55 protein-coding genes and 2 riboswitches (1 of these 57 cut by a window edge) are annotated in these 56,291 nt (G+C 73.3%); of the genes, 15 read left to right on the forward strand and 40 right to left on the reverse strand.

Annotation, left to right across the window (positions count from 1 at the left end; translation table 11 throughout):
• Positions 1-14: 14 nt before the first annotated feature.
• The 27 genes from ribH to pyrR form a co-directional block, all read right to left on the reverse strand.
• A complete protein-coding gene (gene ribH, locus BMW85_RS02160; RefSeq protein ID WP_091076123.1) occupies positions 15-482 on the reverse strand; it encodes a 6,7-dimethyl-8-ribityllumazine synthase in 468 nt (155 codons plus the stop codon).
• Positions 479-1,705, reverse strand: a complete 1,227-nt coding sequence (locus tag BMW85_RS02165) for a bifunctional 3,4-dihydroxy-2-butanone-4-phosphate synthase/GTP cyclohydrolase II (protein ID WP_091076125.1) — start codon at positions 1,703-1,705, stop codon at positions 479-481. Before BMW85_RS02165 ends, ribH begins: the two co-directional genes overlap by 4 nt.
• Positions 1,702-2,370, reverse strand: a complete 669-nt coding sequence (locus BMW85_RS02170; protein WP_091076128.1) for a nicotinamide mononucleotide transporter family protein — start codon at positions 2,368-2,370, stop codon at positions 1,702-1,704. Before BMW85_RS02170 ends, BMW85_RS02165 begins: the two co-directional genes overlap by 4 nt.
• Positions 2,367-2,957, reverse strand: a complete 591-nt coding sequence (locus BMW85_RS02175; protein WP_091076130.1) for a riboflavin synthase — start codon at positions 2,955-2,957, stop codon at positions 2,367-2,369. Before BMW85_RS02175 ends, BMW85_RS02170 begins: the two co-directional genes overlap by 4 nt.
• A 3-nt stretch (positions 2,958-2,960) precedes the next feature.
• Positions 2,961-4,064 carry a bifunctional diaminohydroxyphosphoribosylaminopyrimidine deaminase/5-amino-6-(5-phosphoribosylamino)uracil reductase RibD gene (gene ribD / locus BMW85_RS02180; protein ID WP_091076132.1) on the reverse strand — a complete coding sequence of 368 codons (1,104 nt, stop codon included), beginning with the start codon at positions 4,062-4,064 and terminating at the stop codon, positions 2,961-2,963.
• A 105-nt stretch (positions 4,065-4,169) separates the two neighbouring features.
• Positions 4,170-4,300, reverse strand: a riboswitch (FMN riboswitch).
• A gap of 65 nt (positions 4,301-4,365) precedes the next feature.
• Positions 4,366-5,175, reverse strand: coding sequence for an oxygenase MpaB family protein (locus BMW85_RS02185; RefSeq protein WP_091076136.1), 810 nt, complete (start codon positions 5,173-5,175; stop codon positions 4,366-4,368).
• Between the two features lie 191 nt (positions 5,176-5,366).
• Positions 5,367-6,029, reverse strand: coding sequence for a ribulose-phosphate 3-epimerase (gene rpe, locus BMW85_RS02190; protein WP_091076138.1), 663 nt, complete (start codon positions 6,027-6,029; stop codon positions 5,367-5,369).
• Positions 6,030-6,075: 46 nt separating this feature from the next.
• A complete protein-coding gene (locus tag BMW85_RS02195) occupies positions 6,076-7,458 on the reverse strand; it encodes an RsmB/NOP family class I SAM-dependent RNA methyltransferase (RefSeq protein WP_091076141.1) in 1,383 nt (460 codons plus the stop codon).
• Positions 7,459-7,706: 248 nt separating this feature from the next.
• Entirely contained in the window at positions 7,707-8,633 is a 927-nt protein-coding gene (gene fmt, locus BMW85_RS02205; protein WP_091076145.1) for a methionyl-tRNA formyltransferase, read from the reverse strand.
• 5 nt (positions 8,634-8,638) lie between these two features.
• Positions 8,639-9,187 carry a peptide deformylase gene (gene def, locus BMW85_RS02210; protein ID WP_091076147.1) on the reverse strand — a complete coding sequence of 183 codons (549 nt, stop codon included), beginning with the start codon at positions 9,185-9,187 and terminating at the stop codon, positions 8,639-8,641.
• A gap of 27 nt (positions 9,188-9,214) precedes the next feature.
• Entirely contained in the window at positions 9,215-10,543 is a 1,329-nt protein-coding gene (locus BMW85_RS02215; protein WP_091076149.1) for a hypothetical protein, read from the reverse strand.
• Positions 10,544-10,580: 37 nt separating this feature from the next.
• Complete coding sequence (locus BMW85_RS02220) at positions 10,581-12,050, reverse strand: hypothetical protein (RefSeq protein WP_091076151.1); 1,470 nt, start codon at positions 12,048-12,050, stop codon at positions 10,581-10,583.
• Positions 12,051-12,099: 49 nt separating this feature from the next.
• Entirely contained in the window at positions 12,100-14,853 is a 2,754-nt protein-coding gene (locus BMW85_RS50730; protein WP_425434307.1) for a primosomal protein N' family DNA-binding protein, read from the reverse strand.
• A gap of 183 nt (positions 14,854-15,036) precedes the next feature.
• Positions 15,037-16,224, reverse strand: coding sequence for a methionine adenosyltransferase (metK, locus tag BMW85_RS02235; protein WP_091076153.1), 1,188 nt, complete (start codon positions 16,222-16,224; stop codon positions 15,037-15,039).
• 145 nt (positions 16,225-16,369) lie between these two features.
• The gene (locus BMW85_RS02240) at positions 16,370-16,663 is read right to left on the reverse strand and encodes a hypothetical protein (protein WP_245774561.1); all 294 of its coding nucleotides are present in this window, start codon (positions 16,661-16,663) and stop codon (positions 16,370-16,372) included.
• A 179-nt stretch (positions 16,664-16,842) separates the two neighbouring features.
• A complete protein-coding gene (gene coaBC / locus BMW85_RS02245; protein ID WP_091076156.1) occupies positions 16,843-18,075 on the reverse strand; it encodes a bifunctional phosphopantothenoylcysteine decarboxylase/phosphopantothenate--cysteine ligase CoaBC in 1,233 nt (410 codons plus the stop codon).
• 7 nt (positions 18,076-18,082) lie between these two features.
• The gene (rpoZ, locus tag BMW85_RS02250) at positions 18,083-18,352 is read right to left on the reverse strand and encodes a DNA-directed RNA polymerase subunit omega (RefSeq protein WP_091076157.1); all 270 of its coding nucleotides are present in this window, start codon (positions 18,350-18,352) and stop codon (positions 18,083-18,085) included.
• 4 nt (positions 18,353-18,356) lie between these two features.
• Positions 18,357-18,944 carry a guanylate kinase gene (gene gmk / locus BMW85_RS02255; protein WP_091076160.1) on the reverse strand — a complete coding sequence of 196 codons (588 nt, stop codon included), beginning with the start codon at positions 18,942-18,944 and terminating at the stop codon, positions 18,357-18,359.
• A gap of 122 nt (positions 18,945-19,066) precedes the next feature.
• The gene (mihF, locus tag BMW85_RS02260) at positions 19,067-19,390 is read right to left on the reverse strand and encodes an integration host factor, actinobacterial type (protein ID WP_020541698.1); all 324 of its coding nucleotides are present in this window, start codon (positions 19,388-19,390) and stop codon (positions 19,067-19,069) included.
• Between the two features lie 353 nt (positions 19,391-19,743).
• Positions 19,744-20,436 carry an orotidine-5'-phosphate decarboxylase gene (gene pyrF / locus BMW85_RS02265; protein ID WP_091076162.1) on the reverse strand — a complete coding sequence of 231 codons (693 nt, stop codon included), beginning with the start codon at positions 20,434-20,436 and terminating at the stop codon, positions 19,744-19,746.
• Between the two features lie 65 nt (positions 20,437-20,501).
• Entirely contained in the window at positions 20,502-21,479 is a 978-nt protein-coding gene (locus BMW85_RS02270) for a dihydroorotate dehydrogenase (protein WP_091077142.1), read from the reverse strand.
• Positions 21,469-22,335, reverse strand: coding sequence for a dihydroorotate dehydrogenase electron transfer subunit (locus BMW85_RS02275; protein ID WP_091076165.1), 867 nt, complete (start codon positions 22,333-22,335; stop codon positions 21,469-21,471). Before BMW85_RS02275 ends, BMW85_RS02270 begins: the two co-directional genes overlap by 11 nt.
• A gap of 27 nt (positions 22,336-22,362) precedes the next feature.
• The gene (gene carB, locus BMW85_RS02280; protein WP_091076168.1) at positions 22,363-25,650 is read right to left on the reverse strand and encodes a carbamoyl-phosphate synthase large subunit; all 3,288 of its coding nucleotides are present in this window, start codon (positions 25,648-25,650) and stop codon (positions 22,363-22,365) included.
• Positions 25,637-26,746, reverse strand: a complete 1,110-nt coding sequence (gene carA / locus BMW85_RS02285) for a glutamine-hydrolyzing carbamoyl-phosphate synthase small subunit (RefSeq protein WP_091076170.1) — start codon at positions 26,744-26,746, stop codon at positions 25,637-25,639. Before carA ends, carB begins: the two co-directional genes overlap by 14 nt.
• The gene (locus tag BMW85_RS02290; protein WP_091076172.1) at positions 26,743-28,032 is read right to left on the reverse strand and encodes a dihydroorotase; all 1,290 of its coding nucleotides are present in this window, start codon (positions 28,030-28,032) and stop codon (positions 26,743-26,745) included. The genes carA and BMW85_RS02290 overlap by 4 nt, the downstream gene beginning before the upstream one ends.
• Positions 28,029-28,946 (reverse strand): aspartate carbamoyltransferase catalytic subunit, encoded by a 918-nt coding sequence (locus BMW85_RS02295; protein ID WP_091076175.1) that lies wholly within the window; start codon positions 28,944-28,946, stop codon positions 28,029-28,031. Before BMW85_RS02295 ends, BMW85_RS02290 begins: the two co-directional genes overlap by 4 nt.
• Positions 28,943-29,527: a bifunctional pyr operon transcriptional regulator/uracil phosphoribosyltransferase PyrR gene (gene pyrR / locus BMW85_RS02300; protein WP_091077144.1), complete on the reverse strand. Its 585-nt coding sequence runs from the start codon at positions 29,525-29,527 to the stop codon at positions 28,943-28,945. The genes BMW85_RS02295 and pyrR overlap by 4 nt, the downstream gene beginning before the upstream one ends.
• 159 nt (positions 29,528-29,686) lie before the next feature.
• Here pyrR and BMW85_RS02305 point away from each other — a divergent pair, with 159 nt between their 5' ends.
• The 5 genes from BMW85_RS02305 (at position 29,687) to BMW85_RS02325 (ending at position 34,805) form a co-directional block, all read left to right on the forward strand.
• Positions 29,687-30,931, forward strand: coding sequence for an arginine deiminase (locus tag BMW85_RS02305; RefSeq protein WP_091076177.1), 1,245 nt, complete (start codon positions 29,687-29,689; stop codon positions 30,929-30,931).
• Positions 30,932-31,056: 125 nt separating this feature from the next.
• Entirely contained in the window at positions 31,057-32,481 is a 1,425-nt protein-coding gene (locus BMW85_RS02310; protein ID WP_091076179.1) for an amino acid permease, read from the forward strand.
• Positions 32,478-33,344 carry a universal stress protein gene (locus BMW85_RS02315; RefSeq protein WP_091076182.1) on the forward strand — a complete coding sequence of 289 codons (867 nt, stop codon included), beginning with the start codon at positions 32,478-32,480 and terminating at the stop codon, positions 33,342-33,344. The genes BMW85_RS02310 and BMW85_RS02315 overlap by 4 nt, the downstream gene beginning before the upstream one ends.
• A 301-nt stretch (positions 33,345-33,645) precedes the next feature.
• Positions 33,646-34,140: a transcriptional regulator BldD gene (gene bldD / locus BMW85_RS02320; RefSeq protein WP_026214021.1), complete on the forward strand. Its 495-nt coding sequence runs from the start codon at positions 33,646-33,648 to the stop codon at positions 34,138-34,140.
• A gap of 302 nt (positions 34,141-34,442) precedes the next feature.
• Positions 34,443-34,805, forward strand: coding sequence for a hypothetical protein (locus BMW85_RS02325; protein ID WP_091076184.1), 363 nt, complete (start codon positions 34,443-34,445; stop codon positions 34,803-34,805).
• Positions 34,806-35,283: 478 nt separating this feature from the next.
• On the opposite strand, the gene BMW85_RS02330 is transcribed toward BMW85_RS02325, so the two are convergent.
• From BMW85_RS02330 to BMW85_RS02340, 3 genes are all read right to left on the reverse strand, one after another.
• Positions 35,284-35,730 (reverse strand): SAV_6107 family HEPN domain-containing protein, encoded by a 447-nt coding sequence (locus BMW85_RS02330; RefSeq protein WP_091077147.1) that lies wholly within the window; start codon positions 35,728-35,730, stop codon positions 35,284-35,286.
• 441 nt (positions 35,731-36,171) lie between these two features.
• Positions 36,172-36,363 (reverse strand): ferredoxin, encoded by a 192-nt coding sequence (locus tag BMW85_RS02335; protein WP_091076186.1) that lies wholly within the window; start codon positions 36,361-36,363, stop codon positions 36,172-36,174.
• A gap of 11 nt (positions 36,364-36,374) precedes the next feature.
• A complete protein-coding gene (locus tag BMW85_RS02340) occupies positions 36,375-37,565 on the reverse strand; it encodes a cytochrome P450 (RefSeq protein WP_091076189.1) in 1,191 nt (396 codons plus the stop codon).
• Between the two features lie 96 nt (positions 37,566-37,661).
• Here BMW85_RS02340 and BMW85_RS51785 point away from each other — a divergent pair, with 96 nt between their 5' ends.
• The gene (locus BMW85_RS51785) at positions 37,662-38,345 is read left to right on the forward strand and encodes a TetR/AcrR family transcriptional regulator (protein WP_091077150.1); all 684 of its coding nucleotides are present in this window, start codon (positions 37,662-37,664) and stop codon (positions 38,343-38,345) included.
• 25 nt (positions 38,346-38,370) lie between these two features.
• Positions 38,371-38,922: a hypothetical protein gene (locus BMW85_RS02350; protein WP_091076192.1), complete on the forward strand. Its 552-nt coding sequence runs from the start codon at positions 38,371-38,373 to the stop codon at positions 38,920-38,922.
• Between the two features lie 7 nt (positions 38,923-38,929).
• Here the strand turns inward: BMW85_RS02350 and BMW85_RS02355 are convergent, their stop codons facing one another.
• The gene (locus BMW85_RS02355; RefSeq protein WP_245774562.1) at positions 38,930-39,748 is read right to left on the reverse strand and encodes a L,D-transpeptidase family protein; all 819 of its coding nucleotides are present in this window, start codon (positions 39,746-39,748) and stop codon (positions 38,930-38,932) included.
• Between the two features lie 97 nt (positions 39,749-39,845).
• Between BMW85_RS02355 and BMW85_RS02360 the strand changes: the two genes are divergently transcribed.
• Complete coding sequence (locus BMW85_RS02360) at positions 39,846-40,322, forward strand: YbaK/EbsC family protein (protein ID WP_091076197.1); 477 nt, start codon at positions 39,846-39,848, stop codon at positions 40,320-40,322.
• Positions 40,323-40,331: 9 nt separating this feature from the next.
• A complete protein-coding gene (locus BMW85_RS02365) occupies positions 40,332-40,907 on the forward strand; it encodes a GNAT family N-acetyltransferase (RefSeq protein ID WP_091076199.1) in 576 nt (191 codons plus the stop codon).
• Between the two features lie 125 nt (positions 40,908-41,032).
• Here BMW85_RS02365 and metF read toward each other — a convergent pair whose 3' ends face one another.
• Positions 41,033-41,953, reverse strand: a complete 921-nt coding sequence (metF, locus tag BMW85_RS02370; RefSeq protein WP_091076201.1) for a methylenetetrahydrofolate reductase [NAD(P)H] — start codon at positions 41,951-41,953, stop codon at positions 41,033-41,035.
• 105 nt (positions 41,954-42,058) lie between these two features.
• On the opposite strand from metF, the gene BMW85_RS02375 reads away from it, so the two are divergent.
• Positions 42,059-43,126: a polyprenyl synthetase family protein gene (locus tag BMW85_RS02375; RefSeq protein ID WP_177240455.1), complete on the forward strand. Its 1,068-nt coding sequence runs from the start codon at positions 42,059-42,061 to the stop codon at positions 43,124-43,126.
• 79 nt (positions 43,127-43,205) lie between these two features.
• Here the strand turns inward: BMW85_RS02375 and thiE are convergent, their stop codons facing one another.
• From thiE to BMW85_RS02390, 3 genes are read right to left on the reverse strand one after another with little or no spacing between them, the layout of a single operon-like run.
• A complete protein-coding gene (thiE, locus tag BMW85_RS02380; protein WP_091076203.1) occupies positions 43,206-43,847 on the reverse strand; it encodes a thiamine phosphate synthase in 642 nt (213 codons plus the stop codon).
• Positions 43,825-44,202 (reverse strand): Rv2175c family DNA-binding protein, encoded by a 378-nt coding sequence (locus BMW85_RS02385; RefSeq protein WP_091076205.1) that lies wholly within the window; start codon positions 44,200-44,202, stop codon positions 43,825-43,827. Before BMW85_RS02385 ends, thiE begins: the two co-directional genes overlap by 23 nt.
• A 30-nt stretch (positions 44,203-44,232) precedes the next feature.
• On the reverse strand, positions 44,233-45,396 hold the full coding sequence (locus tag BMW85_RS02390; RefSeq protein ID WP_245774563.1) for an NAD(P)/FAD-dependent oxidoreductase: 1,164 nt from the start codon (positions 45,394-45,396) through the stop codon (positions 44,233-44,235).
• Positions 45,397-45,477: 81 nt separating this feature from the next.
• Positions 45,478-45,594, forward strand: a riboswitch (TPP riboswitch).
• On the opposite strand from BMW85_RS02390, the gene BMW85_RS02395 reads away from it, so the two are divergent.
• The 4 genes from BMW85_RS02395 to BMW85_RS02410 all read left to right on the forward strand — a co-directional run bounded on the left by BMW85_RS02395 (position 45,582) and on the right by BMW85_RS02410 (position 49,921).
• Entirely contained in the window at positions 45,582-46,742 is a 1,161-nt protein-coding gene (locus BMW85_RS02395; protein WP_091076210.1) for an FAD-dependent oxidoreductase, read from the forward strand. (Overlaps the previous riboswitch by 13 nt.)
• The gene (thiS, locus tag BMW85_RS02400; RefSeq protein WP_091076213.1) at positions 46,739-46,939 is read left to right on the forward strand and encodes a sulfur carrier protein ThiS; all 201 of its coding nucleotides are present in this window, start codon (positions 46,739-46,741) and stop codon (positions 46,937-46,939) included. Before BMW85_RS02395 ends, thiS begins: the two co-directional genes overlap by 4 nt.
• A complete protein-coding gene (locus BMW85_RS02405; RefSeq protein WP_091076215.1) occupies positions 46,932-47,687 on the forward strand; it encodes a thiazole synthase in 756 nt (251 codons plus the stop codon). The genes thiS and BMW85_RS02405 overlap by 8 nt, the downstream gene beginning before the upstream one ends.
• 158 nt (positions 47,688-47,845) lie before the next feature.
• Positions 47,846-49,921 (forward strand): Stk1 family PASTA domain-containing Ser/Thr kinase, encoded by a 2,076-nt coding sequence (locus tag BMW85_RS02410; RefSeq protein ID WP_091076217.1) that lies wholly within the window; start codon positions 47,846-47,848, stop codon positions 49,919-49,921.
• A gap of 55 nt (positions 49,922-49,976) precedes the next feature.
• Here BMW85_RS02410 and alc read toward each other — a convergent pair whose 3' ends face one another.
• Genes alc through BMW85_RS02425 form a run of 3 tightly spaced genes read right to left on the reverse strand, consistent with a single transcriptional unit; the run spans position 49,977 to position 53,394 of the window.
• Positions 49,977-50,936 carry an allantoicase gene (alc, locus tag BMW85_RS02415; protein WP_091076220.1) on the reverse strand — a complete coding sequence of 320 codons (960 nt, stop codon included), beginning with the start codon at positions 50,934-50,936 and terminating at the stop codon, positions 49,977-49,979.
• Positions 50,933-52,252, reverse strand: a complete 1,320-nt coding sequence (allB, locus tag BMW85_RS02420) for an allantoinase AllB (protein ID WP_091076223.1) — start codon at positions 52,250-52,252, stop codon at positions 50,933-50,935. The genes alc and allB overlap by 4 nt, the downstream gene beginning before the upstream one ends.
• On the reverse strand, positions 52,249-53,394 hold the full coding sequence (locus BMW85_RS02425; protein ID WP_245774564.1) for a glycerate kinase: 1,146 nt from the start codon (positions 53,392-53,394) through the stop codon (positions 52,249-52,251). The genes allB and BMW85_RS02425 overlap by 4 nt, the downstream gene beginning before the upstream one ends.
• Positions 53,395-53,564: 170 nt before the next feature.
• Between BMW85_RS02425 and BMW85_RS02430 the strand changes: the two genes are divergently transcribed.
• A complete protein-coding gene (locus BMW85_RS02430; RefSeq protein ID WP_245774565.1) occupies positions 53,565-54,716 on the forward strand; it encodes a winged helix DNA-binding domain-containing protein in 1,152 nt (383 codons plus the stop codon).
• A gap of 14 nt (positions 54,717-54,730) precedes the next feature.
• Here the strand turns inward: BMW85_RS02430 and BMW85_RS02435 are convergent, their stop codons facing one another.
• Positions 54,731-54,943: an EF-hand domain-containing protein gene (locus BMW85_RS02435; protein WP_091076228.1), complete on the reverse strand. Its 213-nt coding sequence runs from the start codon at positions 54,941-54,943 to the stop codon at positions 54,731-54,733.
• A gap of 27 nt (positions 54,944-54,970) precedes the next feature.
• A protein-coding gene (locus BMW85_RS02440) for an 8-oxoguanine deaminase (protein ID WP_177240456.1) crosses the window boundary here: on the reverse strand, positions 54,971-56,291 show its 3' portion. Its footprint extends 59 nt past the window's final position; the window shows 1,321 of its 1,380 coding nt (coding positions 60-1,380); its start codon lies beyond the right edge, outside the window; it ends in the stop codon at positions 54,971-54,973.

Here is a 56,291-nt window from a genome sequence, read left to right on the forward strand (position 1 = left end):
TCAGGCGAGCACGCTCAGGCGAGCTCGCGCAGGAGGAGCGCGGTCTCCAGGGCGGCGACGGCGGACTCGTACCCCTTGTCCTCCTTGCTGCCCGGCAGCCCCGACCGGTCGAGCGCCTGGTCCAGGCTCTCGCAGGTGAGCACGCCGTTGCCGACCGGGGTGCGCTCGTCCAGCGAGACCCGGGTCAGACCGGCGGTCACCGAGTCGCAGACGTAGTCGAAGTGGGCGGTCTCGCCGCGGATGACCGCGCCCAGCGCCACCACGGCGTCGCAGCGGCGGGCCAGCGCCTGGGCGACCACCGGGATCTCCAGGGATCCCGGCACCCGCACCACGGTGGCCCGCGCGCCGCTGTCGTCGCACGCCCGCACGGCCCGCGCCACGAGCTGGTCGGTGATCTGGGCGTGCCAGGTGGCGGCCACCACCCCCACCGTCAGCCCCGCCGCGTCCGGCACCGCGACCTGGGGGCGTCCTTCCCCGCTCATGAAGCCTCCGAGATGTCGTGGCCGAGGCGGTCGCGCTTGGCCTTCAGGTAACGCTCGTTGTAGGGGTTCACGGCCACCGGCATGGGCTCGCGGCCGAGGACCTTGATGCCGTAGCCGTCCATGCCCTTGAGCTTGGACGGGTTGTTGGTGAGCAGCCGCACCGACTTCACGCCGAGGTCGGCGAGGATCTGCCCGGCGTTGGAGAACTCCCGCGCGTCCACCGGCAGCCCGAGCTCCAGGTTGGCGTCCACGGTGTCGGAGCCGTTGTCCTGCAGGCTGTACGCCTTGAGCTTGGCCAGCAGCCCGATCCCCCTGCCCTCGTGCCCGCGCAGGTAGACGACCACGCCGCGGCCCTCCTGCGCGATGGCCGACATCGCGTTGTCGAGCTGCACGCCGCAGTCGCAGCGCAGCGAGCCGAACACGTCGCCGGTCAGGCACTCGGAGTGGGCGCGGACCAGGACGTTCTCGCCGTCGCCCAGCTCGCCGTAGACCAGCGCCATGTGCTCGCCGCCGTCGAGGGCGCTGGCGTAGCCGTAGCCGCGCCACATGCCGTAGACGTTCGGCAGGCGGGTCTCGGCGACCCGGGTGACCATGCTCTCGACCCGCCGCCGGTGGTCCACGAGCTGTTCGATGGAGACCAGCGCGAGGCCGTGCTGGTCGGCGAAGCGCCGCAGCTCGGGCAGGCGGGCCATGCTGCCGTCGTCGTTGACGATCTCGGCCAGCGCCCCGGCCCCGGACAGGCCGGCCAGCCTGGCCAGGTCCACGGCGGCCTCGGTGTGGCCGCGCCGGGCCAGCACGCCGCCCTCGTGGTAGCGCAGCGGGAAGACGTGCCCGGGGCGGACCAGCTCGTTGGGCTCGGTCGCGGAGTCGGCGAGCGTGCGGATGGTCCGCGCCCGGTCGGCCGCGGAGATGCCGGTGGTGACGCCGTCGCGGGCGTCCACGGTGATCGTGTACGCCGTGCGCATGCGCTCCTTGTTGTGGAACACCATGAGCGGCAGCCCGAGCCGGTCGAGCTCCCTGCCCTCCATGGCCACGCAGATCATGCCGCTGGTGTGCCGGATCATGAACGTGCACAGCTCGGGCGTCGCCTTGACCGCGGCGAAGATGAGGTCGCCCTCGTTCTCCCGGTTCTCGTCGTCCACGACCACGACCGGCCTGCCGTTGCGGATGTCCTCGATGGCGCGTTCGATCGGGTCGAGCTCGATCTTCTTCTCCTCGCTCACTGGGCCACCGCCACCTGCGGCGCGGCCGCCGTCCCCGCGCGGTACTCGCGCAGCCACTTGACGAACCCGACGACGACCAGCACGAAGAACACCCCGTACACCCATCCGGAGACGACCAGCCCGGAGCTGAAGGCCAGCGGCACCCCGACGAGGTCCACGGCCACCCACACCATCCAGAAGTCGACCAGCGCCCGCCCCTGCGCCCAGGTGGCGATCGCGCTGCCGACGAAGATGTAGGCGTCGGCGGCCACCAGGAACGCGCCCTTCGGCAGCGGCACCTGCGCGCCCCACGACAGCTTCGTCACCCAGAACAGCAGCCCGACCAGCAGGGTCCCCGCCACCAGCGCGGCGATCAGCAGCAGCCGCTCCCACCAGTCGGCCGGCCGGATCGCGAGCTGCTTGCCGCCCTGGGTGCCGCGCCGCCACGCCCACCAGCCGTACAGCGCCAGGATCCCGAACATGGCCTGCTTCAGCGCGTTGCCGGTGATGTGCGCGTTGATCGAGGCGATGAACAGCAGCACCGAGCCGGCGAACTGCACCGGCCACGTCCACATCGACTTGCGCATGGCCAGCAGCACCGTGGACAGCGCGGCGATGTTGCCGATCAGGTCCGTCCAGAGCACGTGTGTGCCGAATACCGTGAATCCGGCGTCCGCCCAGTTCACTGCCTGACCACCAGCCTTTCCACATACTTCGCGATCACGTCGACCTCGATGTTCACCAGGTCGCCCACCTGGCGTTCGCCCATGGTGGTGAGCCGCAGCGTGGTCGGGATGAGGCTCACGCCGAAGCCTTCGTCGTCAACCGTGGTGACCGTCAGGCTGATTCCGTCGATCGCGATGGAGCCCTTCTCGGCGACGTACCGGCTCAGGGACTCCGGGAGGGAGAAGCGCAGGTCGTCCCAGCTCTCGCCGGGGGCGCGGGAGAGCAGCACGGCGGTGCCGTCCACGTGGCCCTGCACGATGTGGCCGCCGAGGCGCTGGTCGGCGCGTACGGCCCGCTCCAGGTTGACCGCGGACCCCGGGGACAGCGCGCCGAGCGAGGTGCGGTCGAGGGACTCCCGCATCACGTCCACGGTGAAGACGCCGTCCGCGGCCTCGACCACCGTCAGGCACACGCCGTTGACGGCGATGGAGTCGCCGTGGCGGGCGTCGGAGGTGACCAGCGGGCCGCGTACGGACAGCCGGGCGCCGCCGCCGGCGTGCTCGATGGCGACGACCTCGCCCTTTTCCTCAATGATTCCGGTGAACATCGATCACTGCTCCCTGCTGGGTTGCGCGACGGGCCGGGCGATCAGGCGAACATCGGGCCCGATGGGGGAAATCTCGTCGAAGGTCAGGCGGTGGACGGCGCCGATCGTGCCCACCCCGGCCGGGCCGAGCGCGGCGCGGCCGGAGCCGAGCAGCGCCGGGGCGACGTACGCCACCACCCGGTCGGTCAGCCCCTCACGCAGGAACGATCCGGCGAGCGCCGGCCCGCCTTCAAGGAAGGCGCCGACGACCTCGCGGGCGGCCAGCTCGGTCAGCAGGGCGCGCAGGTCGAGGCCGCTCCCGTGGCGGGGCAGGCGCAGGATGTCGGCCTTGAGGCGGCCGGTGTCCGCGTCGTCGGCCACGGCGAGGAGCGTGGGAGCCAGGTCGTCGAACACGCGGGCGTCCGGGGGCGTACGGGCCTCGGTGTCGACCACGACCCGCAGCGGCGGCCTGCGCCCGGCGGACGGGCCGTCCGGGCGGGCGGTGAGCCGGGGGTCGTCGGCGAGCACGGTGCCGACGCCCGCGACGATCGCGTCGGCGGCGGCCCGCATCCGGTGCACGTCGGCCCGCGCCTCCGGCGAGGTGATCCACTGGCTGCTGCCGTCCGCGGCGGCCGAGCGGCCGTCGAGCGTGGCGGCGAACTTCCAGGTCACGTGGGACCGGCCGAGCCGCGCGTAGGTGAGCCACTCCTCGTTGACGCGCCCGGCCTCGGCCGCCAGCACGCCCGTGGTCACCTCGACCCCTGCGGCCCGCAGCCGCGCCGCGCCGCCCGCCGCCTTGGGGTTGGGGTCGGCCACCGCGACCACGACCCGCGCGATCCCGGCGTCGAGCAGCGCCCGGCTGCACGGCCCCGTCCGCCCGGTGTGGTCGCAGGGCTCCAGCGTCACGTACGCCGTGCCGCCCCGGGCCCGCTCCCCCGCCTCGGCCAGCGCGCCGATCTCGGCGTGCGGCCCGCCCGCGTACGCGTGGAAGCCCTCCCCGGCGACCGCGCCGCCCGCGTCCAGCACGACGCAGCCCACGACCGGGTTGGGGCTGGTGGCCCCGTGGCCGCGCGCGGCCAGCGCGACGGCGCGCGCCATGTGCGCGGCGTCCTGCTCGGGTAGCTCCACCCGGGGTCTCCTACTCGCCAGTAGCTTCAAGCCACGGCGGGCCCCGGGGGACTCGATGGTGCACGACATGCACCACAGCAGGCGTCCGGCGGTATGCCGGACACCTCGCGTGCTGCCTCCCATCCGGACTTTAACCGTCGGTCCCGGAATTTCACCGGGTCAACCGGCCGATGGCATCGGCCGGGTCGCGGACTGTAACCGCCGGTTCGGAGTTTCACCGACCCCGGAGCACGCTAGCTCTTTTCTCCCATCAGTGTGCCATGTCCGAAACGCCGAGCGCGACCGCCCCCGGCGGGGGGATTCAGGCGGCCGTCATCCGGCGCGCCCGCCGGGCCACCGGCGCGTACCTGACCTGCGGGGGCACCAGCCCGAGCCCGGTGTGCAGGGTACGCAGGGTCGCGGTCGCCCACAGGTCGCCGACGGGGGTGGCGGGCAGGCCGTACAGCCGCCGGGCCCAGCGCGGCAGCGTGGCGAACGCCAGCAGCGTGAGCGCCGGCAGGGCGGGCTTGAGCGGGGTCAGCAGGAGCGGCAGCGGCGCGTTGAGCGACAGGCGCAGCGGATGGGCCGCCTCCGGGACGAAACGCAGCCCCGGCCGCTCGGCCCGGATGTAGTCCTCCAGCTCGGCGACCGAGCCCGGCACGTCCTCGGCCTTGAGCCCGACGACCTCTGCGGCCCGCCGCCACTCGGCCACGAACGTGTCGGCCTCGGCGTCGCTCAGCCGTACGCCGGCCCGCCGGGCGACCGACAGGTAGGAGTCGACCTCGCCGACGTGCACCCAGCGCAGGGCGTCCGGGTCGTCGAGGCGGAAGGTCACCCCGGTGTCGGGGTCGTGGGCGGTGAGGCTCGCGTGGATCTTGCGTACCCGGCGGCCCGCCCGCTCGACCTCCTCCGTGGTGCCGTACGTGCGGACCCGGACGAACTCCGTCGTGCGCTGGAAGCGCGCCCAGGACTCGGCCGGATCCATGAGCGCGGAGTTCTGCAGCACGCCGCGCATCGCCCGCGGGTGCAGGCCCTGCATCAGCAGGGCGCGGAAGCCGCCGACGAGCAGGATGGGCTCGCCCATCACCCGCCAGGTGACCGAGCCGGGGCCGAAGATGCCATGGTCACTCATAAGTGGATAATTACCCAGGTTGGGTGGCATCCATGTGTCAATTGTGGGCCCGGCGGGGGTCAACCCCGGCCGGGCATGGAAACCCCCAATTCACCGGCCCACCCCTGGGCGCGGGTGCCCGTGGGCGCGGGCGCTTAGCGCTGGGGGCGGCTGCCCCGTGGGGGCGGGCGCTCAGCCCTGGGCGCGGGTGCTCAGGCTTGGGCGCGGGTGGCTGCCGCGCGCAGCTCGTCGATGGCCGCGCCCGGGTCGGAGGCGCCGTAGACGGCGCTGCCCGCCACGAACACGTCCGCCCCCGCCTCCGCGCAACGCCCGATCGTCTCGGCGTCCACGCCGCCGTCGACCTGCACCCAGATCCGGCCGCCGTGCCGCCGCACCAGCTCCCGCGTCCGCCGGACCTTCGGCAGCACCATGTCGAGGAACTTCTGCCCGCCGAACCCCGGCTCCACGGTCATCAGCAGCAGCATGTCGAGCTCGGGCAGCAGGTCCTCGTACGGTTCGACCGCCGTGGCCGGGTTGAGCGCGAGCCCCGCCCGCGCCCCCTGCGCGCGGATCTCGCGCAGCGTGCGGACGGGTGCCTTGGCGGCCTCGGCGTGGATGGTGACGCTGCCCGCGCCCGCCTCGGCGTATTGGGGCGCCCAGCGGTCGGGGTCGGCGATCATCAGGTGGCAGTCGAGCGGCGTCGCGGTCGCCTTGCGCAGCGCCTCGACGACGGGCAGCCCGAGGGTCAGGTTGGGGACGAAGTGGTAGTCCATGACGTCGACGTGCAGCCAGTCGGCGTTGGGCACGGCGGCGGCCTCGTCGGCGAGCCGAGCGAAGTCGGCGGCGAGGATGCTGGGCGAGATCTGTACGGCCATGATTTCGCCCAGTCTAGTGAACGCCGGGAGACGTGCCCGCGCCGCGTCAGGGACGGCGCTTGCGGATGAGGGCCAGGAACATCGCGTCGGTGCCGTGGCGGTGCGGCCAGAACTGCGCGTGCGGGCCGTCGCCGAGACCGTCGACCTCGGGCAGGTGCGCGCGGGCGTCGAGCTGCTCGGCGTCGCCGCGGCGGGCGAGCACGTCGCCCACCACGACCCTGGTCTCGGCCAGGTGCGGCGAGCAGGTGACGTACGCGACGACCCCGCCGGGCCGGACCGCGTCGAGTGCGGTGCCGAGCAGGCGGCGCTGCAGCCGGCCCAGCTCGGCGACGGCCGACGGGTCGCGACGCCACCGGGCCTCCGGCCGCCGCCGCAGCGCGCCGAGCCCGGTGCAGGGCGCGTCCAGCATGACCCGGTCGAACACCCCGGGACGCCACGCGGGCTCGGTGCCGTCGGCGGTGACCACGTCCGCGTGCCGGGTGGTCTGCCACACCAGCCGCGCCCGATGGAACTGGACGTCGGCCGCCAGCAACCGCGCCCCACCGGGAAACCCGTCCGGGCCGGCGGCGGTGTCGCCGTGGGTGGCTATGGCGTCGAGCAGCCCGGCCTTGCCTCCGGGCCCGGCGCACATGTCGAGCCACCGCTCCCCGCCGCCATGCGCTGCCGCGTCATCGTCGTCGAGCGGGACGCGGGTGAGGGCGAGCGCGACAAGCTGGCTCGCCTCGTCCTGGACAGCCGCGCGGGTGCCCGCCACGGCCTCGATCTGCCCGGGATCGCCCTCACGCAGATAGGCCGCGTACGGGGAGTAGCGTCCCGGCGTGGCCCCGGCCTCCTCCAGCTCCTTGACCGAGCTGCGCCCCGGCCGGGCGACCAGGGTCACCAGGGGGCGGGCGTTGTCGGCGGCGAGCAGGTCGGGCAGCTCGGCGTCGCCGCCGAGCGCGTCGCGGAAGGCGGAGACGATCCAGCGCGGATGCGCGTGGGCGACGGCGAGGTGGCCGACCGGGTCGGTGTCGGCGTCGGGCGCGACGATGGGCACCCATTCCTCGATCGTCCTCGACGCGATCTTGCGCAGTACGGCGTTGGCGAACTTGGCGGCGCCGGGGCCGACGCGCAGGCGTACGAGGTCGACCGTGGTGCCGACGGCGGCGTGCGGCGGGACCCGCATGCGCAGGAGCTGGTGGGCGCCGAGCCGCAGGGCGTCGCGCACGTCGGGGTCGGGCGCGCGGTCGCTGCACATCTCGATGATCGCGTCGTACGTGCCGAGCCCGCGCAGCGTCCCGTAGGCCAGCTCGGTGGCGAGGGCGGCGTCACGGCCCCTGATGCCGCGATCGCGCAGGATGCGCGGCAGGAGCAGGTTGGCGTAGGAGTCGCGCTCGTCCACGGCCCTGATGACGTCGAAGGCGGCGATCCTGGCCTCGTCCCGAGGCACCCGCCGCCCACCACGCCCTCCCCCCGGACTCCCCTGCCCACCACGGGCCTGCCCACCACGGGCCTGCCCACCACGGGCCTGCCCGCCACCGGACTGCCCACCACGGGACTCCCCGCCGCGAGCCTGCCCACCACCGGACTGCCCGCCACGGGCCTGGCCGCCCTGGGACTGGCCGTCGCGGGCCTTGCCGGCGCGGTTCTTCGCGCCGCCGCCGGGCCGGTCACGGCCCCCTTCGTTGTGCTGGCCGGTCACGCGAAGATCTCTTTGCCCTCCGGGCGGACTCCCCGAGCCCACTCCACGGCCCCCATGACCCGCTTGCCCTGGGGCTGCACCTCACTCAGCTCGACCGCGTCGGTGGCGGTGCCGACGAGCACGCGGGACTTGCCCGCGGCGACCTCGCCGGGAGCCAGCCGCTCCCCCGGGACCGGCCGCACCGGCCCGAGCTTGATCCGCGTGCCGCGGAACTCGGTCCACGCGCCGGGGCCCGGCGTGCAGGCCCTGATCAGGCGGTCGACGTGCATGGCCGGCTTGTCCCACGCGACCCGCGCGTCGGCGACGTTGAGCTTGGGGGCGATGGTGACGCCGTCGGCCGGCTGCGGCCGGGCCTCCAGCGTGCCGTCCTCTACCCCGTCGAGCGTGGCGGCCAGCAGCCCCGCCCCGGACACCGCGAGCCGCTCCAGCAGCGCCCCGCTGGTGTCGTCGCGGCGGACCTCCTCGGTGACGACGCCGTAGACGGGCCCCGCGTCGAGCTCCTTGACAATCTGGAACGTGGTCGCGCCGGTGATCTCGTCACCGTGCAGGACCGCGTGCTGGACGGGCGCGGCGCCGCGCCAGGCGGGCAGGATCGAGAAGTGCAGGTTGATCCAGCCGTGCCGGGGGACGTCGAGCGCCGACTGGGGCAGCAGCGCGCCGTAGGCCACCACGGGACAGCAGTCGGGCCCGATCTCCCGCAGCCGGTCGAGGAACGCGGGGTCGCCGGCCTTCTGCGGGCGCAGCACCTCGATGCCCGCCTCCTCGGCGAGCTCGGCCACCGGCGAGGGGTGGACCTTGCGCCCGCGCCCGGACTGGGCGTCGGGCCGGGTGACGACGGCCACCACCTCGTGCCGGGGCGAGTCGATCAGGGTGCGCAGCGACGGCAGAGCCGTCTCGGGCGTGCCCGCGAAGACCAGACGCATGCTTGTCAGAGTGCCTTTCCGCCGGTCGCGTGCGGCGAGAACTTGACGACGGGCGCGGCGAGCCCGCTCCACTCGGCCTCGCGGACCGCCTTCATGGCGAGCTTGCGCTGCTTGGGATCCATGCGGTCGATGAACAGGATGCCGTCGAGGTGGTCGGTCTCGTGCTGGAAGCATCGTGCCATGAGGTCGGTGCCCTCCAGCGTGACCGGCTCGCCGTGCATGCTGAAGCCCTTGGCCACGGCGCGCACGGCGCGCGGCGTCGGGAACGACAGGCCGGGGAAGGACAGGCAGCCCTCCTCGCCCTGCTCGTCCAGCTCGGACGACAGGTCGAGGTCGGGGTTGATCAGGTGGCCGAGCTGGTCGTCGACGTAGTAGGTGAACACCCGCAGGCCGACGCCGATCTGGGGGGCCGCGAGGCCCGCGCCCGGCGCGTCCATCATCGTGTCGGTGAGGTCTTTGACCAGCTTGCGGAGCTCCTTGTCGAAATCGACGACGGGGGCCGCCGGGGTGCGCAGCACCGGGTCTCCGAACAGCCGGATCGACTGGATCGCCAAAGGGTAACTCCGTTTCGTCGCGAGGGATCAGCCCAGTTTAGTGTGCTGGAGCGACCGGGCCTTCATCGCGGCTTTACGGGCGGCCTTGGCCACCGACTCGTCGTCATGGCGGCGGGCCAGCAGGTCGAGCACGGCGATGGTGTCGGGGTGGCCGACGGCGGGCATCTCGGCGACGAGCTTGACGAGGTCTTCCGGCGGGTCGAGCCGCGTCGCGGCGGGCCCGGACAGGTGCAGCAGGGCCGCCAGCGAGTCGACCGCGAGCCAGGTGTGGTCCTCGGAGCCGAGCGACGGGGCAGGCAGGTCGCGGATGTGCAGCCAGGAGGCGGCGTAGCGGCGCAGAAGGGGCTCGTCGAGCGCCTCGCGCACGGGCGCCTCGGCCTCGGGACCCAGCTCCTCCAGGATCGCGCCCACCGCGCCGCGCTGCCCGGCGGTGCCGGTGGCGGCGATCGCGACGAGGTCGCGCGCGGCCGACTCCGGCGGGCGGCGCTCCAGCCACCCGGCGACGGCGCTCTGCGTGGCCGTGCCCTTGACCAGCGCCTCGACCAGCTCGGCCGCCGACAGGTCGGCGAAGACCTCCACCTCCTCGGCGGTCGGCGCGTCGTGCCCCTCACGCAGCAGGTCGCGGCGGACGGCCCACACCCCGAGCGGGGTGAGCGCGGTGCGCCCCGCGGGGGTCTGCTCGACCAGCCCGCAGTACGTGAGCAGCGACAGCGCCTCCAGCAGCTCGGCCGGCAGCGCGGCGGCCAGCCGGCGCATCTCGGCGGCGCCGGGGGCGCAGGCGACCTCGTGGGACTGGAGGATGCCGCGGGCGAGGTTGGCGGTGGCGACGCCGGAGCGTACGGAGTAGATGGTGGCGAGCATCTCGGCCAGGTGGCCGTCCACCACGGCCGAACCGGTCAGGCCCTCGTCGGCGCGGTCGAGGACGTCCATGACCACGCCGTCCCAGAACTCCAGCGTGGCCTCGACCGTGAGCTGCATCGACAGCGGCCCCCGCGCGGCCCGTCCGGCCGTGATGCGCAGCAGGCCGGTGTTGACGGCGACGATCCAGACCAGGCGCAGCCGGGCGGCGCTCAGGCCGAACCGGGCCGCGGCGGCCGCCGCGTCGGACTCGCCGAGGTGCCCGTCGGGGCCGACGGCGCGCTCGCCCGTCCACGCGGTGAGCCTGATGGCGTCGGCCACGAGCGGCACCGCGGGGACCGCGCGGGCCAGCTCGGCGTCGGACGCCAGCAGGACCGGCGGGAAGGTCAGCGCTTCGTGCTCGTCGGCGGGAGCCGCCTCGGCCTGCCGTGGGGGCACGGCGGCCTGCTCATCGATCAGCTTGCGCAGCTCGGCGAGGTCGAAGACGTTGTTGGCCACTCAGGAAACTTACTGCACGGCAGTCACATGAGCGTACTCAACGGATCGTCCGGGAGCGGGCCTTGAAGGCCGCCTTGCGGGCGGCCTTGGCGACCGTGCCGTCGGGGATGGAGCGTCCCAGCAGCTCCAGGACCTCGACGACGTCAGGGTGGTCGACCCGCCACATCTCCTCGATCATATGCGCCGGCGGACCGGACGCCGCCATGTTCTCGGCGAAGATCTCCGGGTCCTCCTCGGCGGCCGGCATGGCGAGGGCGAGCATGTCCACGCTGACCCACAGCAACTCGTCCTGGGTGAGCTGCGGCGCGGGCAGGCGGCGGGCGGCCAGCCAGTGGATGACGTGGGGGCGCAGCTCGGCGTCGTCGAGGTGGTCGCGCACCTGGGGCTCGGCCTCGGCGCCGAGCCGGTCGACGATGGTGACGGCGATGCCCCGCGCCACGGCGGGCGCGCCGGAGGCGGCCTCCAGCAGCTCGCCGGCCGCCTCGCCGGGGGTGCGGCCGCTCAGCCAGCGGTCGATGTCGCCCTCGGCGAGCTCGGCCGGCACGCCTTCGAGCAGCCCCTGGATGAGGCCGAACGCGTCGGCCTCGGCCAGGTCGGGGGCGAGCGGGGCGTCGAGGCCGAGCGCCAGGTAGTGCTCGCGCAGGCCCCAGACGGCCAGCGGGGTGAGCTCGGCCTCGCCGTCCTCCACATCGAGCAGGCCGCACCAGGACAGCCGGTCGAGCACGGCGTCCAGGTCGCACTCGCCGTCGCAGGACAGGTCGTCGAGGTAGTCGCCGATGACGCCGACCGGCACCCGCACCTGGAGGCGGTAGAGCATGTCGAACAGGTCGTAGAGGCCCTCGTCCAGCTCGGCGGAGCCGGTGACGGAGCCGCGCGGGTCGCGTTCGAGAATGCCGGTGACGACGTCGGCCCACTCGCGCAGCGGCTCGCCGGCCCCCGGCAGTGGCCGCTCGCGCAGCATCGGGACGCCGCCCAGGGCGGCGGTCAGCTCCTCGGGCGGGGCGAGGCGGGCCGCGGGCAGCGGGGTGCAGCCGGGGCAGTCGCAGGGCGCCTCGCCGAGGTCGGGCACCTCGCCGGAGGGGATGGCGATCGACTGCTCCAGCGACTCGGGGCCGATGGAGCTGAACAGGCTCTTGGCCATGCCGAAGTTGGCGGTGTCGGCGAGCGCGTCGGACAGGCGGGGCTCGATGTCGGCGATGCGCTCGCGCATGCGGGCCGCCCGCTCCTCGGGAACGGCGCCCGTCTCGATGAGGTAGGCGACCAGGGTGCGGGCCGCGGCGATGGTCTCCGGGGCGCTCTCCGGAGGTGCGATGACCTTGCGCGGATAGATGGACAGGAGCAGCTCGTCGAAGGTCTCGGGAGTGAAATCACCTAGTTCGTTGACGTTGAGGTAGTCGCTGGCGTAGTCGCAGAGCAGGCGGACCTCGTCCGCGTCAACCTCGACTTCCCGCGCGCGCCCCCAGGCGCGCAGGTCGTCGATGGCCTGGTTCACCCATTCGATCGACACAGGGGCACGCTAACGGCTGGTCTCCGGATGAGCGAATCGGGGAAACGGTCTAAATCAGGTCGAGGGGGTCGACACTCACCCTCACGACATCCGGCGTCTTACGCGCCGCGCGTACCCCGCTGGCCCCCTTGAGCGCTGCCGACAGCGCCGCACCGCCGGTTCTGCGTACCCGGATCATGGCGCGTTCCTGACCCTCGTCGTCGACCGGGACGGGGCCGAGCACCTGCGCGTCCGCGGGCAGATGGGCCTCGTCGATCATCTGCCGGACGGCGCTCGCCGGGCCGGTGAGCGTGGCCATCCGTACGGCGGGCGGGAAGCCCAGCTCGGCCCGGTCGGCCAGCTCGCGCTCGGCGTGCGTGACCGGGTCCCAGCGCAGCAGAGCCTGTACGGCGGGCAGCGCGGCGTCGGCCAGCACCACCAGCTCCGCGCCGGGGCGCAGCAGGGCGGCGGCGTTCATCCAGCGGCGTACGGCCTCCTCGCCCGCCCGCAGGTCGGCCCGGCCGAGCAGCGCCCAGCCGTCAAGCAGGACCGCGGCGGCGTACCCGCCCTCGGCCACCGGCTCGGCCCCCGGCGTGGCGACGACCAGGGCACGGGCGCCGGGCACGGTCGCCAGCACACCGTCCCTGCCGGACGTGCGCACCGGGACCGACGGAAAGGCCCGGCCCAGCTCCTCGGCGGTACGGCGGGCACCGGTGACCACGGCCCGCAGGTGCGGGCTGCCGCACGACGGGCAGCGCCACGCGGCGTCCACCCGGCCGCACCAGCGGCAGTAGGGGGCGGCATGCCCGCCACGCAGGGCCAGGGGCCCGTGGCACGACGCGCCCGGCGCCCCCGCCAGTTCCAGCGGCAGAGCGGCACTGACGCCCTGACCCCCCTCACCAACGACTGCCCGACCCGGATCACCTGGCCCCGGACGACCCTGACGACCAGAATCACCGAACCCCGGACGCCCATGACGGTCTTGATCACCGGCCCCCGGACGACCATGGCGGTCCTGATCGTCGGACCCCGGATAGCCCTGACGACCCGGATCACCGGAGGCCGGACGGCCCGGATCGCCGGAGAAGCGGCGCTCGCCCTCCCCACCCCGCGCCGGATCCGCGGGCGAGCGGGCCGGGCCGCCTGCGAGGTGAAGCACTTCCTGCCCACCGCCGACCAGATCCGACGAAGCGCGGGACGAACCCCCCGGAAAGCCACGCACCTCCTGCCCATCACCGGGCAGATCCAATGACGCGCGGGACGAGCCGCCCGGGAAGCCACGCTCCTCCTGCCCACCACCGGCGATACCCGACGGCGCGACGGAGTGACCACCTGGGGCCTCCCCTCCCCCCATGGACCCCGGCCGCCCACGGGACGGACCGCCCACCTCTCCCCCGCCACCGGAGAAGCCCGACGGCGGGCCGGAGACGGGGGACGCGTCCGCCCCGGGCGGGGCGAGGAGAGTGCGGGTGGGCGGGAGGACGCACCGGGCAGGCGTACGGCAGTGCCGGCAGGCCAGGGCGGGCAGGTAACCGCGTCTCGGCACCTGGACCAGCACCGGGCCGCCGCCGTCCAGCCCGTGCCGCAGGGCGCGCCAGGCGAGGCTGGGCAGGCGGGCCTGCCGGGCGGCCTGGTCCTTGGCCAGCTCGGCGTCCTCGCCCGCGGGCCGCACCCGCGGCGCGAGGCCCCTGATCGTGGTGCGGGCCGCCACGATGGGACGGGCCCAGCGCCCGGCGATGAGCTGGGTGGCCTCGGCGGTACGGGCGTAGCCGCCGATCAGCATGGCCGCCCCGGTGCGGTGCGCGCGCAGGCCGAGCACCTCGCGCGCGTGCGGGTACGGGGCCAGCCGCTCGGCGTGCAGGTCGTCGCCGTCGTCCCAGATCGCCACCAGCCCCAGCTCGGCGACCGGGGCGAACATGGCGGCCCGGGTGCCGACCACGGCCCGCACCTGGCCGCGCAGCACCTTCAGCCAGCGGCGGTACCGTTCGGCGGGGCCGAGGTCGGCGGTGAGCGCCACGTGTCTGCCCGGCCCGAGCAGGCGGGCGAGCTCGGCGTCGGCCAGCGCCACGTCCTTGCCGTCGGGGACCACGACGACCGCTCCCCTGCCGCCGTCCAGCGTCGCCTGTACGGCCTCGGCCATGGGGCGGGCCCAGCCGAGGGCGCCGGGCAGCGCGGACCAGACGGCCCTGGGGGCTCTGCCGTGGCGGAGCGCGTCCAGAAAGGACGGCCCCATCGGATAGGCGTCCCAGGCGCTCTCCCCGCCCCGGACACCTCCCGCGTCCCCGGCGCCTTCCGCGCCTTCTCCGTCCGGGACACTTCCCGCCTCCTCGTCCTGGACGTCCGTCCCGCCGGAGGGCTCCGCCCCCGTGGAACGGTCCGGTTTCGGGGTCTCGGCCTCGGCCTTGGCGTGGCGGGGCGGGATGGCGAGGCGGAGCACGTCGGTGAGGGTGCCCGCGTAGCGGTCGGCGACAGCTCTGGCCAGCCCGGCGATCTCGGGCGTCAGCACCCGCTCGGGCGACACCACGCGTTCGAGCGGCATGAGCCGCCCCTCATGGTCGCTCTCGTCCACCCGTTCCAGCAGGAACCCGTCGACCAGCTTGCCGGCGAAGCGCACCCGCACCCGCACCCCGGGCTCGGCCGTCTCGTGCAGGGCGGCGGGCACCAGGTAGTCGAAGGGGCGGTCGAGGTGGGGCAGCGGGCTGTCCACGGCGATCCGGGCCACGGGCCGCTCGGGCGCGGGGACGACGGCGCCCTTGGTGTCCTTCGACGAGGCCGCGGGCCGCACGGCGTCGAGCGGCAGGAGGGCGTCGTCGGAGTCGGTCACGCATAACGTCTACCAGACCCGCCCACCCCGCCACGCCCGCCCGCGCTTCCCCCGACGAGGGAGCATCCGGCGAGGGGCAGGCGGACGCCCGGATCGCCCCGAGTGGTGCGATCCGGGTACACGCAGGCAATGGCTCAGGAGGGGCCGGCCATCAGAGCGGCCCTCCCAAGGTCACCGAAACGATCAGAGACCGGCGGCCGTGCGGAGCGCCTCGGCGCGGTCGGTGGACTCCCAGGAGAAGCCCTCACGCCCGAAGTGCCCGTAGGCGGCGGTCTCGGAGTAGATGGGCCGCAGCAGGTCGAGGTCGCGGATGATCGCCGCCGGGCGCAGGTCGAACACCTGGAGCACGGCGCCCTGGATCTGCTCCACCGGCAGCTTCTCGGTGCCGAAGCACTCGACGAACAGACCGACCGGCTGCGCCTTGCCGATCGCGTAGGCGACCTGCACCTCGCAGCGGTCGGCGAGCCCGGCCGCGACGACGTTCTTGGCGACCCAGCGCATGGCGTAGGCGGCCGAGCGGTCGACCTTGGACGGGTCCTTGCCGGAGAACGCGCCGCCGCCGTGCCGGGCCATGCCGCCGTAGGTGTCGATGATGATCTTGCGGCCGGTCAGGCCGGCGTCGCCCATGGGGCCGCCGATCTCGAAGCGCCCGGTCGGGTTGACCAGCAGCCGGTAGCCCTCGACCTCGATCTCGAGGTCGGCGAGCACCGGGTCGACCACGTGCTCTTTGATGTCGGGGGTCAGCATCTCCTTGAGGTCGATCTCGGCCGCGTGCTGCGTGGAGACGACCACGGTGTCGAGGCGGACGGGCGTGTCGCCGTCGTACTCGATGGTGACCTGGGTCTTGCCGTCGGGCCGCAGGTAGGGGACGGTGCCGTTCTTGCGGACCTGCGAGAGCCGCTGGGAGAGCCGGTGGGCCAGCGTGATCGGCAGCGGCATCAGCTCGGGGGTCTCGCGGCAGGCGTAGCCGAACATGAGGCCCTGGTCGCCCGCGCCCTGGCGGTCGAGCTCGTCGCCGTCACCGTCGACGCGGTGCTCGTAGGCGTCGTCGACGCCCTGCGCGATGTCCGGCGACTGGGCGCCGATGGACACCGACACGCCGCACGAAGCGCCGTCGAAGCCCTTGTGAGAGGCGTCGTAGCCGATCTCGAGGATCTTCTCGCGGATGACGCCGGGGATGTCGACGTAGGTCTCGGTCGTGACCTCGCCTGCGACGTGGACCTGGCCAGTGGTGATCAGTGTCTCGACGGCGACCCGGCTCTTGGGGTCGTCCTTGAGCATGGCGTCGAGAATCGCGTCACTGATCTGGTCGGCGATCTTGTCCGGGTGGCCCTCTGTGACCGACTCGGAGGTGAACAGGCGACGTGACAACTCAGTGGCTCCTCAATGCAGCGGCTGCTGACGTATCGTCGGCCCGGGACATCGGGACACGCGCCAGGGCCACGCCGAAGTCTAGCCCTACCGGGTGCCGGGTCGCGAAACCATGCCCCCGCTCCGCGCTCGCGCGTCGCGCGCGTCACAGGTGCGGCAGCGGGTCGTGGGGCAGCGTCTCGGGGGCGAACACCTCCGCGTCGGCCGCCGCCACGACCGCGGCGTACTCCTCATCAAAAGCGAACATCATCGAGCCCAGCTCGAGAACCGGTCCAGGCAGGACGGGACCGAGCCGGGTCCTGCGCGGGAACTCGGCGTACACGGCGACCGGGCGGTCGGTCCTGAGCGTGCGGGTGGCGAGCACCGCGATGGACGCGTCCGTGACGACGACGAGGAAGTGTCCCGTGCCCTCCGGTCCAACAGCGGACGCGGGGAACACGTATTGAATGTCCCCCTGACCCCCGAGCAACGTCCGGCACCGATCCCTGACAGCAGAACCCAGCGGCATTCCGTCCCCCTCCGCCCCAAGTATCCGCAGGCAGGGGGGAATGTCGCAACAGGTGATCGTGTAATCGGTCTAACACGCTTTGTACGTTTTCGCCGCTTTTGGATCACAGGTCACGGGAGTCGCGCGGCCACCAGGTCCCAGACGGCGTCGGCCACGTCTTCCTTGGGCCCGAGCGGCACCTCCACCGGCTCGCCCCCGGCCACCAGGACGGTGGCCGCGTTGTCGGGGGTGCCGAAGGCCCGGCCCTCCCCCACCTGGTTGACCACCAGCAGGTCGCAGCCCTTGCGGGCGAGTTTGGCCTGGCCGTTGGCGAGCACGTCGTGCGTCTCGGCGGCGAAGCCGACGATGACCGCGGGATCCACCGCCACGCGACCGGCCGGCGCGGGATCGCCGGCGGCCTCACGGGCCGCGCGGCGCAGCTCGCCCAGCTCGGCGAGGATGTCGGGGTTCTTGGTGAGGCGGATGGGCTCGGGCTCGCCGTCAGTCTTCTTTATCTTGACGTCGTGCCGGTCCGCGGGCCGGAAGTCGGCCACCGCGGCGGCCATGACGACGACGTCGGCCCCCGCCGACGCGGCCAGCACCGCCTCGCGCAGCTGGGCCGCGGACTCCGCCCGGACGACCGTGGCCCCGGCCGGGTCGGGCAGCGCGACGTTGGCGGCCACCAGCGTGACCTCCGCGCCGCGCGCCGCCGCCGTGCGGGCCAGGGCGTAGCCCTGCAGCCCGGTCGAGCGGTTGCCGAGGAACCTGACGGGGTCGATGGCCTCGCGGGTGCCGCCAGCGGACACCACGACCCGGCGCCCGGCCAGGTCGCGCGGCCTGCCGCGCAGCACGCGCAGGCAGACCTGGAAGATCTCGGCGGGATCGGGCAGCCGGCCGGGGCCGGTGTCGGCTCCGGTGAGCCGCCCGACGGCCGGATCGAGGACGATCGCGCCGCGCTCGCGCAGCGTGGCGACGTTGGCGCGGGTGGCGGGATGCTGCCACATCTCGGTGTGCATCGCGGGCGCGAGGACGACCGGGCACGTCGCGGTGAGCAACGTGTTGGTGAGCAGGTCGCCGGCCAGCCCGTGCGCCGCCTTGGCGAGCAGGTCGGCGGTCGCAGGCGCCACCACGACGAGATCGGCGCTCTTGCCGATCCGCACGTGGGGCACCTGGTGGACGTCGTCCCACACCTCGGCCGACACGGGGTTGCCCGACAGGGCGGCCCAGGTGGGCGCGCCCACGAAGTTGAGGGCCTCGCGGGTCGGGACGACCCGCACCTCGTGACCGGACTCGGTGAACAGCCGCAGCAGCTCGCACGCCTTGTAGGCGGCGATGCCGCCGCTGACGCCCAGGACGACCTTCATCGAGGGGTCAGGCCGCGCCTTCGATGGGCTCGGCGGTCAGCAGCCCCTCGGAGACCTCGCGCAGCGCGATGGACAGCGGCTTCTCCTGGGCGTGCGTCTCGACCAGCGGGCCGACGTATTCGAGCAGGCCCTCGCCGAGCTGCGAGTAGTAGGCGTTGATCTGGCGGGCGCGCTTGGCACCCATGATCACCAGGGAGTATTTGCTGTCGACGATGTCGAGCAGCGCGTCGATCGGCGGGTTGGTGATGCCCTCCGCGGTCGCAACGGTGCCTGCCACGATGTCAGACCTCTCGTTTGGTGGTAGTCGTGATCCCCTGAGGGTCAGTCATCAAGGCTATCAGCCGGTCGCACACGTCCTGGACGCTCGTGTTGACCAACGTCAGGTCGAACTCGGGCTCGGCGGCCATCTCGACGCGTCCGGCGGCCAGCCGGCGCGCGATGACGTCCTCCGGCTCGGTGCCGCGCCCGCGCAGCCGCTTCTCCAGCTCCTCCCACGTGGGCGGGGCCAGGAACACCAGCAGGGCCTCCGGCATGGTGCGGCGCACCTGCCTGGCGCCCTCCAGGTCGATCTCCAGCAGGGTGGGGACGCCGTCGGCGAGCTTCTTCAGCACCGGCTCGCGCGGCGTGCCGTAGCGGTTGCCCGCGAACTCCGCCCACTCCAGCAGCTCGCCCGACTCCACCAGCCGGTCGAACTCCTCGCCGTCGGCGAAGAAGTAGTGGACCCCGTTGACCTCGCCGGGCCGGGGCCTCCTGGTGGTCACCGAGACCGACAGCCACACCTCGGGGTGTGCCCGCCGGAGCTCGGCGACGACCGTGGACTTGCCGACGCCCGACGGCCCCGACAGGACCGTCAGGCGTCGTTCGTTCATGGGCAGGAATCCGACCTCCGCTCCCGGCCCGACCGCCTCGTGGGCACTAGCACCGCCGGACCAGGACCTGTCGGTCACTTTCCTACCCCCCGTTGAACCCGCGTTTCCGTGTGGAACCGAGATTAGCTCTCGTTGCCACCGAACTCGCGCTCGAGGGAGGCCCTCTGGTTCGCGCCGAGGCCCCGTACGCGACGGGACTCGGCGATGGCAAGCCGCTCCATGAGCTGCTTGGCGCGGACCTTGCCCACGCCGGGGAGTGATTCCAACAGAGCCGACACCTTCATCTTGCCGATGACGTCGTCGGTCTGCCCATCCTTGAGCACCTCAGCCAGAGAAACCGCGCCATGCTTGAGCCGGTTCTTGACCTCGGCACGCTCTTTACGGGCCTTGGCAGCCTTTTCCAGGGCTGCGGCGCGCTGCTCAGGGGTCAGGGGAGGAAGAGCCACGCCGGGTCACCTCGAATTTCTGTCGATGTACTCGGACGGGAAGGGAAACTAGCTGGTCATCGCCCCCTAAGCAACGCCAAGAGCGGTTTCTCTCCTCACAAAATCCACTTCATCACTGTCCGTGATGGTAAAATCACACAGCGCTGATCAAATCGCCTTCACTTCCGCGTTCAGGCGTCCGATCCCGCCGATGTCGCGAAACGCAACGGTGATCGTGTCCCCGTCCGGGACCGATGTCCGAAACCCCGTCCCCACCAGGCCCGAAACCTGCTTTGATCTTGGGATGGCGCCCCGCTATGATCTTGCCGGACAGGCCGCGCCGGCCCGTGCCCCGCTGTGTCCCGTGTCCCCCGTCAGGACGCGCGCCGCAGTGAGGCGGCGATCGCGGCGGCGGCCGCGCCCGGGTCCGGGGAGCCGGTGATGGGCCGGCCGATGACGAGCAGGTCCGCGCCGTCGGCGAGAGCCTGCTCCGGCGTCGCAACCCGCGCCTGGTCCTGCACGGCCGCGCCCGCGGGCCGCACGCCGGGCGTGATGAGGGTGATGCCGTCCCCCACCTCGCGCCGCACGGCCGACACCTCGTGCGGCGAGCACACCAGCGCGGTGGCCCCCGCCTCCACCGACAGCGCCGCGAGGCGGCGCACCGCGTCGTCGGCCGGGCCGCGGAGCCCGATGCGCTCCAGGTCGGCCTCGTCCAGCGAGGTCAGCACGGTGACCGCGGCGATCGCCGTGTGCGGCGCGGCCTCGACCGCGGCGCGGATCATCGCCGGGCCGCCGCCCGCGTGCACGGTCAGGATGGCCGGCCGCAGGCGGGCGACCGCGCGGGCGGCGCCGGAGACGGTGTTGGGGATGTCGTGCAGCTTCAGGTCGAGGAACACCCGCACGCCGCTGGCGCCGCGCACGGAGGCGATCACATCGGGGCCGTAGCGCAGGTAGAGCTCCAGCCCCACCTTGACGGTGCTGACGTGCGGAGTCACCAGCGACGCCCAGCGCGCGGCGGTCTCCAGGTCAGGGGCGTCGAGGGCGACGGCGATCGGTGCGGGGGTCAAGTCGTGCTCTCCTCGGTCGTTCGGTGGTGTCTCGCGGTTCGAAAGCGGTCTGGGGTTGGGGCGCGTCACGGCGCGCTCTCCTCGGTGTCGACGAGCAGGTGCCGGGGCGCGCTGCCCGGCGGGCGGTGGGCCAGCCCGACGGCGTCGGCGAGCCGCTGGAACCCGCGGGCCCGCAGCAGGTCCTCCAGCTCGCGCTCGATGCGCAGGCAGGCGTAGGGGTCGTGGAACAGCGCGGTGCCCACGCCGACCACGCAGGCGCCCGCCAGGACGAGCTGGAAGGCGTCCCTGCCGCTCATGACGCCCCCGATGCCGATGAGCGGCACCCCGGGCAGCGCGGCGTGCACCTGCCACACGCAGCGTACGGCGAGCGGCAGGATGGCCGGCCCGGACAGCCCGCCGGTGACGGCGGCGAGCGACGGGCGCAGGGCCTCGGTGTCGATGGCCATGCCGAGCGGGTTGTTGATCATGGACAGCGCGTCGGCGCCTGCGTCCACGCAGGCCCGCGCCACGGACACGATGTCGGCCACGTCGGGGGCGAGCTTGGCCACGACCGGCACGTCGTAGCGCATGATCGAGCGTACGGAGGCGATGACCTCGGCGGCGGCGCTGCCCTCGCGGGCGAAGATCCGGCCGCGGTCCTCGATGTTGGGGCAGGAGAGGTTTACCTCCAGCGCGGTGACGCCGGGCGCGTCGGCGAGCCTGCGGGCCAGCTCGGAGTACTCGGCGACGGTGCCGCCGCCGATGGAGACGATGGTCTTGATGCCGCGCTGGGCCAGCCAGGGCAGCTCGCGCTCCAGGAACGCCTCGATGCCCGGCCCCTGCAGCCCGACCGCGTTGAGCATGCCCGAGGGCGTCTCGGCCATGCGGGGCGTCGGCCGGCCGGCGCGCGGCGCCATGGTGATGGAGCGGGTGGTGAGGGCGCCGAGCCGGTGCAGGTCGAAGAACTGTGCCAGCTCCCGCCCCGAGGAGGCGCACCCGGCGGCCGTGGTGATCGGGTTGGCGAGCTCCACGTGCGCCAGGAACGTACGCATATCAACTGACATGTCGTGCACCGCCTCCGGGGGCGCCGAGCGCGTCGAACGGGATCGTTCCCACGTCCTCGAACCGCACCCGCTCCCCCCGGAACACCGGCCCCTCCGCGCACGCCCGGACCATCCTGGTCGCCCCGTCCTCCCCGATGACCGGGATGACGCACGTCATGCACACCCCGATGCCGCAGGCCATCCGTTCCTCGACGGCCACCTGCACCGGGATGTCGAACTCCATGCCCACCGCCGTCACCGCCCGCAGCGTCTCCATCGGCCCGCAGGCGTAGACCGCGTCGGCGCGGGTGTCGGCGATCACCGAGGGCAGCGCGTCGGTGACCCTGCCGCGCAGTCCGAGCGAGCCGTCCTCGGTGGTCAGCGTCGTCGTCTCGGCGATGCGGCGGGCCCGCATCGCGCCGAAGACCCGCTCGGCGCCCGCGCCGCCCAGCACGAAGTCGACCCGGCAGCCGCGCGCCAGCAGCGCGTCGGCCAGCGGGAACAGCACGGCCGAGCCGTACTCGGCGCCCACCAGCACGCAGTGCGCCGGGTCACGGGGCAGCGGGAAGGGCCGGCCGAGCGGCCCGACCAGGTCGAGCGTGTCGCGGGCGCGCCGCTCGGCCAGCCAGGCCGTGCCCCGGCCGCGTACGGTGAAGACCAGCTCGACCGTGCCGCCGTAGTCGGACTTGACGTCGTGGACGGAGAACGCGCGCCGCGTCACCATCGAGGTGTGCCCCCCGCCCACGGCCACGGAGACGAAGTGACCGGGGCGGAAGCGCTCGGCGATGCCGGGCGCGACCACCGTCAGCGCATGGTAGGCGTCGACCCGGCGCGTCGTCAGCACCGTGCCCGTCACCTGCACCGGTGTGCCGGCCAGTCGTCCTCACCTCCCCTGCGGGGCCGCTCAGCCCCGCAGCGCCTGCCCGTGCTCCTGGAGCGACCGTACGCCCACGTCGCCGCGTACGATCGCCTGGATGCCCGCCGCCGCGGCCGCGAGCCCCGCGACGGTCGTGATGCACGGGATGCCCCGCAGCACCGCGGCGGTGCGGATCTCGTAGCCGTCGAGCCGCGGCCCCGACTGGCCCGGGCTGCCGAAGGGCGTGTTGACGATGAGGTCGACCTCGCCGTCGAGGATGGCTCGCACGCTCGTCGGCTCACCTCCCGGGCCCGGGCCCTCGCTGTGCTTGCGCACGATCTTGGCATGGACGCCGTTGCGGCGCAGCACCTCGGCGGTGCCCTCGGTGGCGAGGATCTCGAAGCCGAGATCCGCCAGAGCCTTCACAGGGAAGATCATCGCACGCTTGTCGCGGTTGGCCACGGACACGAACGCGCGTCCTTTGGTCGGGAGCTCGCCGTACGCGGCGGCCTGCGACTTGGCGAAGGCGATGCCGAAGAACGCGTCGATGCCCATGACCTCGCCCGTGGAGCGCATCTCAGGACCGAGCACGATGTCGACGCCCCGGAAGCGGTTGAACGGCAGCACCGCCTCCTTGACCGCGATCGCGGCGTCGAGCGGCAGCGTGCCGCCGTCGCCCTCGGCCGGCAGCATGCCCTCGGCGCGCAGCGAGGCGATCGACGCGCCCAGCATGACCCTGGCCGCCGCCTTGGCGAGCGGCACGGCCGTGGCCTTGGACACGAACGGCACCGTGCGCGAGGCCCGCGGGTTGGCCTCCAGGACGTAGAGGACGCCGGCCGACATGGCGTACTGGACGTTGAGCAGCCCGCGCACGCCCACGCCCCGCGCGATGGCCTCGGTGGCCGTGCGGATGCGCTTGATGTCGAAGCCGCCGAGCGTGATGGGCGGCAGGGCGCACGCCGAGTCGCCGGAGTGGATGCCGGCCTCCTCGATGTGCTCCATGACGCCGCCGAGGTAGAGCTCCTCGCCGTCGTAGAGCGCGTCCACGTCGATCTCGATGGCCTCGTCGAGGAACTTGTCCACGAGCACCGGGTGGCCGCCCTCCTGGGCCGCCATGTAGGTGCTCAGCGTCTGCTCGTCGTAGACGATGGCCATGCCGGCCCCGCCCAGCACGTACGAGGGCCGCACCAGCACCGGATAGCCGATCTCGTCGGCGATCTCCTTGGCCTCGGCCACCGTGAGCGCGGTGCCGTGCTTCGGCGCCGGCAGCCCGGCCTCGGCCAGCACCCGCCCGAACGCGCCGCGCTCCTCGGCGAGGTGGATGGACTCCGGCGAGGTGCCGACGACGGGCACGCCGGCGTCCTTGAGCGCCTGCGCGAGCCCGAGCGGCGTCTGCCCGCCGAGCTGCACGATCACGCCCACAACGGGCCCGGTCTGCTGCTCGGCGTGGACCACCTCCAGGACGTCCTCCAGGGTGAGCGGCTCGAAGTAGAGCCGGTCGGAGGTGTCGTAGTCGGTGGAGACGGTCTCGGGGTTGCAGTTGACCATGACGGTCTCGAACCCGGCCCGCGACAGCTCGAACGAGGCGTGCACGCAGGCGTAGTCGAACTCGATGCCCTGGCCGATGCGGTTGGGCCCGGAGCCGAGGATGATGACCTTGCGCCGCTCGCCGTAGGGGACCTCGCTCTCCTCGTCGTACGTCGAGTAGAGGTAGGGGGTCTTGGCGGCGAACTCGGCGGCGCAGGTGTCGACGGTGTTGTAGACGGGCCGCAGCGCGAGGGCGTGCCGCAGGTCGCGCACCCGCGCCTCGTCGATGCCGCGGATCTCGCCGAGCTGCGCGTCGCTGAAGCCGTGACGCTTGGCGCGGCCGAGCACCTCGGCGGTCAGCTCGGGCGCCGCTGCGACGGCCGCGGCCTCCTCGTCGAGCAGGAAGAGCTGGTCGATGAACCAGGGATCGACGCTCGTGGCCGCGAACAGCTCCTCGGGCGTGGCGCCTGCCCTGATGGCCTGCTGCATGGTGCGCAGGCGGCCGTCGTGCGGGGTGCGGCAGGCGGCCAACAGGTCGTCCTTGTCGCCGGGCTCGCCCGCCCAGGTGAAGGAGGAGTCCTTCTTCTCCAGGGAGCGCAGCGCCTTCTGGAGCGCCTCGGGGAAGGAGCGGCCGATGGCCATCGCCTCGCCCACGGACTTCATGTGCGTGGTGAGCGTGGGGTCGGCGCCGCGGAACTTCTCGAAGGCGAAGCGCGGCACCTTGACCACGATGTAGTCGAGGGTCGGCTCGAAGGAGGCCGGGGTCTCCTTGGTGATGTCGTTGGGGATCTCGTCAAGGGTGTAGCCGATGGCCAGCTTGGCCGCGATCTTGGCGATCGGGAAGCCGGTGGCCTTGGAGGCGAGCGCGGACGAGCGCGACACGCGCGGGTTCATCTCGATGACGATCATGCGGCCGGTGCGCGGGTCCACCGCGAACTGGATGTTGCAGCCGCCGGTGTCGACGCCGACCTCGCGGATGACCGCGATGGCGACGTCGCGCATGTTCTGGTATTCGCGGTCGGTCAGGGTCAGCGCGGGCGCGACGGTGACGCTGTCGCCGGTGTGGACGCCCATCGGGTCGATGTTCTCGATGGAGCACACGATGACGACGTTGTCGGCCTTGTCGCGCATGACCTCCAGCTCGTACTCCTTCCAGCCGAGGATGGACTCCTCCAGGAGCACCTCGGTGGTCGGCGAGGCGTCGAGGCCGGCGCCGGCGATGCGGCGCAGGTCGCCCTCGGTGTAGGCGAAGCCGGAGCCGGCGCCGCCCATCGTGAACGAGGGCCGCACCACCAGCGGGTAGCCGAGCTGGGAGGCGCCGCTCAGCACCTCGTCCATGGTGTGGCAGATGACCGAGCGGGCGGACTCGGCGTTGAGCCCGTGCTCACGGGCGACCTTGGCGACGATCTCCTTGAACCGCTCGCGGTTCTCGCCCGCCTGGATGGCGTCGAAGTCGGCGCCGATGAGCTCGACGTCGTACGTGTCCAGCACGCCCGACTCGTGCAGCGCGACCGCCGTGTTGAGCGCGGTCTGGCCGCCGAGGGTGGGCAGCAGCGCGTCCGGCCGCTCCTTGGCGATGATCTTCTCGACGAACTCCGGGGTGATCGGCTCGACGTAGGTGGCGTCGGCGAACTCGGGGTCGGTCATGATCGTGGCCGGGTTGCTGTTGACCAGGATGACGCGGAAGCCCTCGGCCCGCAGCACCCGGCACGCCTGCGTGCCCGAGTAGTCGAACTCGCACGCCTGGCCGATCACGATCGGCCCCGAGCCGATCACCAGGACCGACCTGATGTCCTCACGCTTGGGCACGGCTCATGACCTCGCAAAACTCGTCGAAAAGGTAGGCGGCATCGTGCGGGCCCGCCGCGGCCTCCGGGTGGTACTGGACGCTGAAGGCGCTGCCGTCGAGCAGGCGCAGCCCCTCCACGCAGCGGTCGTTGAGGTTGACGTGACTGACCTCGGCCTGGCCGTACGGAGTGTCGAACGGCCCGTCGAGCGGCGCGTCCACCGCGAACCCGTGGTTGTGCGCGGAGATCTCGACCTTGCCGGTGCGTACGTCCTGTACCGGCTGGTTGACGCCGCGGTGGCCGTAGCGCAGCTTGTAGGTGGACAGCCCGAGCGCCCGGCCGAAGATTTGGTTGCCGAAGCAGATGCCGAAGAACGGCACCTTCGCCTCCAGCACCCGGCGCAGCGTCGTGACGTCCACGGTGGCGGGGTCGCCGGGGCCGTTGGACAGGAACACCCCGTCCGGCTCCACGGCCATGATCTGCTCGAAGGTGGCGTCGGCGGGCAGCACGTGCACCTCGCAGCCGCGCTCGGCCATGCGCTGCGCGGTCATGCCCTTGATGCCGAGGTCGACGGCGGCGACCGTGAACCGTTTGCCGCCGACCGCGGGCACGACGTACGGCTCGGTCGTGGCGACCTCGCCGGCGAGGGCGGCGCCCTCCATGCGCGGCGCCTGCCTGACCCGCTCGGCCAGCTCCTCGACCGGCGCGGCGGGGGCGGTGAAGATGCCCGCCCGCATGGCGCCGCGCTCGCGCAGGTGGCGGGTCAGTGCGCGGGTGCCGGGGATCGCGATGCCGACGACGCCCTGCTCCTTGAGGTAGTCGTCCAGCGAGCGGTTGGCCCGCCAGCTGGAGACGACCCGCGACGGCTCGCGTATGACGTAGCCGGCGACCCAGACGCGGCGGGACTCGGGGTCCTCGTCGTTGATGCCGGTGTTGCCGATGTGCGGCGCGGTCATGGCGACGATCTGCCGGTGGTAGGAGGGGTCGGTGAGGGTCTCCTGGTAGCCGGTCATGCCGGTGTTGAAGACCATCTCGCCGAACGTCTCGCCTTCGGCTCCGTAGGCGCTTCCGTGGAAGACGCGGCCGTCTTCCAGAACGAGCACGGCGGGCGTGTTCAAACCAGCTTCCCTTCGAGTACGGTCGGCCTGCCCCGCAGGAACGTGGCGACCACCCTGCCGGGCAGCGTCATGCCCTCGTAGGGGGTGTTCCTGCTCTTGGACGCGAAGGCGGAGGGATCCACCACGGTCCGCGCGGACGGGTCGTACAGCGTGATGTTGGCCGGAGCGCCTTCCTCCAGCGGCTGTCCCTGGCCGGTGAGCCGCCCGATGCGCGCGGGCACGACGCTCATGCGCTGGGCGACGCCCGCCCAGTCGAGCAGCCCGGTCTCCACCATGGACTCCTGGACGACGCTGAGCGCGGTCTCCAGGCCGACCATGCCCATGGCCGCCGCCGACCACTCGGTCTCCTTGTCCTCGACCGGGTGGGGCGCGTGGTCGGTGGCGACGATGTCGATCGTGCCGTCGGCCAGCGCGGCGCGCAGCGCCTCGACGTCGGCGCGGGTGCGGAGCGGCGGGTTGACCTTGTAGATGGGGTTGTAGGCGCCCACCGGGGAGTCCTCGACGAGGTCGTCGGTGAGCAGCAGGTGGTGGGGGGTCACCTCGGCGGTGACGTCCCAGCCCTTGGACTTGGCCCAGCGGAGGATCTCGACGGACCCGGCCGTGGAGACGTGGCAGACGTGCAGGCGGGAGCCGACGTGGGCGGCCAGCAGGCAGTCGCGGGCGATGATCGCCTCCTCGGCGACCGCGGGCCAGCCGGTCAGGCCGAGCCGGCCGGAGACGACGCCCTCGTTCATCTGGGCGCCCTGGGTCAGGCGCGGCTCCTGGGCGTGCTGGGCGACGACGCCGTCGAACGCCTTGACGTACTCCAGGGCGCGGCGCATGAGGACCGCGTCGTCCACGCAGCGGCCGTCGTCGGAGAAGACCCGCACCCGGGCCGCCGAGTCGGCCATCGCGCCGAGCTCGGCGAGCTGGCGGCCCTCCAGTCCGACGGTGACGGCCCCGACCGGGTGCACGTCGCAGTGGCCGAACTCGCGGCCGAGCCGCCACACCTGCTCGACCACGCCCGCCGTGTCGGCGACGGGCGAGGTGTTGGCCATGGCGTGCACGGCGGTGTAGCCGCCGCGGGCGGCGGAGCGGGTGCCGGTCTGCACGGTCTCGGCGTCCTCGCGGCCGGGCTCGCGCAGGTGGGTGTGCAGGTCGACCAGGCCGGGCAGCGCGACGGCGCCCCCGCCGTCGATCTCCTCGCCGCCGCTCAGCCCCTGGCCGATCTCGGCGATGACGCCCTGGTCGATCCTGAGGTCGGCGGGCTCGCCGCCGAGGATCCTGACGTTCTTGACGACGATCATGCGGTCTCTCCCCCGAGCAGCAGATAAAGGACGGCCATCCGGATGGTCACGCCGTTGGCGACCTGCTCCACGATGGTGGACCGGGCCGAGTCGGCCACCTCGGCGGCGATCTCCATGCCGCGGTTCATCGGGCCGGGGTGCATGACGATGGCGTCGTCCGGCATCTTGGCGAAGCGGTCGCGGTCGAGCCCGTAGCGGCGGGAGTATTCGCGCTCGCTCGGGAAGTACGCGGCGTTCATCCGCTCCTTCTGCACCCGCAGCATCATGACCACGTCGGACTTGGGCAGCACCGCGTCGAGGTCGTAGGAGACCTCGCACGGCCAGTCGCCGACCGAGACCGGCAGCAGCGTGGGCGGCGCGACCAGGGTGACCTCGGCGCCGAGCGTGTGCAGCAGCAGCACGTTGGAGCGGGCGACCCGGCTGTGCAGGATGTCGCCCACGACCGTGATCCTGCGGCCCTCCAGGCCGCCGAGGCGGCGGCGCATGGAGAAGGCGTCGAGCAGCGCCTGCGTGGGGTGCTCGTGGGTGCCGTCGCCGGCGTTGACGACGCTGCCGTGCACCCAGTTGGCCAGGCGGTGCGGCGCGCCGGAGGAGCCGTGGCGGATGACGACCGCGTCGGCGCCCATGGCCTCCAGGGTGAGCGCGGTGTCCTTGAGCGACTCGCCCTTGGACACGCTCGACCCCTTGGCCGAGAAGTTGATGACGTCGGCGGACAGCCGCTTGGCCGCCGCCTCGAACGAGATGCGGGTGCGGGTGGAGTCCTCGAAGAACAGGTTGACCACGGTGCGGCCGCGCAGCGTCGGCAGCTTCTTGATGGAACGTTCCGAGACCCTCGCCAGCTCCTCGGCGGTGTCGAGGATGAGCAGGGCGTCGTCCTTGGTCAGGTCGCCCGCGGAGATGAGGTGGCGCTTCACCGGGACTCCTCCTTCGCGGGCAGGCCCTTCATCAGCAGCACCGCGTCGCGCCCGTCGGTCTCCTGCAGGTAGACCCTGACCTTCTCGCTCTTGGCGGTGGGGAGGTTCTTGCCGACGTAGTCGGCGCGGATGGGCAGCTCGCGGTGGCCGCGGTCGACCAGCGTGGCGAGCTGGACGGCGGTGGGGCGGCCGAGGTCGTTGAGCGCGTCGAGCGCGGCGCGTACGGTGCGGCCGGAGTAGAGGACGTCGTCGACCAGGACGACGATCTTGCCGTCGACGCCGTCGGGCGGCAGCTCGGTGCGGCCGAGCGGACGGGCGGGCCGCAGCCGCAGATCGTCGCGGTACATGGTGACGTCGACGGAGCCGACGGGGATCTTGACGCCCTCGAACTGCTCGATGCGGTCGCCGAGGCGGCGCGCCAGGGTGGCGCCGCGGGTGGGGATGCCGAGGAGGACGACGCCGTCGCCGCCCTTGGTGCGTTCGAGGATCTCGTGCGCGATGCGGGTCAGCGCCCGGTGGACATCGGGGGCCTCAAGGACCGCCCGCGCATCGGCCCGCGGCTCGGGCCGGGGGTCGGACATGACGAAACTCACCGCCTTTCCCGCCTCACGGGACGGGTCATTAAAGGGTGTTGGCCGTGACACACAGTACCAGGGGCGACCAGGTACGACGTGAGCGCCCCGTGGTGCGCGGGACGTGGCGCGGCGTGAGATCCGCCACCGCACGGGGATACCGCAAGGATGACATTTCACGTCGATTCGGAGGTCGGGCGACTGCGGCAGGTCCTCCTGCACAAACCCGATCTCGCGCTCAAACGGCTCACCCCCGCCAACAAGGACGCCTTCCTGTTCGACGACGTGCTGTGGGTGCAGCGCGCGATGGAGGAGCACGAGGAGTTCCAGCAGGTGCTGCGCTCGCGGGGCGTGGTCATCCACATGCTCGACGACCTGCTGCGGGAGACGGTCGAGATCCCGGAGGCCCGCAAGCACATCCTCGACGCCGTCGTGGACGAGCGCTGGCTCGGGCCGGTGGCGATCGACGACATCCGCAACACCCTGGACGGCATGGACTCCGCGACCCTCCAGGTCTACCTGACCGGCGGCATCACCAAGGGCGAGCTGGCCGAGCTGGGGTGCGCGCCGCAGTCGGTGACCTTCCACGCCATGGGCGAGCACGACTTCATCCTGCCGCCGCTGCCGAACCACCTGTTCACCCGCGACCCCTCCTGCTGGGTGTACGACGGCGTGGCGATCAACGCGATGCGCAGGAAGGCCCGCATGCGCGAGACGGTCAACATGGAGGCCGTCTACATGTTCCACCCGATGTTCGCCGCCGGCTTCGACCGGCCCGAGCAGGGCGGCTTCCACTGCTGGACGCCCGGGCACGCGGCCGCGCCCGCCACCATGGAGGGCGGCGACGTGCTGGTGCTCGGCCGCGGCGCGGTCCTGGTCGGGATGAGCGAGCGCACCCGGCCGCAGGCGGTGGAGATGCTGGCGCGGCGGCTGTTCCGCGCCGGGGCGGCGAACCGGATCGTGGCCGTGGACCTGCCGAAGGCGCGGGCGTTCATGCATCTCGACACCGTGATGACGATGCTCGACGAGGGGGTGTTCACCCAGTACGCGGGCCTCGGGATGCTGCCGGCGTACACGATCGAGCCCGGCCGCACCGCCAAGGAGCTCAGGTTCACCGATCACCCGCCCGAGGACATGCACAAGGCCATCGCGCACGCGCTGGACCTGCCGGAGATCACGGTGCTGAGCGCGGAGCAGGACGTACGGGCGGCGGCCCGCGAGCAGTGGGACGACGGCTGCAACGGACTGGCGCTGGAGCCCGGCGTGGTCGTCGCCTACGACCGCAACACCACGACGAACGCCTACCTGCGCGACCACGGCATCGAGGTGATCACCATCAGGGGCAGCGAGCTGGGACGGGGCCGCGGCGGGCCGCGCTGCATGAGCTGCCCGCTCGAACGCGACGGCATCTAGACGCCCGGCCGGGGGGGCGGCGGGGCCTCGCGCATACTCGGCCGGTCCCCGGGCACGATCCGGTCACGCCGGCGCGGACGACGCCGCCGACCGGCACGCTTTCGCGGGGGCAGGAGGTGGGGCGGATGACGCCGGTCGGGCGGCTCTTCCGCACCAAGCCCACCGAGCGGATCGTGGCCGAGGGCGGTCACGGCGAGGGCGGCGAGCTGCGGCGGACGATGTCGCTGTGGCAGCTCACGCTGTTCAGCGTGGGCGCGACGCTCGGCACCGGCATCTTCGTCATCCTCGGGCAGGCGGTGCCCAAGGCGGGCCCGGCCGTGGTGCTGTCGTTCGTGCTGGCGGCGTTCACGGCGCTGCTGTCGGCCCTGTCGTACGCGGAGCTGGCCGGGACGATCCCGGTGGCCGGCTCGTCTTACTCGTACGCGTACGCGACGATGGGCGAGCTGGTGGCCTGGGTGTGCGGCTGGTGCCTGATGCTGGAGTACGCCGTGTCCGTGGCGGCCGTGGCCGTCGGGTGGGGCGACTACCTCAACGCGTTCCTGCGCTCGCTGGCCGGCTTCGAGCTGCCGGCGGCGATCAGCCGCTCCCCCGGCCAGGACGGCGGCCTGGTCAACCTCCCCGCGATCCTCATCGTGGTGCTGGCGACCTGGCTGCTGCTGCACGGGGCGTCGGAGAGCGCGCGGGCGAACGCCGTCTTCGTGCTGATCAAGGTGGCGGTGCTGCTGTTCTTCTGCGCGGTGGCGTTCACGGCCTTCAACGTGGGCTACCTGACGCCGTTCGCGCCGCTGGGGGTGGCGGGGGTGACCGCGGCGGCCTCGCAGGTGTTCTTCTCCTACATCGGCTTCGACGCGGCCTCCACGGCCGGCGAGGAGGCGCGGAACCCGCGGCGCGACCTGCCGCTGGCGATCATCCTGTCGCTGGCCGTCGTGACCGCCGTGTACGTGCTGGTGGCGGTGGCCTCCGTGGGGGCCAGGCCGTGGACGGAGTTCCACCCGGAGAGCTCGGAGGCGAGCCTGTCGGCCATCGCGGACCTGGCCGCGGGAGCGACCTGGCCGGGGCTGATCGTCTCGTTCGGCGCGGTCGTGGCCATCGCCAGCGTCGTGCTGACCGTCCTCTACGGGCAGACCCGCATCCTGTTCGCGATGTCGCGCGACGGGCTCGTGCCGCGCGTGTTCCAGCGGGTGGACCCGCGCCGGCAGGTGCCGGTCGCCAACACCCTCATCGTGGCCGTGTTCGTGTCGGTGCTGGCCGGGCTGGTGCCTCTGGGGCAGCTCGCCGAGGCCACCAGCATCGGCACGCTGTTCGCGTTCGCGCTGGTCAACGTGGGCGTGGTGGTGCTGCGGCGGCGCCGGCCCGACCTGCCGCGCGGTTTCCGGGTGCCGTTCTTCCCGCTCACGCCGGTGCTGGGGGCCGTCATGTGCGTGCTGGTGATGGCAGGGCTGGCCGGGGTGACCTGGGCGGCGTTCGGGCTGTGGATGGCCGTCGGGCTGGCCTGCTACTTCCTGTACGGCTTCCGCCGCTCACGGCTGAACACCGAGGTGGAGCGATGAGGCTGGGGGAACTGCTCGCGGGGTACGTGCCGGGGCCGCGCGGCCGGGACGGGCTGGCGCTGGCGCTGCTGCTGCGGCGGCGGGCCGGCGCCCGCCTGACGGTCGCGTACGTGCGCCCGCCCGTCTGGTCGCCCCCGGGCCCGGCGCGGGCGGAGGACGGCGCCTGGCGGGCGTACCTGGCCGAGCAGGCCGACGCCGCGCTCGCCGAGGCCCGCGAGCTGGCGGGCGAGGAGGCCGGGTACGTCGTCCACCCCGGCAGGCACAGCGGGCGCGGGCTGGTGGAGCTGGCGCGCAGGCGCTCGGCCGACGTCGTGGTGATCGGCCCGGCCCCCGGCGGCGCCAGGGGGCGCATCTCCGTCGGCAGCACGGCCGACCAGCTCCTGCACGCCTCGTCCGTGCCCGTCCTGCTCGCCCCGCGCGGGTACGGCGACGAGCCGCCATCCGACTTCGACCGGCTCACCGTCGCCTACCGGCGCGGCCCCGGCTGCGACGCCGCGGTCAAGGACGCCGCCCGCACGGCGGTGGCGCTCGGCCTGCCGATGCGGCTGGTGACGCTGGTCGTCGGCCCCGCCCGGCGGGTGCGGGCCGAGGAGGACATGCTGGCACGGCTGCGCGAGCAGGCCGCGGCCGATCTGCGCGCGGCGGCCCGCGGTCAGGCCCGGCGGCTGCGCGTGGAGGTCGAGGTGCTGGAGGGCAGAACGGTCGCGCAGGCGCTCGGCGCGGCCTCGTGGCTGCCCGGCGAGATGATCATATGCGCTTCGAGCGACACCGGGCCACTTCGCCGGGTGTTCCTGGGTGACACCTCACTGAAGATCGTACGAGCCTCGACGCGCCCTGTCATGATTCTCACGCGGCAGCCCTAATCTGGGCACACTCATGGGCATTCTGTGACAAAGTAGTGTTACCTCTGGGACATGAGGGGCGTTTGCGGCGATCCATACCGGACCGGATTCGGCATCTTTTTTCCAATCAGCTTGACCTTCGGCGTCCACCCCTTTACCGTCACTGTGCGTAACCACACCTCGCGGCCTTCTGGGGTAAACCCAGAGCCATGGCTACCGATGGTGCCGAGCCTGGCACCAGACCCCCCGGTGGCTGGGGCATATGCCGCAAGGGAGCACAATCTACTGAGAGCGATACATACGAGAGCCGGGGGGCCACACGATGCCGTCTGAGTACGCAAAGTCGCTGGGTGCACGACTTCGCGCCATCCGTACCCAGCAGGGCCTGTCCCTGCATGGAGTCGAGGAGAAGTCGCGTGGCAGGTGGAAAGCCGTGGTCGTGGGCTCGTACGAGCGTGGCGACCGCGCGGTCACGGTGCAGAAGCTTGCCGAGCTTGCCGACTTCTACGGGGTGCCCGTCTCGGAGCTGCTGCCGGGTGGGGCCGCGCCCAGCCCGCTGGGGCCGACACCCAAGCTTGTGATCGACCTGGAGCGGCTGGCGACGCTGCCGAAGGAGAAGGCCGGGGCGCTGGCGCGTTACGCCGCCACCATCCAGAGCCAGCGTGGCGACTACAACGGCAAGGTGCTGTCCATCCGCCAGGAGGACCTGCGCTCCCTCGCCGTGATCTATGACAAGTCGCCGAGCGAACTGACCGAGGAGCTCATCAGCTGGGGCGTCCTGGACGCGGAGGCCCGCAGGGCCGTCGAGTCCTTCTGACCCCGCGCGGTCGCCCCGCCCCATCGGGGCCGGCCCCCGGCCGTTTGACCCTTCACCCTTGAGGAGCCCGCCACGCCCGGCGGGCTCCTTCGCATTTTCCGGCCTTTCTCCTTTTCCGGCCCATCTCCGGCCCATCTCCGGCTCCGGAGGTAAAGAGTCCTGGACGCGGAGCGTAATCGCATGGATACTCTTCGTGTCAGGCCCTTTCGCCCCCGGGACCGCACTCCGCAAGCACCGCATTCGCCGGCGTGTCTCGTGCTGCCAGGACCGCGTCCACCGGGGGTTCGCAAGAAGGAGAATGTATGCAGGTCAAGAAGCTCCTGACCCTCCCCGTCACCCTCCTCGCGGCGGGCGCGTGCGTGGCCACCGTCGCCGTGGCCAGCACCTCGACCGCCTCCGCCGCCACCGAGACCCGCAAGTCGGCGCTGCCCCCGGGCTACCAGCTCGTCACGCTGCCCAACGCCAACGTCCCCAACTTCCAGCGCCGCACGCTGTACTGCCCCGGCAGCAAGAGAGTCCTCGGCGGTGGCGCCGAGGCCCGGGGCAACGGGGCGATCCTGGTCGGCTCGTTCCCCACCGACGACGGGCGCGGCTGGATCGGCATCGGGCGCCAGATCGGCTACAACGACGTCGGCATCAGCGTCTTCGCGATCTGCGCCGACTAACGGGGGTCAGGTAGCCGAGCGCTTCCCGCCAGGGCCCGCACCCGACCGGCCCTCGGCCGGGAAGCGCTCACCATCTCGACCCGCCCCCCGCCTCCCGGCCCCGCACCATGAACCGCTCACCCCGCAAGCCCCGTTAGCGCCGCAGGCCGTGAGCCCTGTGAGCCCCGTGAGCGCCGGAGCGCCGCAGACCGCAAGCGCCGTGAGCCCGCGAGCCCCCTAGCCCCCTGAGCCCCGCGAACCGCGGAAGCCCGGCGAGCGTATGTGAGGGCGTGAATTGGCGTGTGAGGGCGCGTCAGTTGGCGTGCGCGAGGGCGTGAGTTGGTGGGGGGTGGATTGGCAGGGCGCGGCTGGGTGGCGCGCGGCCGGGCGGGCGTTCTGGGCGTGCGGGAAGAATCCGCCGGACCGCTGACGGGCCTGGCGATCAGGCCGTCCCACGCGTCCCCTCGTCACCGTCACCGTCGGCGGCGGGATCAGGTAGTCAGCCGGCGAGGGGGACGTTCAGTGGTAGTTGGGGCTGGACGGGAACCCCCAGCAGATCCTCGACGGTGGACACGAACGTGTCGGCCTCGGCCAGGATCTCGTCGGCGTCGGCCGCGCTGATCCGGCTGGTCATGCCGGCCTCCGCGGCGGCCCGCTTGGCCGCGGTCACCGAGAAGTAGGCGGCCCACTCGGTCAGGTGCGGCTCCGCCTCGGGCAGCAAATCCCACGCGCTGCGCAGCTTGCGCCTGCGGCTCTCGCCGGGACGGGGACGGGCGGCGAGCATCGCCGCGGCCGCTCTCAGGGCCGCCAGGTGCGCGGCCACGTATCGGGAAGCCGGGGTGCGAGCGGCGCTCGCCTCCGCCAGGCTGGAACGTGCGTCGGCCAGGTGTGCCCGGACCGCGGGCGACAACCGGGGCCCGGGCGTGTCTCTCGGCCTTGGTGCCATCTTGCGCGCCTCCTCGAAATCGTGGGCGGCTGCCGGCATCTCCACCGGTGATGTCAACGCTCTCAGACCCCACCGACATTTCCGCCGGGCCGGCCGGACGAGGAGCTTCCCCTCTCCCCGTCCGGCCAGGACACGCCCGTTCGTCTCCGCCGACGACGAGGACGTGGCCTTCGCCCGTGGAGCCTGGCCGCGGGTCGCGCTTGGGGAAGCGATCACCCGCGACCAGGTCCGCGTGACGCTGAGCCGCGAGCCCCACCGTCACTAGGTCGAACATAATTTCGATCACCCTCTGATGTCAACCGGTTCCACGAACACAGGTTCGATGACCTTGGAGCAATGCAGCTCGGAAGCAGGAAAGCCGCCGTCGCGACGGCGTGTCGCGGCGGCGGCTGCTTCTCGTGGCCCCCTCCCCGGCGGGAGGCGGGCGGGAGACGGGTGGCGTCAGGTGGCGGAGATGGCCCCCGAGGGACACAGGTTGACGGCCCGCCGCACGGCGTCCTCCTGCTCCGCGGGCACCTCGCGCCGCAGGACCAGCACCGTGCCCTCGTCCTCGCTCTGGTCGAACAGCTCCGGCGCCGTCAGCGCGCACATGCCGGCCCCGATGCACACGGTCGTGTCTGCCTTGATTTCCATGGTGATGACCTTTACCAGGTGACAGGGAGGCGGTGCACTCCATAGATGCTCATGTCCGAGCGCATCGGCACCTCCTCCGGAGTTACGGCCAAGCGTAGGCCAGGGAAACGGCGCAGCAGCGCAGGGTAGGCGATGCGCATCTCGGCCCGTGCGAGCTGCTGGCCGAGGCACTGGTGGATGCCGTGCCCGAAGGTGAGATGGCCGGTCGCGGGCCGGGTGACGTCGAGGGTGTCGCCGCCGGGGAAGCGCTCCGGGTCGCGGTTGGCGGCGGGCAGGCTGATCGCGACCGTCTCCCCCGCCCTGACGAGGACGCCCTCGATCTCGACGTCCTCGACGGCGCACCTGAGCGGCCCCAGGTGGATGATCGTGAGGTAGCGCAGCAGCTCCTCGACGGCGGTCTCGGCGATCGAGGGGTCGTCGCGGAGCGCGGCGAGCTGCGCGGGGTTGGTGAGCAGCGCGTACGTCCCGAGCCCGAGCATGTTGGCCGTGGTCTCGTGCCCGGCGATGAGCAGCAGGAACCCGACCCCGGTCAGCTCCTCGTCGGTCAGCTCGCCGCCCTCGATCAGACCGCTCAGCAGGTCGTCGTCCGGCTTCTCGCGCTTGCGCTGGATGAGGTCGTGCAGGTAGGCCATGGTGCTGCCCACGGCGGCCAGCGCGTCCTCGGCCTTGGTCTCCAGGTTGAACAGGACCCTGGCGTCCTCCTGGAAGCGGGTGCGGTCCTCGTACGGGACGCCGAGCAGCTCGCAGATCACCAGCGAGGGGATGGGCAGCGCGAACGCCTCCACCAGGTCGGCGGGCGGCCCCGCGGCCTCCATGGCGTCCAGGTGCTCCTCGGTGATCTCGGCGATGCGCGGCTCCAGCGTCTTCATCCTGCGTACCGTGAACTGCCCGGTCAGCAGCCGGCGGTAGCGGGTGTGCTCGGGCGGGTCGGTACGCAGGAACATGCCGGGCGGCACCCGGAAGCCCTCCCGCTTGGCCAGCTCCATCCTGCCGGGGAGCGGCGGGTGCATCCCCTCCGGCCGGTTGGAGAAGCGCGGGTCGGCCAGCACCGCGCGGGCGGCGGCGTAGCCCGTGACGAGCCAGCCCAGGTGGCCGTCGGCGAAGGTCAGGCGGTGCACGGGAGCCTGGCGCCGTAGCTCGCCGAGCTCGTCGGGTGGGTCCAGCGGGCGCCGCCGGACCATGGGAAGGGTCAGATCGGACATGCCTCGGCTCCTCTCCGGAACGTACTCCCAGAAAACCTCAATGATTGCAAAATTGCAATGAATGAAATAGAACTTCGCATGCAGTACAGTTCGGCCATGGCGGGACTGCGGGAGCGCAAGAAACAGCGCACGCGCCGGGCGCTGATCGACGCGGCGCTCCAGCTGTTCGCGCGCAAGGGCTACGCCGACACGACGCTCGCGGAGATCGCGGCCACGGCGGAGGTCTCCACCCGCACGTTCTTCAGCTACTTCAGCGGCAAGGACGACCTGCTCTTCCACGACGGCGAGGAGCGCATGGAGCGCGCGCTGGCGCTGCTGGCCGGCCGCCGGCCCGGCGAGACGGCCGGGGCACTGCTGCTGCGGCTCGTCGAGGCCGGGTTCGGGTGGGCGCTGGAGGACGAGGCGCTGACGTTCGAGGAGGCCGAGCTGCGGATGCGGCTCATCATGGCCGAGCCCGCCCTGCGGGCGCGGGCGCTGCTGCTGATGTACGACGGCCAGCTCAGGGTGGCCGCGGCCCTGCGCCAGGCGTGCCAGGACGAGCTGGACGAGGTCGAGGCGGCGGCCGCTGTGGGCGCGCTGTTCGGGGCGGTCAAGCTGGCCGTGATGGCGCATCTCGGGCATGACCGGTCGCTGAAGGACATCCAGACGACCGCCCGGCGCGCGGCCGAGCTGGCGCTGGACGGGCTGCGCGCCCTCGACACGCCCCCGGCGGAGGCCCGCCAGGGCGCCACTCGGGCCGCGGGCCGGGTCCCGGTGGAGCCGCCGGGGATGGCAAGCTGAGACCGGTCGGGCGGAAGGGGGGCGCATGGCGGGCGGCCTTGGGCGGCGGATCGGCGTGGCGCTGCTGGTGTCGGGGCCGGTGCTGGCGGTGGCGTACGCGCTGGCCGGGCGGACGGCCGTCGGGCGGGCCGCCGAGGCGCAGGCGCGCGGCCCCGGCTGGCGGGGCGGCCGGATCGACGCCGACGGCCTGACCTCGCTCGGCGTGGACGCCTGGCGGGTGGTGGCGGTGACCGCCCTGGTGGTCGGGGTGACCGCGCTGGCCTACCTGGTCATCGGGCCGCTGCTGGGGCGGGGCGGGCGGGGGCGGACGTTCCTGCTCGTGCTGTCGGGCTTCCTGATCGTGCCGTACGCGCTGGGCTGCGTGGTGGCGTTCGTCAACCCTCCGCGGCTCCTGGGCGGCCTCTACCAGGCAGCCGACTTCGTCGCCGGCCTGCCCGCCTGGCAGCCGGCCACGGCCTTCCTGCTGCCCGCGGCGGGGCTCGCGCAGGCCGTGGGGCTGGCGCTGACGGCCCGCCGCAGGCCCGCCGTGGCCCCGCGCACGCCGGTGCGGGCGGAGGAGCCCCGCCCCGCGTCGTGAGGCCCGCTCACAGCCCTCTGAAGCGGCCCCGTACGTGCACCGGCACGCCCTTGCCCAGCATGCCGGGCAGCGCCTCGGCCACGTTCATCGGCAGCCGGACGCAGCCGTGCGAGGCCGGGTAGAGCGGCACGGAGAGCGCGCCGTGGAAGGCGATGCCGCCGTTGAAGAAGATCGGGTTGTACAGCTCGCCGAGGTAGGACCTGTGCCAGCCGCTGGTGCGCCAGGTGGTCCGGTAGTCGCCGGTGGGGGTGGTGGCCGAGCCGCAGAAGCGCTGCTCCTTGCCCTGCCACACGGCGGTCTCGCAGTACGGGACGCCGCTGCCGGAGGAGATGTGCGTGATCAGCTCGGGCTTCCCGCCGACGTACAGCACCATGATCTGCTTGCTCAGGTTGACCTCGGCGCGGGTCGACCGTCCCCGGGGCACCAGGACCTTGGGGGCTCTGGGGCTCTCCAGCGCGTCCCAGGTGCGCTTGGCGATCGTGCTGGTCGGCTTGATGCCGTTGACCTTCTGGAACGCCCACACGGCGGCCAGCGTGGTGCCGCCGTAGCTGCCGTCGGCCTTGCCGGGACGGTAGCCCAGCTCCGCGAGCCGCCGCTGCACCCAGGTGACGGCCTTGCCCTTGGCGCCCAGTCTCAACGTCTTGCGCGGGGCGGCGACGGGGGCGGTGGTCGCGGGACCGGCCTGCGCGCCCGCGGGCGCGACCGCCGTCGCGGGGGCGGCGAGGTCCCGCGCGGGCAGGCTGGGCACCGCCGTGCCGCATCCCGCGAGCGCGACGGCTCCGGCTGTCAGCAGGGCCGCCATTCCCGGCAGTCGCGAAACTCCCACCCGTACCACCTCTCATGCCGAGGACAACGGATCACAGGACCCTACACCAGTCACCATGAACGGGTAATGAAGCGGTCAACCTGTTTAGAGTGTCCCCATGTCTCAGAAGTTGCCACCAAACGCCGTCGTGGTGCAGTCCGCCCTGCGCGAGCTGGGCGCGGACGGCGAGGTCATCGTGCTGCCGGAGAAGGCGCCCACGGCGGCCACGGCGGCGGCGCAGCTCGGCTGCGAGGTCGGCGCCATCGCCAACAGCCTGATCTTCGACGCCGACGGCGAGCCGCTGCTGGTGCTGACGAGCGGCGCGCACCGCGTCGACACCGCCCTGATCGCCCGTACGGCGGGCGCGGCGAAGGTACGGCGGGCCACCCCCGAGTTCGTCCGGGCGGCGACCGGCCAGCCCATCGGCGGGGTGGCCCCGGTCGGGCATCCCGCGCCGGTGCGCACGCTGGTGGACAACTGGCTGGGCAAGCACGAGGTGGTGTGGGCGGCGGGCGGGCATCCGCTGACGGTGTTCCCGACCACGTTCGAGGAGCTGGTGCGGATCACCGGCGGCGTGGCGGTGGACGTCGAGTAGGGTGCGACGGTGATCGAGTTTCGCGGGGCGGGACCGGCCGAGTTCACCGAACGGCTGGACACGGTGATCGGCATTTACACGGCCGCGATGCGCCCGCCCGCGGACCAGATCGCCGGCCGCAAGACCATCATGCGCAATCACACGACATATCCCTATTTTCAGTGTTATTTCGCAGAATTGCGCGATTCATCCCTTTCGTCGGGCAACCGCGAGAAACCGTACGTCGTCGGCTTCGCCTACGGTTTCCGCGGCGCGCCCGGCCAGTGGTGGCACGACGTCGTGCTGCGGGCGCTCACCGAGCAGTCCGGGCCCGAGGCCGCCCACGCCTGGCTGGGCCACGCCTTCGAGCTGGCCGAGGTCCACGTGCACCCCGACTACCAGGGCAAGGGCATCGGCCGCGCGATGATCAGGACGCTCTGCGCGGGCCGCCCCGAACGATCGGTCGTGCTGTCCACCCACGACCGGCCGACCGCCGCCCGCCACCTCTACGCGAGCCTCGGCTTCGTCGACCTGCTCTCCGGGTTCGTCTTCCCCGGCGGCTACGAGGAGTACGCCGTCGCGGGCCGCCCGCTCCCCCTGCGCTGAACCGTGGTTTGCCGCGTCATGACCTGGGGCATGAACCATCACGGAAAGTGACCGACCCTTTACCGACCGATCCGGTTACCCTGCCGTCATCCGCCCGATCCCCCTGCGGGCGGATGACGGCCCGCTCAACCGCGCAGGGTGGCCGGCTCCAGGCGCTGGAACACCTCGCGGGAGGCGCTGGAGCGGTTGAAGGTGATGAAGTGGATGCCCGGCGCGCCCTCGTCCAGCAGCCGCTGGCACAGCTCGGCGCCGTGGTCGATGCCGAGCCGCCGCACCGCCGCGGGATCGTCCTTGACCGCCTCGAAGCGCGCCGCCACGTCCGGCGGGAACGGCGCCCCCGACAACTGCTCCGAACGCGCGATCGTGCTCATCTGGGTGACCGGCATGATGCACGGGATGATCGGCGTGTCGCAGCCCTGGGCCGCCACCCTGTCGCGCAGGCGCAGGTAGTCGTCGGCCTGGAAGAACATCTGGGTGATCGCGTAGTCGGCCCCGGCCCGGCACTTGCGGACGAAGTGGTCGGTGTCGGACTCGATGGACTCCGAGCGCGGATGTTTGTACGGGAACGCCGCCACCCCCACGCAGAAGTCACCCGCCTGCCGGACCAGGCGTACGAGCTCCTCGGCGTAGAGCACGCCCTCGGGATGCCGCACCCACTCGCCCGTCGGGTCGCCGGGCGGGTCGCCGCGCACGGCCAGGATGTTGCGCACCCCGGCGTCGGCGAACCGCCCCACCAGGTGGCGCAGCTCGCGTACGGAGTGGTTGACCGCGGTGAAGTGGGCCACGGGGGTCAGCGTCGTGTCGTGCGCGATGCGCTCGACGATGTCGACCGTGCGGTCACGGGTGGAGCCACCGGCGCCGTAGGTCACCGACACGAACGTCGGCCGCAGCGACTCCAGCTCCCTGATCGCCTTCCACAGCTGCCGCTCGCCCTCGTCGGTCTTCGGCGGGAAGAACTCGAACGAGAACGTGTGTTTGCCGGAGGCGAGCATGTCGCGGACGGTGGGGACACGTCCCGGCAGGACGGAGGGTCGACCAAGCGCCATGCCCCACAGGTTACAGGCAGCGGGGTGGCCCGCCGAGGCGGCGGATCCGACGGCTCTCGCGCGCCCCGATCGGAAGCGCTCGCACCGGCCACTAGTCTCGGTGTCATGACCACTGACGCCGCGAGCATGGACGTCCTGCGCACGCGGGTTGAGCGTGCCCTGGGCGCCTTCGTCGAACGCCAGCTCCCCGCCTCCGGTGACCCCGACTTCCAGCCGCTCCGCACGGCCGCCGAGGACCTGCTGGCCGGCGGCAAGCGGCTGCGGCCCGCGTTCTGCTACTGGGGGTGGCGCGGCGCGGGCGGCGCGGACGGCCCCGGCATCTTCACCGCCGCCGCCTCCCTTGAGCTGCTGCAGGCCAGCGCGCTCGTGCACGACGACGTGATGGACAAGAGCGACCTGCGCCGGGGCATGCCGGCGGCGCACCGCCGCTTCGAGTCGCTGCACGAGAAGGAGAGCTGGCACGGCTCGGCCGCGCAGTTCGGCGAGGGCGCCGCGATCCTGCTGGGCAACCTGCTGCTGATCTGGTCGGGCGAGATGTGGCGCACCAGCGGGCTGCCCCCCGAGTCGCTGGAGGCGGCCCAGCCCGTGCACGACCACATGCGCACCGAGCTGATGTGCGGCCAATACCTCGACCTGCTGGAGCAGGCCCACGGCGAGAACACCTTCGACTCGGCGCTGCGGGTGGCGCTCTACAAGAGCGGCAAATACTCGGTCGAGCAGCCGCTGCGGCTCGGCCTCGCGCTGGCCGCCCGCGAGCTCGCGCCCTGGATGGACGAGCTGTGCACCGGCTACGGGCGGCGGGTCGGCATCGCCTTCCAGCTCCGCGACGACATCCTCGGCGTCTTCGGCGACCCGGCGCAGACCGGCAAGCCCGCGGGCGACGACCTGCGGGAGGGCAAGCGCACCATGCTCGTGGCCCGCACACTCTCGGCCGCCTCCCCCGGCGAGGCCGCGACCGTACGGCGCCTGCTCGGCGATCCCGGCCTCGACGAGGACGGCGTCGCCACGCTGCGCGGCGTCATCGAGGGCACCGGCGCGCTGAGCGCGTGCGAGGAGCTCATCGGCGACTACCTCGGCGAGGCGCTGGCCGCGCTCGACCGGGCCCCGGTCACCGAGGAGGCGCGGACGGCGCTGAAGGAGCTGGCGATCGCCGCCACGTCCCGCACCACCTGACCGGCCGCGCATGATGGCGCCGGACATGCGAGCGCCGCCCCGCCGGGAGGCGGGGCGGCGCGAGGGTCGGGTGGATGGGTCAGGCCGCCGCGGCCAGGCGCTTGGCGAACTCCGCCGCCGCCGCGCCCGGATCGTCGGCCTCGGTGATGGCGCGCACGACGACGACCCGGCGCACGCCGTACGACATGACCTCGTCAAGGTTGCCGAGGTCGATGCCGCCGATGCCGAACCACGGCCGCGCCTCGCCCAGCGACGCCGCGTGCCGCAGCAGCGACGGGCCGGGGGCCGGGCGGCCCGGCTTGGTCGGCGTGGGCCAGATCGGCCCGCAGCAGAAGTAGTCGACGCCCTCCTCCACGGCCGCGGCGGAGGCCTCGGCAGCGGAGTGGGTGGACCGTCCGATGACGATGTCGTCGCCGAGTATCTCTCGCGCGACCGTCGTGGGAAGGTCGTCCTGCCCCAGGTGGAGCACATCGGGGCGGGCGGCGTAGGCGATGTCGGCCCGGTCGTTGACCGCCAGCAGCTTGCCGTGCCGGTCGCAGGCGTCGCGGAAGACCTCGAGGAGGGCGAGTTCTTCGCGGGCCTCCAGTCCCTTCTCCCGCAGCTGGACGATGTCCACGCCGTTGGCCAGCACCGTGTCGAGGAACTGCGCGAGGTCGCCGCGGTCGCGGCGGCCGCCGGTGCAGAGATAGAGGCGGGCGTCAGAAAGCAAGGGCCTGGGCACGCCGCTTGACCTCGGTGTGACGGCCGGCCCTGATCGCCTCGATGGGCGAGCCTGGCAGCGAGTCGTCTGGGGTGAAGAGCCAGCGCAGGGACTCGGCGTCGTCGTAGCCGGCGTCCTGCAGCACGGTCAGGGTGCCCGGCAGGCCCTTCATCACGTCCTTCCCGTCGAGGAACACCGCAGGCACCTGCGGGGACCCGCTGCCCTCCCGGCGCACGCCGAGGAGCTTGTGATCCTTGAGGAGTTGCTTGGCCCGCCCGATCGGGAGATCCAGGCGCTTGGCCACTTCGGGGAGCGTGAGCCACTCGCTGACGAGCTGGTCGGTCTCCCGGTCGATCTGTGCAACAGAAAGCGTCACGGAACCACAACTACCACATGCCGTGCTTGCTCAAACAACACAATCCCGTAGGGGGACGTCTGGATCTACCAGGCGTTCCGCGTCCAGCCGGGAACCCGCGCCGATGATGCGGCGGCCCTGGACGAGGTCTCTGGGCCGGTCGACGGCGAACACCGCGGCGAGGGAGTCATCGCCTCTCAGCCAGACGGCCGACCACTTGCCCTCGGAGCCGCCGCGGTAGAGCAGGCGCTCGCCCGCGGGGTGGTGGCCGGCGTACTGGACCATGTGCCCGAACTGCTCCGACCAGAAGTACGGCACCGGGTCGTAGACGGCGTCCTCGCCGAGCAGGCTCGCGGCGGCGACCTCGGGGGCGTTGAGCGCGGTGTCCCAGTGCTCGACCCGCAGGCGGTCCTGGAAACGGCGCGACCACCAGGCGGCGCAGTCGCCCACCGCGACAGTGCCGGGCAGCGAGGCGCGCAGGTGCTCGTCCACGACGACGCCGTTGTGCAGGTCGAGGTCGGCGTCGGCCAGCCACTGGACCGCCGGGCGCACGCCGATGCCGGCGACGACCACGTGCGCGTCCAGGAACTCGCCGCCGACCAGCTCGACGCCGCCCTCCTCGACGGAGTGGACCATGGAGCCGAGACGCAGGTCGACGCCGTCGTACCAGCGTTCGGTGCGGGCGCCGATCTCCGGGCCGACCGCGGTGGCGAGCGGCGCGGGACCGGCCTCGACCACGGTGACCGCGCAGCCGGCGCGGCGGGCGGCCGTGGCCACCTCGGCCCCCACCCAGCCCGCGCCGGCGACCACGACACGGGCGCCGGGCACGAGCGCGGCGCGCAGCTCGTGCGCGTCGTCGAGGGTGCGCAGGACGTGCTGGGGGCCGTCGCCGGGCAGCCGGACCGGGTCGGCGCCGGTGGCGATGACCAGGCCGTCGTAGCGCAGCTCGCCCTCGGTGGTCTCGACGGCGCCCGGCCGCAGCGCGGTGGCGGACACGCCGGGACGGAAGGCGACCCGCAGCGCGGCGAGGTCGGTGTCGACGAACGTGGTGTCGGACTCGCCGAGCAGCACGCTCTTGGTCAGGGGCGGCCGGTCGTAGGGGCGGTGACGTTCCCGCCCGACGAGGGTGATCGTGCCGCCGAATCCGCGCCCGCGCAGCGCCTCGACCGTGCGTACGCCGGCCAGGCCCGCTCCCACCACCACGACATGGTCCACGACCAAGACCATAGACGGGTACGGGGCCCGGCGGCCAAGGGGGGCGTGCCTGGCGCCTCCTGCGAGGTCGTAGGCTTGGGGGCGTAGACGCGCGGGAGTCCGGCCGTGACCGGGCTGAGAGGAAGGCTGCCTCGGGCCTTCGACCGCAAGACACCTGATCCGGATCATGCCGGCGAAGGGAGCGCATGGTGGAGGTCATCGTCGGCGGCGGGGTCGTCGGGCTGTCCGTCGCGTGGCGGCTGGCGCGGGCGGGGCGACCGGTCACCGTGGTCGATCCCGACCCCGCGGGCGGGGCCTCGCACGCGGCGGCGGGCATGCTGGCGCCGGTCAGCGAGGTGACCTACACCGAGGAGCCGCTGCTGCGGCTGGGCCTGGCGTCGCTGCGCCGCTGGCCGGCCTTCGCCGCCGAGCTGGCCGCCGACGCGGGGCTGCCCGAGGGGGCGCACGGGGTGGACCTGCGCGCGGAGGGCACGCTCGACGTGGCGTTCGGGGCCGACGACCTCGCGGCGCTGGACGAGCTGGCCGCGTTCATGGACAAGCTGGGGCTCCCGGTGGAGCGGCTGACCGGGCGCGAGTGCCGCCGCCTGGAGCCGATGCTGGCGCCGTCGGTGCGCGGCGGACTGCTCGCCGCCGGTGACGCCTGGGTGGACCCGCGCCGGGTGACGGCGGCGCTGCTGACCGCGCTGGAACGGCGGCACGTGCCGCTCGTCCGCGCCCGGGTCACCGGGCTGCTGCGCGAGGACGATCCGGAGGGCCCGGCCGCCGGGCTGCTGCGCGAGGGCGGGCCGGCGGGCCGGGTCACGGGTGTGCGGCTGGAGGGGGGTGCCGAGCTGGCCGCGACGACGGTGGTGCTGGCGGCCGGGGCTTGGAGCGCCGCCCTGGCCGGGGTGCCGGTGCGGCCGGTCAAGGGGCAGATCCTGCGCCTGCGTTCGCCGCAACCGCTGCTGACCCGGTGCGTACGCGGCTCCGTGCACGGCTCCCCCGTCTACCTCGTCCCCCGGGGCGACGGCGAGCTGGTGGTCGGCGCGACCCAGGAGGAGCTGGGCTTCGACACCCGGGTGACCGCCGGCGGCCTGTACGAGCTGCTGCGCGACGCCAGGGAGCTGGTGCCCGGCGTGACCGAGCTGGAGCTGGCCGACGTGGTCGCGGGCCTGCGCCCCGGCACGCCGGACAACGTTCCGATCGTCGGGCCGGCCGGCGACGGGCTGGTGCTCGCCACCGGACACCACCGGGGCGGCGTGCTGCTCGCGCCTCTCACGGCCGCCCTGGTGGCCGGGGAGGCGGGCGGCGAGGAGGGCGGGCTGGCGGCGTTGTGCTCGCCGGCGAGATTTGGAGAGATCGCATGATGGTGCAGATCAACGGGGCCACGCACGAGGTCGCCGACGGCACGACCGTGGCGCAGGCCGTACGGGCCCTGACCGCGACGACCACCGGGGTCGCGGTGGCGGTCAACGACGAGGTGGTCACGCGCGGCGCCTGGGAGACCACGGCGCTGCGCGAGCGCGACCGCGTGGAGGTGCTGACGGCGGTGCAGGGTGGATGATCTGATCATCGCCGGGGAGAAGTTCTCCTCCCGGCTCATCATGGGCACCGGCGGCGCCCCCTCGCTGGAGGTGCTCGACCAGGCGCTGGCGGCCTCCGGCACCGAGCTGACCACGGTGGCCATGCGGCGGCTCGACCCGCGCTCCCGCGGTTCGGTGCTCGACGTGCTGCGCGAGCGCGACATCAAGGTGCTGCCCAACACGGCCGGCTGCTTCACCGCGGGCGACGCCGTGCTGACGGCCCGGCTGGCCAGGGAGGCCCTCGGCACGAACTGGGTCAAGCTGGAGGTCATCGCCGACGAGCGGACGCTGCTGCCGGACCCCATCGAGACCTTCGACGCGGCCGAGCGGCTGGTGGCCGACGGGTTCGTGGTGCTTCCGTACATCGGTGACGACCCGGCGCTGGCCCGGCGGCTGGAGCAGGCGGGCTGCGCGGCGGTGATGCCCCTGGGCGCGCCGATCGGGTCGGGCCTCGGCATCCGCAACCCGCACAACATCGAGCTGATCGTGGAGGCGGCGTCGGTGCCGGTGATCCTCGACGCGGGGATCGGCACGGCCAGCGACGCCGCGCTGGCGATGGAGCTCGGCTGCGACGCGGTGCTGCTGGCGACGGCGGTCACCCGCGCCCAGCGGCCCGACGTGATGGCTTCGGCCATGAAGGCGGCGGTGACGGCCGGGCGGCTGGCCCGGCAGGCCGGGCGCATCCCACGCCGCCGCTACGCCGAGGCGTCCTCACCCATGACGCCCTGACCGACCGACCGGACACGGGCGACGCGTGGCCGGACACGGGAGACGCGTGGGACGCGCCGGGGCTCGCGGGGCTCCGGCGCGTCGCAGGGGGCACGGCTCGGCATCGGTTTCGGGCGGTCGGGCCCTGCCGGTGCCAAAACGCCCGTAAACTCTGCGGGGTGGATACGACGACTGCGGACCCTCTGGTCGGGCGGCTCCTCGATGGGCGCTATCGCATCGAGAGCCGGATCGCCCGGGGCGGTATGGCGACCGTCTACCTGGCGCTCGACGTCCGGCTGGACCGGACCGTCGCGCTGAAGGTCATGCACCGCTCGCTGGCCGACGACCCGGCGTTCGTCCGGAGGTTCATCGGCGAGGCGAAGTCGGTGGCCAGTCTCTCCCATCCCAACGTCGTGCACGTCTTCGACCAGGGCACCGACAGCGACGTCGTCTACCTGTCGATGGAGTACGTGCCGGGCCGCACGCTCCGCGACGTCCTGCGCGAGCGCGGCAGGCTGCCCGCCCGCGAGGCGCTGGAGATCCTGATCCCGGTGCTGGCCGCCCTCGGCGCCGCCCATCAGGCCGGCATGGTGCACCGCGACGTCAAGCCCGAGAACGTCCTGATGACCGACGACGGGCGGGTCAAGGTCGTGGACTTCGGCCTGGCCAAGGCCATCGAGGCGACCAACCAGACGCGCACCGGCGTGATGATCGGCACCATCGGCTACATGGCCCCTGAGCAGGTGCTCACGGGCGCGGCCGACGTGCGCAGCGACGTCTACGCGGCCGGCATCATGCTGTTCGAGCTGGTGACCGGGCAGCAGCCCTACGACGGCGAGACGCCGATGTCGGTCGCCTACCGGCACGTCCACGACACGGTGCCGCCGCCTTCCGCGCTGGCGCCCGACGTGCCGCCGCTGATCGACACGCTGGTGGGCCAGGCGACCGCGCGCGAGCCGAACGACCGGCCCAAGGACGCCACGGCCCTGCTGGTGGCGGCGGTCGACGCGCACCGCATGCTGCCGCGCACCACGATCCCGCCGACGCCGCAGGCGCAGCCGTACGGACGGGCGCCGGGCTCCGGCCCGGTGCCGTTCCCCGGCTCGGGCGCGATGGCCGGTTCAGGCGCTCTGCCCGCGCCGGGGGCAGGGTCAGGGGCCATGTCGGGGGCGCTGTCCGGCCCGATGGGCGGGTCAGGGGCGCAGTTCCGCCCGCAGCCGCCGTCGCAGCCCAACGACCGCACCGCCGTGCACGCGGCCCCCTCGATGCCGCAGGACGCCCCCGCGCACACGCTCATCCAGCCGCGCGTCGAGGTGCCCGGGCCGGCGCGGCGGCGCGGGTTCCGGCCCAACTGGTTCCTGGTGGCGCTGGCCGGCGTCATGGTCGCGGCCATCGGGCTGACCGGGTGGTTCTTCGCCCAGCCCGACTACATCCAGGTGCCCAGCCTGGTCGGCAGGAACATGGTGCTGGCCGAGCAGAGCGCGGTCAACGGCGGATTCAAGGTCAAGACGGCTCCGGGCCAGTACTCGGAGAAGACCGCCGAGGGCCTGGTGCTGGCCACCGAGCCGGTCGCCGGCACCGAGGTCGAGCGGGGCAGCACGATCACGCTGACGCCCTCGCTCGGCCCCAAGCGCGTGGTCGTGCCCAACGTCACCGGCATGACCGGCAACGACGCCCGCGCCGCGCTCGCCAAGGAAGGGCTCACCCCGGGCTCGGTGAAGCGCCTGCCCAACACGCAGGTCGAACGCGACAAGGTGATCCGCTCCTCGCCACAGGTGGGCGAGAAGGTCAAGGAGGGCGCGCGGGTCGACATCTTCGTCAGCGCCGGCCTGCTGATGCCCGACGTCGCCGGCATGCCGAAGGACGAGGCCGCCGCCTACCTCGGCCAGCAGGGCTTCCAGGTGCAGGTCCAGGAGGTGGACGACGACGCCGAGCCGTGCACCGTCATCGCCCAGGTGCCGAAGGCCAAGTCCGAGGTCGACGGGGGCGCGCAGGTCATGGTCACGGTGGCGCGCTGCCAGACCGACTTCTGGCAGTGGTTCGGCCAGGGCGACACCCAGGCCCGCGACGACCAGCAGCTCGCCATCGTCCCGCAGGTGATCGGCAAGAACGTCAACGACGCCCGCCGCGATCTGGAGGCGCAGGGCTTCAAGGTGCAGGTCCACCGGCTCGGCAACCGCGGCGTGGTCCAGTTCCAGCGCCCGCTCCCCAACAGCGAGCGCCCGGCCGGCGCCACCGTCCACCTCTGGCAGTGACCCTCGGCCTCTGGCGGTGACCCTCGGCCTCTGGCGGTGACCCCCGGCCGGCGGGTCAGGGCGTCAGGTGTCCGTGGAGGCGGACCCTCGCCAGGCCGCCGTCCGGGTGGATGTCCACGCGCACGTGGGTGACCGGCGTGGCCGCCGCCAGGCGGAAGCGGTGCGGGGTGTCCGGCTGCAGGCGGGTACGCGGCAGCAGCTCCACGGGCGCGGCCGTGCCGGGCTCGCCGTCGAAACCGGTGAGGGCGACCGCGGCGGGGGCGTTGAAGAGCAGGTTCGTGGTGTCGATCTCGGCCAGCCTGGGCACGCCGCGCCCGGCCAGCCGGATGACCAGCCAGTCGTTGCCGTCGTCCCGCCGCCGCGCGGTCTCCCAGCCCTCCGCCTGATGGCGGGCCAGGCCGGGGGCGATGACGTTGTGGGGGGCGGAGTAGAAGTCGTCGGAGCAGCCGGTGACGATGCCGCCGTTGGCGAGGGCGGCCAGGTCGAGGCCGAGGCCGTCGTACACGGACAGGTCGGGGCGGGGCTCGCCGTGCACGCGGAGCCGGGCGACGCCGCCGTCGGGGAAGATGTTGAGCCGTACGTGGGTGGCGTGGAGCTCGCCCGTGACCTCGAAGTGGTGCTCGGCGTCGCCCTTCAGCGCGGCCCGGGGCACGATCTCCGTCCACGAGGCCGCCGCCAGCTCGCCGGGCGACGGGTGGCCCTCGACGCGGGCGGCCTCGACGGTCGCGTACGGCGGGTAGTTGCCCTTGAACCAGGCGGTGTCGATCGCCACGCCGCGGATCACGCCCGGCACGCCGAGCCGGACCAGCGCCCAGTCGTGGCCGGGCGCGCGCCGGCGGCGGGTCTCCCAGCCGTCGTACACCTGGCCCTTGTGCCCGAAGGTCCCGGGGCGGAAGCCGGGACGTCCCGGCCGGACGAGGCTCTCCTTCTCGGCGAACGACTCGTCGCTGGCGGCGACGACCGCCCCGCCGAGGGTGCGCAGGGCGAGGTCGGGCAGCGTGGTGAAGCGGGTCATCCGGTGCTCTCTCTCAGGAGGAATTTCCCGTGCGGCTCGCCGTCCACGGGCCGGCCGCGTAGCCAGGTGGTCAGCACCGCGCCCTTGAGCACCTGCCCGTGGTAGGGGGTGACGGGGTTCTTGTGGTGCAGGCGGGCGGCGTCCACGGCGTGGTCGGCGGCCGGGTCGAAGGCGACGAGGTCGGCGTCGTTGCCCGGCGCGATCGCGCCCTTGCCGGGGATCCCGGCCAGCGCGGCCGGGGCGGCGGCCATCCAGCGCGCCACGTCGGCGAGCCGGTGCCCCCGGCGGGCCGCCTCCGTCCACACGGCGGACAGGCCGAGCTGCAGCGAGGCGATCCCGCCCCAGGCGGCGGCGAAGTCGGGCACCTTGAGGTCGGCGGTGGACGGCGAGTGGTCCGACACCACGCAGCTCAGCGTCCCCTCGGCCAGCCCTTCCCACAGCAGGTCGCGGTTGGCCGCCGAGCGGATCGGCGGGCAGCACTTGAACGCGGTCGCGCCCTCGGGCACCCGTTCGGCCTCCAGCGTCAGGTAGTGCGGGCAGGTCTCCGCGGTGACCGGCAGGCCGTCGGCGCGGGCCGCCGCCAGCACGTCGAGGCAGGCGGCGCTGGAGACGTGCAGGACGTGCACCCGCGCGCCGGTCTCCCTGGCCAGCTCCACGAGCCGGCGGACGGCGCCGCGTTCGGCCGCCTCCGGCCGCGAGGCCAGGAACTCCGGGTACGTCGGCCCGCCCGGCTCCGCCAGCAGCGCCGGGTCCTCGGCGTGGACCACCATGAGCCCGCCGAACCCGGCCACCTCCTCCAGCGCCCGCCGCAGGTCGCCGCCCGCGAGCGGCGGGAACTCCGCCACCCCCGACGGCGACATGAAGCACTTGAAGCCGAGCACGCCGCGCTCGTGCAGCGGGCCCAGCTCCTTGACGTTGCCCGGCACCGCCCCGCCCCAGAACCCGACGTCCACGTGGCACTGCCCGCGCGCCGCGGCCAGCTTGGCCTCCAGCGCGGCCACGTCGGTCGTGGGCGGCAGCGAGTTGAGCGGCATGTCGACGATCGTCGTGACGCCGCCCGCGGCCGCCGCCCTGGTCGCCGAGGCGAACCCCTCCCAGTGCGTACGGCCTGGCTCGTTCACGTGGACGTGTGTGTCCACCAGGCCGGGCAGCAGCGCGAGGTCGCGCAGGTCGACGTCCTCGGCGGCGGCGAGCGGCGCGTCGTAGGGATGCAGGGCCTCGATCCGCTCCCCCCGTACGGCCACCGCGGCGGGCCGCTCCCCCTCCGGCGTGACGGTCCTGCGGGAGCGGACCACGAGGTCGAGCGGCGGCGTCATGGCGTCCCCTCCGCGAGGCGGCGGTCGGCGGCGATCCTGGCGGCCAGACGTTCCAGCAGGGGGCCGGCCTCCGCCATGCAGCGCGCCGGGTCGGGCTCCAGGTCGGTGAGGGCGTAGGCGGCCTCGATGCCGGCCGCCTTGAGCTCGGCGTCGGAGAGCGTGCGCCGCCCGCAGACGGCGACGACGGGCACGCCGGCCCTGGCCGCGGCCTGCGCGACCCCGATGGGGGCCTTGCCGCGCAGCGACTGCTCGTCGAGCGAGCCCTCGCCGGTGATCACCAGCCGGGCGTCCGCGGCGTGCGCGCCGAAGCCGAGCAGCCCGAGCAGGTGGTCGATGCCGGGGCGGATCTCGGCGTGCAGGAACGCCAGCGCCGCGAAGCCGACGCCGCCGGCCGCGCCCGCCCCCGGCGCGCCGGCCACTCCCATGGCCCGGACGATGTCGTCGTGCTCGACCGCGCCCATCAGCCCGTGCGTACGGGTCGCCACGGCGGCCAGCCGGGTCAGCCCCGACTCCAGGACCTTCACGTCGTCGGGCGTGGCGCCCTTCTGGGGGCCGTACACGGCGGCGGCGCCGTGCGGGCCGAGCAGCGGGTTGTCCACGTCGCTCGCGACCACGAACGAGACCCCCGTGAGGTCGGGGAAGCCGGACAGGTCGATGCGGTCCAGCGCGCGCAGCGCCGCCCCGCCCCTGGGCAGCTCGCGGCCCTCGGCGTCCAGCAGGCGGGCGCCGAGGGCCTGCGCCATCCCCGCGCCGCCGTCGGTGCACGCGCTGCCGCCGAGCCCGAGCACGACGCGCCTGGCGCCGTGGCGTACCGCGTGCGCGACCAGCTCGCCGGTGCCGTGGCTGGTGGCGGTCAGGGGCTCGGGCCCGTCCGGCAGCCGGCGCAGCCCGGACGCCTCGGCCAGCTCGACCACGGCCGTGGCGTCGCCGGGGTGCCAGGCGTACGAGGCCGTGACGCGCTCACCCGTCGGGCCGGTGACCTCGATCGTGACGCGGTCGAACCCGCAGGCCACAGCGGCGTCCACGGTGCCGTCGCCGCCGTCGGCCACCGGCAGCTCGACCGTGGGCACGCCGAGCCCCGCCGTCACCCGCGCCGCCACCTCTGCCGCCGTCAGCGACCCCTTGAACTTGTCCGGAGCCACCAGAACATGCTGAACCACTACCAACTCCCACATGATGATGAACAATGGCCGGACACGCCTTCCTGCCCGGTGCGAGCGGGCAGGAAGGCGTGCCTCATCATCCTGACACCAAGGCGTCGTGTCCCCCACGACGGCCTTGCGACGAGAGGGGCGTTGTGCACGGTTCCCGGGTGCGGATCTCGGCCGGGCAGCGGCGGGCGCGGCTCGGCCTGCGGCATCGGCTCGCGGTCAAGGCGGCCACGCCGGAGGAGGTGGCGGCGTCCGTGGTGGCGCTGCACGGCAGCGACCCGTCGAGCGTGTTCCTGTCGGCGGGGGCACGGCTCGCCGCGCCCGGTCCCGAGCCGGTGGAGCGGGCCATCTACGACGACCGCACGCTGGTGCGCATGACCGGCATGCGGCGGACGGTGTTCGCGGTGCCGGCCGAGCTGGTGCCGGTGGTGCACTGGTCCACGATGGCGCCGGTCGCCCGCAGGGAGCGGCGCGCGCTGATGAAGGTCTTCGGCGCGGACGGCTGGGACGAGGCCCGCGTCGCGGCGGCCGAGGCCGCGGTGCTGCGGGCGCTGGCCGAGCACGGGGAGGCGGACGCGGCCAGGCTGGGGACGCTGGTGCCGGAGCTGCGCGAGCAGGCGGTGCTGGCGGCGGGCAAGCCGTACGAGGCGCTGGTCAGCCTGGGCTCGCGGCTGGTGCCGCTGATGGCGATGGACGGCCTGCTGGTACGCGGCCGCCGCGCGGGCGGCACGTGGGTGAACGGCCGGCACCTGTGGGGCCTCGCCCCCGAGCTGCCCAGCATGGCGGCGCCGGAGGCGCGGGCGGAGCTGGCGCGCCGGTGGCTGGCGGCGTTCGGCCCGGCCACGGAGGCCGATCTGAAGTGGTGGACCGGCTGGACGCTGACCGAGACGCGCGCGGCCCTGTCGGCGGCCGGCGCGGTCGAGGTGGAGCTGGACGAAGGGCCCGGTCTGGTGCTGCCGGACGACCTGGAGGAGGTGCCGGAGCCGGAGCCGTGGGCGGCGCTGCTGCCGGCGTTGGATCCGACGCCGATGGGATGGCAGGCGCGCGACTGGTACCTCACCGACGGGCACCGGGCCGAGCTGTTCGACCGCAACGGCAACATCGGCCCGACAGTGTGGTGGGACGGGCGCGTGGCGGGCGGCTGGGCGCAGTGGCCGGACGGCGAGATCGTGTGGCGGCTGCTCGCGGACGTGGGCGCGGAAGGGCGGGCGGCGGTCGAGGCCCAGGCGGCCGCGCTGGCCGCCTGGCTCGGCGAGGTCCGCGTCACCCCGCGCTTCCGCACTCCGCTGGAGCGCGAGCTCTCGGCCCCGTAGCCTCCCGTGAGCGGTCAGGAGACCGTGCGGATGAACTCCTCCAGGGAGTAGCGGCCGTCCTGGTCGGAGTCCGCGCTCTGGCTCAGCGCCGCCAGCGCCTCGGCCGGCAGGTCGGGGAAGTGCTGCTTCAGCTCGCTCTCGCTGATGTAGCCGTCGCCGTCGGTGTCGATCGCGGCGAAGGTGCTCTTGAGCCGCGCCAGCCGCTGTTCGGGGAGTTCCGCCGTCACGGGGCCGCCTTCCGGGGGGAGGTGCGATCAGGACATCCCCACCTTAACGGTCACCCCGCGCTGTTCGGCGCGTTCGAGCAGCCTGCGCCCCGCCTCGGCCCCGGCCCGCCCGAGCGCGTCCTGCGAGGCGGTCCTGAGCTCGCCGTCGGCGACCACCGTACGCCCGCCGACCAGCAGCCGGACGAGCGGCAGCGCGGGCCCGAACACCAGCGCGCAGACCGGGTCGGCGACCGCTGCCGTGTACGGCCCGTCCACCCGCCACAGGGCGACGTCGGCGAGCTTGCCGGGCTCCAGCGTGCCCAGCTCGCCCTCGCGGCCGAGGTTGCGCGCTCCGCCCAGGGTGGCCAGCTCCAGCGCCTGGCGGGCGGTCAGCGCCCGCGGGCCGTAGCGGGCACGCTGGAACAGCAGGGCCTGGCGCATCTCGCCGGCCAGCGGCGTCAGCTCGGAGGAGGCGGAGCCGTCCACGCCGAGGCCGACGTTCACGCCGCGCCGCAGCATCTCCGAGACGCGGGCGACGCCCGCCCCGAGCCGCCCGTTGGAGGACGGGCAGTGGGCGGCGCCGGTGCCGGTGACGGCGAGTTTGGCGATGTCGGCGTCGCTGAGGTGCACCGCGTGCGCGAGCCACACGTCCGGCCCGAGCCAGCCCAGCTTGTCCATGTAGTCCACGGGCCGCAGGCCGAACTGCTCCAGGCAGTGCTCGTCCTCGTCCACGGTCTCGGCGAGATGCGTGTGCAGGCGTACGCCCTTGTCCCGCGCCAGGGCGGCCGACTGCGTCATCAGCTCGCCGCTGGCCGAGAACGGCGAGCACGGCGCGACCGCCACCCGCAGCATCGAGGAGGGCGACGGGTCGTGGTAGGCGTCCACGGCCTCGGCGGTGGCGTCGAGGATCTCGTCCAGGTCCTCGACCACCTCGTCCGGCGGCAGGCCGCCGCGCGACTCGCCCCTGTCCATGGAGCCCCGTGCGGGATGGAAGCGGAGCCCGACCTCGCGCGCCGCCTCGATCCCGGCCGCGAACAGGTCGCCCCGCCCCTTCGGGAACAGGTAGTGGTGGTCGCTGGAGGTGGTGCAGCCGGACAGCGCCAGCCAGCCGAGCCCGGCCGCCGAGGCACCTCTGACGATCTCGGCGTCCATGGCGGCCCACACCCGGTAGAGCGCCACCAGCCACTCGAACAGGGTGGCGTCCTGCGCGAGCCCCTGGGAGGCCCACTGGTACAGGTGGTGGTGGGTGTTGACCAGCCCGGGGGTGGCCAGGCAGCCCGTGCCGTCGAGGCGTTCCGCGCCAGGCGCGTCGGGGGCGGGGCCGGGGCCCAGCCCGGCGATCCTGTCGCCCTCGATCCTCAGCCAGCCC

Source organism: Nonomuraea wenchangensis (assembly GCF_900111685.1).
Lineage (GTDB): Bacteria > Actinomycetota > Actinomycetes > Streptosporangiales > Streptosporangiaceae > Nonomuraea > Nonomuraea wenchangensis.

What these genes read in the sequence shown, in the direction of transcription:
- BMW85_RS02335 (WP_091076186.1), bottom strand. Translation starts at nt 36,363, where the DNA reads ATGGAAATCAAGGCAGACACGACCGTGTGCATCGGGGCCGGCATGTGC.
- BMW85_RS02360 (WP_091076197.1), top strand. Translation starts at nt 39,846, where the DNA reads ATGTCTCAGAAGTTGCCACCAAACGCCGTCGTGGTGCAGTCCGCCCTG.
- BMW85_RS02350 (WP_091076192.1), top strand. Translation starts at nt 38,371, where the DNA reads ATGGCGGGCGGCCTTGGGCGGCGGATCGGCGTGGCGCTGCTGGTGTCG.
- coaBC (WP_091076156.1), bottom strand. Translation starts at nt 18,075, where the DNA reads ATGAAGGTCGTCCTGGGCGTCAGCGGCGGCATCGCCGCCTACAAGGCG.
- fmt (WP_091076145.1), bottom strand. Translation starts at nt 8,633, where the DNA reads ATGCGTCTGGTCTTCGCGGGCACGCCCGAGACGGCTCTGCCGTCGCTG.
- BMW85_RS02330 (WP_091077147.1), bottom strand. Translation starts at nt 35,730, where the DNA reads ATGGCACCAAGGCCGAGAGACACGCCCGGGCCCCGGTTGTCGCCCGCG.
- BMW85_RS02340 (WP_091076189.1), bottom strand. Translation starts at nt 37,565, where the DNA reads ATGTCCGATCTGACCCTTCCCATGGTCCGGCGGCGCCCGCTGGACCCA.
- gmk (WP_091076160.1), bottom strand. Translation starts at nt 18,944, where the DNA reads ATGAACGAACGACGCCTGACGGTCCTGTCGGGGCCGTCGGGCGTCGGC.
- BMW85_RS02185 (WP_091076136.1), bottom strand. Translation starts at nt 5,175, where the DNA reads ATGAGTGACCATGGCATCTTCGGCCCCGGCTCGGTCACCTGGCGGGTG.
- BMW85_RS51785 (WP_091077150.1), top strand. Translation starts at nt 37,662, where the DNA reads ATGGCGGGACTGCGGGAGCGCAAGAAACAGCGCACGCGCCGGGCGCTG.
- BMW85_RS02375 (WP_177240455.1), top strand. Translation starts at nt 42,059, where the DNA reads ATGACCACTGACGCCGCGAGCATGGACGTCCTGCGCACGCGGGTTGAG.
- BMW85_RS02270 (WP_091077142.1), bottom strand. Translation starts at nt 21,479, where the DNA reads ATGTCAGTTGATATGCGTACGTTCCTGGCGCACGTGGAGCTCGCCAAC.
- allB (WP_091076223.1), bottom strand. Translation starts at nt 52,252, where the DNA reads ATGACGCCGCCGCTCGACCTCGTGGTCCGCTCCCGCAGGACCGTCACG.
- bldD (WP_026214021.1), top strand. Translation starts at nt 33,646, where the DNA reads ATGCCGTCTGAGTACGCAAAGTCGCTGGGTGCACGACTTCGCGCCATC.
- BMW85_RS02325 (WP_091076184.1), top strand. Translation starts at nt 34,443, where the DNA reads ATGCAGGTCAAGAAGCTCCTGACCCTCCCCGTCACCCTCCTCGCGGCG.
- metF (WP_091076201.1), bottom strand. Translation starts at nt 41,953, where the DNA reads ATGGCGCTTGGTCGACCCTCCGTCCTGCCGGGACGTGTCCCCACCGTC.
- BMW85_RS02175 (WP_091076130.1), bottom strand. Translation starts at nt 2,957, where the DNA reads ATGTTCACCGGAATCATTGAGGAAAAGGGCGAGGTCGTCGCCATCGAG.
- thiS (WP_091076213.1), top strand. Translation starts at nt 46,739, where the DNA reads ATGATGGTGCAGATCAACGGGGCCACGCACGAGGTCGCCGACGGCACG.
- BMW85_RS02305 (WP_091076177.1), top strand. Translation starts at nt 29,687, where the DNA reads ATGACATTTCACGTCGATTCGGAGGTCGGGCGACTGCGGCAGGTCCTC.
- BMW85_RS02315 (WP_091076182.1), top strand. Translation starts at nt 32,478, where the DNA reads ATGAGGCTGGGGGAACTGCTCGCGGGGTACGTGCCGGGGCCGCGCGGC.
- alc (WP_091076220.1), bottom strand. Translation starts at nt 50,936, where the DNA reads ATGACCCGCTTCACCACGCTGCCCGACCTCGCCCTGCGCACCCTCGGC.
- rpe (WP_091076138.1), bottom strand. Translation starts at nt 6,029, where the DNA reads ATGGCCGTACAGATCTCGCCCAGCATCCTCGCCGCCGACTTCGCTCGG.
- BMW85_RS02395 (WP_091076210.1), top strand. Translation starts at nt 45,582, where the DNA reads ATGGTGGAGGTCATCGTCGGCGGCGGGGTCGTCGGGCTGTCCGTCGCG.
- pyrR (WP_091077144.1), bottom strand. Translation starts at nt 29,527, where the DNA reads ATGTCCGACCCCCGGCCCGAGCCGCGGGCCGATGCGCGGGCGGTCCTT.
- ribH (WP_091076123.1), bottom strand. Translation starts at nt 482, where the DNA reads ATGAGCGGGGAAGGACGCCCCCAGGTCGCGGTGCCGGACGCGGCGGGG.
- BMW85_RS02290 (WP_091076172.1), bottom strand. Translation starts at nt 28,032, where the DNA reads ATGATCGTCGTCAAGAACGTCAGGATCCTCGGCGGCGAGCCCGCCGAC.
- BMW85_RS02310 (WP_091076179.1), top strand. Translation starts at nt 31,057, where the DNA reads ATGACGCCGGTCGGGCGGCTCTTCCGCACCAAGCCCACCGAGCGGATC.